We start from the raw sequence: 57,671 nt of genomic DNA, 5'->3' as shown, positions 1-57,671 counted from the left end.
AGAGCACCTGTTTTTTCAAGAATGGCAATAGCCCCGCCCGTAAATAAAATTAAAAAGATAATCGGAGCAGCAAGCGTCATTCCTTTTTCAATAGCAGTAAAAAAAGAAACAAACCCTACCGGCGATTGTGGAACAGAATGATAACTTCCTGGTATTGTCGTCGTAACAGTACCGTTTGTAACTCTTTTAAACTCTCCAGCAGGAACGAAATATGTAGCTATTGCACAAAGTAAGGCAATAAAAAATAGTAGTACGTACGCGTCAGGCATTTTAAACTTTCGTTTATTCGGCTGTTTTTTTGTCTCAGTCTGTAATTGCATAAAAACCCTCCTTTTTTCACTTGGTTAATTTTTAATATTCTGAAATTTATCTGTGAAATAGATTATAATAAAGGTGGCTTCTTAAGGCAATAGTTTTTCTGTCCTTTTCTTACGCATACAAATTCTTGCAACATGAGACAGGGAAACGAAAAGTATCAAAGAATATGTTATATAGAAAGAATAAGGAAAAGAGGGAAAAAGATGTGGAAAACTACGGATCTATGTGATGAGTTTGAAAATGAATTACAAATATGTCGCCAATCTTTTCGGTCTTTTGGGAAGAAAGAACAATTCTACGGGAAAATTGCAACGGTGAAAGTGAAGGATGATAATGTACTAGTGAAGGAAGGATTACAAACATTACCAGAAGGAACGGTATTAGTTGTTGATGGGGGAGCGTCTACGAATTGTGCGTTACTTGGTGATAATTTGGCAGCTATTGCAGAGGAAAGAAAGCTGGCAGGAATTATTGTGAATGGATATGTTCGTGATTCTAGTGAACTAAAGAATATTAATATTGGTATTTTAGCGTTAGGAACGATGCCAAATAGAAGTGTAAAAGAAGGAAAAGGCGAGAAGAATATTTCATTGCAATTTGGACAAGTACAATGGAAGCCGAATGAATATGTGTATGCGGATGAAGATGGCGTTATTATTAGTGAAAAGAGTTTGCATCGTTAAAGGCTAGTAAGTTACTATTCTTAGAAAATAAATCCGATAAAGCATGGACAAAATTCTTTGTCAATAGTAAAATAATACAGAAATTTAAAATTAACAGAATGTATAGGTTTATCGTTTTACGATAACTGAAATGGAAGTAAGTAGTGCCTAGAAAAGTGAATGTTATCACAATGATACGTTCATAAACAAAATTATTTTTCCTATACAAATATAGCCGCGAATGATGCGGGTCGGAGGTGTTGCGCAGTTTGTTCGACACTTACAAAAAAAGAGTGTCAATTGCACGCCCTTGAAGGGCCTTTTTTTGTGTAAATAGTAGTAAGGGAGGAAATTTTGGGATGGCAATGTTGAAAAAATGGCTGCTTACGTCGTTAATGGCAGTTACACTTGTATTTGTTTCTTTTGCGAATACAGTACATATTACGTTTGCTGAAGGAAATACAGCAAAACTTGCAATTATTGGGGAATCACAAAAGGGAATTATGTTATGTCCGAAAGAAGAGCAAATTAAAGATGGGGAAACAGCTTTAAGTTTGCTGCAAAAAGTTATGGGGGACAAAGTAACAACTGAGACGATGTCGTTTGGAACGTATGTCAAAGGCGTTGACGGTTTAATGGCTGGGGACACAAGCGGCTGGTTGTATGATGTAAATGATAAATCTGCAGAAGTTGGAGCAGATAGTTATAAATTAAATGCTGGAGACGTTGTTGTCTTTCGTTTTGTTGCAGACTGGAGCAATATGAGCCAGGAAACATTGCAGCAAACATTAGATAAATTTGGTACTTGTAAAACTGTAGAAGAGCCAAAGACAGATGATCCGAAACAAGAAAAACCAGAAGAACCAAAAACGGATGATCCAAAACAAGAAAAACCAGAAGAACCAAAAACGGATGATCCAAAACAAGAAAAACCAGAAGAACCAAAAACAGATGATCCAAAACAAGAAAAACCAGAAGAACCAAAAACAAATGATGAAAAGGTAGAACAACCAAAGCAAGAGAACATTCAAGTTCCAGTAGCGCAAGTAAATGACGCAATCTCTAAGACATCTGAAAAGATGTTACAAGATGGAATTGAAAGTGATTGGGTAGCTTTAGGCCTTTCTCGTTCTGGAAAGAATGTTCCAATTGAGGCGAAATTAAATTATGTAAAGTCAGTAACCGAAAAAGTAGAAAAGCGCATTAACCGTTTTTCAGCGACAGATTTAGCTAGAACGATTATTATGATGAATGCAATGCATGCAGACCCTAAAAAGGTAGGAGAACATAATTTAGTTCAAAAATTGTATGAATCAGATAAAGTGAATTCTGTTACAGGTTATACATTTGCTTTACTTGCATTTGATACGAAGAAATATGAAGTTCCAGTGAATTCAAAATGGAATCGAGTTGCTTTAGTAGATGCACTTCTAAACGCGCAACATACAGATGGCGGCTGGACTTACGATAGCGCAAGCAGTAAAGACAGTGCTAGTAGTGTTGATGTAACAGGTATGGTTTTATCAGCGTTAGCTCCTTATCAAGATCGACCAGATGTGAAGCCAGCTGTAGAAAAAGCTGTTGCCTATTTATATAAAGAACAGTTAGACAATGGTGGTTTTTCTGCTGATGGACAAGAAAATTCTAATAGTGTTGCGCAAGCAATTATTGGATTATCACTTGTGAAAGATGTAGATCAAAATCGTCTACATAAGGCGATGCAAAATCTACTGTCATACCAACTTCCAAATGGTGAATTCAAATGGTTACCAAGTGATCAAAACGGTAGCGGAATGGCTACAGAGCAAGCATTTTTAGCACTACTTCAGTTTAAAGATCTTGGAAAATCGATTTATGACTGGTCAACTGTATCTATTCCTGAAATCGATACGAAACCAAATGTGGATTCAGAAAATGTTGTAGTAGAAAAAGAAGTTACTGAACAACCACAAGAACAAATACAAGTACAACAAGAAACGAAAGATGACAATTTAAAAGTTGTTGTCGATAACGAACCGGTTAAAAGCAAAAAATCGGGAAATGGTAGCGTGCTACCAAAAACAGGAGCATCTTCTCATAGTGCAGCTACAGAAGTAGGTATGGGTGTATTATGTATCGCTTCTGCATATGTATTATGGAGACGTAAAGCAGCTTAACAAAAATTAGGAGCAATTATTTGCTCCTAATTTTTAATATGAAAGGTGAGAGACAACATGAGTAAGATGAAGTGGTTTATTTCTTTAATGCTTTCACTTGGGCTACTTGCCGGATGTGAAGAGGCAGCTGTAAAGCCTGAGAAGAAAGTAGAACTAAAGCAAGAAGAGGTTGCAAAACAAGAAGAGAAAAAAGATGAAGCAAAACCGGAAGAAAAACCGGAGGAAAAACAAGCTGAACAAGAGCAAAATAAGCAGGAAGAACAGAAAGAGAAACAAGAGCAAAAAGTAGAAGAGAAGCCGAAAGAAGAAAAGTCGCAGGCACAACCGGAAGTAAAGAAGGAAGAAAAACCTCAGGAACAGCCTGCTACTAAGCAACCAGAACAGCAAAAAGCACAAGAAGAGAAACCACAACAACAACCGAAAGCACCAGAAGTAAAAGAAGAAGCGAAGGTTGTGAATCAGCCGAAAGAAACACCGAAGCAGGAGCAAAAAGTAGATCCGAATAAAGAGGAGAAAACGATACCGACTCCGACCGTTCCAAAGCCAGTACCACCAAAAGTAGATCCAGAACCACCAAAACCACAAGCAAAACAAGTCACTATCTCAGTAAAAGGTAATAAAGGATACTTATTAGGTGCGAAAAAAATGGATGTGCAAGAAGGTGATACTGTTTATAAAGTATTGCAGCGTACAGGATTAGATGTGGATGCAATGGGTTCTAAAGGTGATATTTATGTAAAAGGTATTAATGATTTATATGAAAAAGATGTAAATGATAATAGTGGATGGAAATATCGTGTGAACGGTTCGTTTCCAAACTATAGTGCGGGTGTAGTTACAGTGAAACCAGGAGATACAATCGAATGGGTGTATGTATACTAAACTAAGAAAGGCATTCGGTAAAGGACTATGAAAATAAGTTTTTCTTCTTTACATCCTTTTGTGAATTTTTTCTATTATATCGGGGTGATGATACTTTGTATGATGTGTCTTCATCCTCTTTTTTTAATTGGAGCGATACTTTTAATTGTTATAATAAATATAATGCAAGGGAATAGCGAAAAGATAAGAAAGATGTTACCGAGCACAATCATTTTCTTTTTTATGGTCATTTTATTTAATTCGTTATTAACGCATAGAGGTCGAACTACATTATTTTGGTTAGGTGATAGCCGTATTAAGCTTGAGGCGATTATGTTTGGAGTAGTAATGGGGTTATTACTAGTGGCGATTCTATTTACGTTTGCTTCGTATAATGATATTATTTCAAGTCATAAATTTTTATATTTGTTTTCTAGAATTTCACCGAAAGTAGCATTGTTAACGATGATTACGGTGAGGTTTGTTCCTTTATTTATGAGGCGATTACAGAAAATAACACTCGTCCAAAAGACAAAAGGTGTACAAGTAGATGCAGGTTCAATTGTAGAGCGGGTGAAAAATGGTATGCAATTGTTGCAAGTATTATTAATTTGTTCGTTAGAAGATGCGCTGCAAACAGCAGATTCTATGCAAGCTCGTGGATTTGGTGTAACGAAGCGTACGACATATATTCGGTATAGAATGGAAAGACGAGATTGGTATACGCTCAGTTATTTAAGTATTCTACTTATCATTGCTATTATATGTAGCAATTATGGCGGAGGAAAGTTAATCATTTATCCGAAAGTTGAATCTATTCTATTTCAGCAATATGATGGAATAATGTTTGGCGTATTTACGATGTTTATTAGTCTACCAATTATAATGGAAGGAAGGGAATGGATATGGTGGCGCATGCAGAAATAAACAATTTATCATTTGTATATGCTGATGAAAACGAATATGCGTTACAGTATATTTCTCTTTCTATTCAAAAAGGAGAGTTTATTGCACTTGCCGGCGGATCAGGATCTGGGAAGACGACTTTATTAAAACATTTTAAAAAGGAATTACTTCCAATCGGTACACGCTCAGGAGAGATATTTTATGATGACGTTTTATTAGAGGAGGTACCTGATTTATTATCTGCGCAAGAGATTGGAATGGTATTTCAAAATCCAGAAAATCAGCTCGTAATGGATACGGTCATTCAAGAATTAGCATTTTCTTTAGAAAATATCGGATTACCATCACATATTATTCAAAAACGAATCGCAGAGCTTATTAGCTTCTTAGGATTTCAAGATTTATTGCACCAATCTGTTCACACGTTATCTGGCGGGCAAAAGCAGCTTGTCAATTTAGCTGCGGTATTAGTTATGCAGCCGAAATTATTATTATTGGATGAACCGACGGCGCAGTTAGATCCCATTGCTGCGAAAGAGTTTTTAGGATTGTTAAAACGAATTAACGAAGAACTTGGAATAACGATCGTTTTAAGTGAACATCGCTTAGATGAAGTGATACCACTTGCAACGCGAGTTATTTGTATGAACAACGGCCAAATCGTATATGATGGTAGTCCTAAAACGGTTGTAGCGAACATGTGGGAAGTTGAAAAGTTCCGTCCGTTTATTCCGCAAATTCCAAGATTGTTTTTAGAGTGGAATGCAAGATATATTCCATTTACAGTGCGAGAAGCACAATTGAAACTGAATCACTTTTCAGCGATATCATATGTGAATGAGCCAATAGTACAAAGTGAAAAGCGAGAAGTCATTTTAAGTGCAGAGCATATTTCGTTCCAATATGAAAAAAATAGTCCACTTATTTTACGAGACTTAACCGTATCGATTGAAAAAGGAAAATGGGCAGCTCTCGTTGGTAAAAATGGTACAGGGAAGTCTACGCTGTTAACGATTTTAGCGGGATTACAAAAAGCAAGGAGAGGGAAAGTAAAGTGGGATGGGGAAGTGATACATAAAATTGATTCGAAAGAACGATTTAAAAGGATCGGGTATGTATCGCAGCATCCGTACTATCATTTTACATTTGATACAGTGTGGGAAGAAGTGTATGAACGTGCACGTGAATTATACGGAGAACGAGGAAAAGAAATAGCAGAAAATATGCTAAAACAGTTTTGGCTGTATTCGCTTAAAGAACGCCATCCGCATGATTGTAGTGGGGGAGAGCAACAACTACTTGCGTTATGTACGGCGTTATTATCAAAGCCAACTTTATTATTACTTGATGAACCGACAAAGGGACTAGATCCGTGGAAGAAGGAAAGAGTAGGAGAGCTATTTAGGAAGTTACAACAAGAAGGTACAACTATTGTAATGGCAACGCATGATATTGAGTTTGCAGCGAAATACGTTGATCAATGTATGATGTTATTTGACGGAGCAGTCATTATGAATGATGCACCGAAAGAATTTTTTAGTGGTAACTTTTTTTATACAACATCTATCAATCGATTCATTCGAAAAGAATTGCCATATGCATTAACGTGGGAGGATGTGTACGAAGCGTGTCCAAACGATATGTTGCATTCATAATATGTATTTTTGCAGTGATAATAGGCACATTACTCTTTACTACACTTATCATGGATGGTTATTACATGTTAAGTAGTTTGTTTTTATTAGTTGTTATTATGTTACCGTTCTATATCCGCTTTGAAAGAAAGGCGTTTGTTTCACGTGAAATTGTTCTCGTTGCTGTATTAGCGGCAATTGCAGCAGTTAGCCGCGTACCATTCTCTATTTTACCAAGTGTACAACCAACTTCTTTTGTCATTATTGTTTCTGCAATCGTGTTCGGGAGTGAAGCTGGCTTTATGATTGGGGCAACGGCAGCTATCGTATCTAACATCTTTTTAGGACAAGGTCCGTGGACGCCGTGGCAAATGTTTTCATGGGGGATGATTGGTTTTATAGCTGGATTATTACGTAATACATTTTTAATGAAAAAGCTATGGGGAAGACTTCTATACGGATTATTTGTTGGATTTTTATTTGGCTGGATTATGAACTTCTGGGGGCTTCTCGGTTTTATACAGGAAGCAACGTGGGAAACAGTTGTCGCATACTATGTTGCAAGTTTTTATTTCGATTTGAGCCATGCGATTTCGAATGTTATTTTCTTACTACTATTTAGTACGTCTTGGATTACGATTCTTACAAGGTTTAAAAAGAAATATGGCATATTGGATAAGCATAACATGGCATAGAAAAGCATACTCATATAAGGTAGGGTCGCGACTTACATATTCGTTTGCCTCTTTCATGCTTCTTACATATTGTAAGGAGCATTTTTTATTGTCAAAAAATAGTCCAATATATATCCGTTACTATATAAAATTATTTGTATAATAATAGGTGAGAACTATTTTCAAAGAGGAGGTGTATAGTTAATGAAGTTAGTTATTCCGAAGCAACACGGTGCATGGGCCATGCTCGTTATACCATTTCTATTAAGTGTCATACTTGGGAAACCTACTATGTATCATATTCCATTGTTTTTAGCTTGGTTCTTTATCTATTTAGCTACGTATCCATTTCTTATGTACATAAAGCAAAGACGAAAAAAAGAGTTTTTACATGCTGCAATAGTATATTTTATCATCGCTTTCGTATTTGGGATTGTTTCTCTATTATATGAATGGCGCATTCTTTTATTCGTAGTAGTAATGATTCCATTATTTATAGTAAATATGTATTACGCTCGTCAAAAAAATGAAAGAGCATTACTAAATGACATAAGTGCGATTATTGTTTTCTGTATTGGTGGTTTAGTTAGTTATTATTTTTCAATGGAACTTATAGATAAAACAGCACTATTTATTGCGCTTATATCATTTTTATATTTTTTAGGAAGTACGTTTTATGTGAAAACGATGATACGTGAGAAAAATAACCCGAAGTATCGTCGTATATCATGGGGGTATCATATTCTATTAACAATCATTATATTTGCTATCAATCCGTGGTGTGCGCTTATTTTTATACCGAGTGTCATTCGAGCAATTATGTTGTATGGTAAAAAGATTTCTATTATAAAAGTAGGTATTTTAGAAATTGCTAATTCTGTATATTTTTTAATTATAACGGTAATAATTATGAAGTATGCCATTTGAAAAAGCTTCCCACCTTATGATGGGAAGCTTTTTCAATCTTGTTCTAAAATGTGAACCGTGTAATCACAGCGTTGAATAGCTTGTTCGATCGCATAAAGGGATTGTTCAATACGTGCGCGATTAAAATCTTTTTCAACAGTCTGTAGCGCTGCTTCTAAACAATGTTTTGCTTCTTGTAATGATTGAAATGAATCTTGTACATATCCGCGAGCATTTTCGTGCATTTCATAATCCTCCTTGCATATTCATATATGTATAGTATGAACAGTAAAGAAGAAAATATTATTTGTTATATTTGTTTGACAATTGAAATGAAATTACGTATAGTAAGAATTAAGTGAATATTTTCTTATCCAGAGAGGTGGAGGGACTGGCCCGATGAAACCCAGCAACCGCGATGCAGGTGCTAATTCCAGCAGAACATATTTGTTCTGGGAGATAAGACGAAGATATATACGTAACTTCTTCTTATCGGAGAGGTTTTTTTGTTGCAAAAAAACCGATTACGAAAATTTATATTAAGAAGAAAGGGGTTGCGAAGTACTGTGACACTCGAAAAATACGTAAAACTGCGTAGTACAGTTTATGAATATATGATAGAGCAAGATAAGCCAATATCATTGTTAGATATTCAAGAACATATCGTTTCGCATCATGAAGGAAAATTCACGAAAAAGATGTTACATCAATTTTATTTATCAAGACTATTAGATGAACTGAAACTGGATGGGAAAATTACATTAGCTGATGAATATCTCTATACTGAAAAAGGGGTATTTTATAAGGCGGGAAAAGGGAGCTAAGCTCTCTTTTTTTTGAAGTATGTAGAGTAAAAGACTGCTTAAGCAGCCTGATACAGGGAATGGTGTTGAGTGTGTAGTGTCAAAGATTGAATGTGCCTGAAAGAGGCACTTCATATCGGCTGCAAATGAAAAGAGACACCTTCGCCGAATAGGTGTCAGTCGTTTGTCATATAGACTTGCTATTTGACAGTTATTAGAATAACATGCAGTGGCTTTAGAAGTCAAAAGGGAATTAAAGGAAGAGGTGTTGTTATGTATGCTTACTTATTACATGATATAACGAAATGGATTCCTAAGTACATTATGGATAAGGGATATGAATATTATGAAGAAGGACATGTAGAAGATGTTGAAATACAAGACAAGAAAATATTTGCTTTCGTTACTGGAAATGCAGGAAACTATGAAGTGATTATTGATCTTGAAGATTTTACAGAAAGTAGCTGTGAATGTCCATATGAAAACTATTGTAAGCATATGACCGCAGTTGTTTATGATATTCAAAGTGCTGGTGAGAGTACGGTGAAAGAGAAACTGAAAGATTTAGAAAAGGAAGAGTTACTTACAGTATTAAATCGTTTATTACAAAGTTCGAAAAACGTACAAATTGTAGAGAAGATGTTAAAGAAGGGGAAACTTTAACTTATAGAGGGAGTTGTTTGGCAGTGAATGTACTAATTGTATACGCTCATCCTAGTCCTTCCAGTTTTAATGCGGCGATTTTAAAGCATGTGCAAAAAGGATTACAAGAAACTAATCATTCGGTTACGGTACTTGATTTATATAAAGAAAAATTTGATCCGGTTCTTGTATTTAATGAAGAGAAGAAAAGACGTGATTTAGTAAATGAAAAAGAGACAGCCCGTTACAGAACATTAGTGGAAGAAGCAGATACTCTTCTTTTCATTTATCCAATATGGTGGTGGGGCATGCCAGCTATTTTAAAAGGGTTTATCGATCGCATTTTCGTTGCTGGATTTGCTTATAAATATGAAGGAGCCCTGCCGAAAGGTTTATTGAAAGGTAAGAAGGCATGGGTAATTAATACGTTAGATTCACCGTTATGGTACGTCGCATTATTATATCGATCAGCCGATTGGATTATGATGAAGAGAGGTGTTTTACGTTTTTGCGGCATTCGCGATATAAAGCGGTCAGTTTTTCAATCTGTAAAAACGAGTAAACGAGAGAAGCGGGAAAAGTGGTTATTACAAATAGAAGAAAAGGCTCGTACGTTATGAATGAAATGGAACGTATTATAAAGTGTTGTCAGTATGATAATGAACTTTTTCGTACATATATTAATCGCTTGATCGAATTGAAGAAGTGTAGTGAAACGTTTCAACAAATTCAAATCCAATTAAGAAATGATTATTTAATAAGAGGGATTTGTGAAAGAGAAGTTGATGAGGTGGTAAGGGGAAGTAAAGAATATGATACATATTTTCTTCCTAAAGTGTTACAGTGGAATTTCCTTAAGAACAATCCACATTTAATTGAAAAAGTATGTGAATACTTTTTTGCATTTGAGGCATTACATCTTACGGAGATAGAGTGGAAGACCATTATAAATTGCATGGGAAATAAATAATTTATTATGTAAAAAAGCTAGTATAAAACTAGCTTTTTGTTTAGATAAATAAGAAACATAGACTAATGATAAAACCTGCATATAGTAAGTTAACAACGCAAAATCCCATAATATCACGAGCACCTAAACCAGCTATTGCTAATGCCGGTAATGCCCAGAAAGGTTGAATTAAATTCGTCCAAGCATCGCCCCACGCAATTGCCATTGCTGTTTTTGCAGCAGGTACTCCAAGTTCAGCGCCAGCTGGAATCATAATGGGTGCTTGCACAGCCCATTGACCGCCACCAGATGGAACGAAAATATTAACGATGCCAGCACTTAAAAAAGTAAAGAGCGGAAAAGTCGTTTCGTTTGAAATGCTAATAAAGAAATTAGAAATAGCTCCTCCAAGTGAAAGTCCTTCACTATTTGCTCCAATCATCATCCCCATAATTCCAGCGTAAAACGGAAATTGAAGTAAAATACCAGAAGCACTTTTCGTAGAATCTGAAAAAGCGCGAATATATTGAATCGGCGTACGGTGGAAAATAAGTCCTGCAATTAATAACATAAAAATCACGATATCGAGAGTAAGGTTAAAGCCTTTCGTATAAAAGTAATTGAAAATATAAATGAGACCTAACAACCCAACGCAAAGTGTAATAATGATGCTATTTTCCATTTTTTCAGCGAACGTATTGTTTCCTACTTCTTGGGCAGCAGCTTCTTCATGGAATACGCTAGGATCTACCGTAATTGTATGTTTTTCATCTGGATGCATCGCTTTATTAATGAGAGGCATCGTAACGAGAAAAATAATAACTGGTACAAGTGCGTATGGTGAGAATAACGTTTCTGTTATTGGGATCGCTTCTTTAATACTGCCAGCTGTCGTTTTAATTAACGTTTCGCCGCCTGTTGCTAACGTAAGAGGAATAGAAGCAGAAAGCCCCGCATGCCAAATGAGAAATCCAGAGTAAGAAGAAGCAATGGCTAGTCTATAATCTAATCCTTCCAGCTGCCTCGCCACTTCTTTTGCATATAAAACAGATACAACAATACCAAATCCCCAGTTTATGTATGCTCCTAGTAAACTTACGATTGAAATGGCAATAATACCTTGTCCATTCGTTTTTGGTAGCTTTGCCGCTTTCGTTAATCCTTTTTTAATAAGAGGCGCGTTCGCTAAAGCAGATCCTGTCACGAGTACAAGTGCCATTTGCATAGAAAAGGCGAGAAGTCCCCAAATTCCATTACCCCAATGATTAATCATTTCCACAGGTGTTTGGTGCGTTGCAAACATGCCGAAGAAGATAACAAAAACAGTTAATAAACATGATAAAATAAATGGTTCTGGCAAGAAACGTTGCACTAAGGCGACGCAACCATTAGTAAAAGAACGAAACAAAATAGATCAACCTCCTTATGTATATGTATTACAATTATTCGAGGTTGTTTAGATGATAACCTTCAAAAGATGGAAAATTCTGAAATTTACAGACGACTTTCTCAGAACAGTACCTTAGTTAAAAAGGGCTCTGCAACACCTCATTGAGGGCTTGTTTTAAATCCTCGGCTGATAATTGCTGATTATTTATTAAAGGGACATAACTAGAGGAAGTTCAAAATAAAGTGATTCACTGGTGCTGTTTATCCCACAATGGCTAATATTGTACGCTTGTTTTTTTTTTCAAAATCATTTGCCGAATACTAGACACTATTATCTTCACGTTCTATTAAATTGTGCACTAATCTTAGCGTTGGATTTAAGTGTCCTTCTCCACCAATATTGATATAAAGTGCTTTTTTCATTTTTATCCTCTCCAGTAAATGTAGTGTCGTAAAAAAGAGTAGATTGAATTGGGTTTTGTCTATATGATAAAGGCCGAAAGTTAAAAATATCTGTTTTATTGATGCTATCCTTAAGTTTGAGATTTGGTTTTTAGATAACTTGATGCTACCTCTTATTGACATGTTATACTACTCTGCGTTACTATATACATGTACTAAGTAATACAAAATACCTGTGATACATAGTACTGGGTAATATCTCAGAAATGTTGAAAGGGGTGCTTCAAATCATTAGCCGTGGTGCAACTTATGGCTATGAAATCACGCAGCAGCTATGAGCGCTGGATTGGAATGACATTGTGGAGGGAACAATCTACATCATCACGATGTGGCTCGAAAAAATAAACTCGTGTATATGGAGAAAGACATTCATTATAGGCCCACCACACAAATTTTATCGACTCAATGAAGTTGGCCAATAAAAACTAGATAATTTCTGAACTAAATAGAACATTATTCCAAGTAAAATAAACGAATTAACAGCCAAGCATAGTGTACCGGACAAAATTGGTACTTTACTATAAGACATACAAAGTGATGTGAAATCGTCATTTTGATAAGCAATTTCATAAATTCATCAATGTAATTAAATGATAGAACTTTGCTGAATAGCTTAGTATTTTAAAGGAGGAGACTATAATGAATTTTTTAGAAAAAATCACTGGCAGCGATATGACTAAAAATATGAAAAATCTTGAAGCGAGAGTAAAAGTCTTGCCAGCTGAATACCAAACTGTTTGGAAAGAAATCATAAATAATCTCTGGATTCATGGAGATTTTTCCGGTCGTAATTTAATGCCAATTTTTGATAGTGTTCTTGAACTGCTTGAAGTTACATCAGCAGACGGACAGAGCGTCGAAGAAGTATTAGGAGATGATATAAAAGATTTTTGCGCAGCGCTTGTTGGTGAAGAATGTGCAAAAACTTATAGAGATAAATGGCGTGACAAACTCAACAAGAACGTAGCAAGAAAATTAGGAGGACTGAAATGATTATCAAAAAAATCATCGAAGGAAAAAGGGAGTGGAGAGCTCATATTTCTCGTGTTAAATTGCTTCCACAGGATTACCAAATTGTATATAAAGAAATCCAAAAATACCTCTTCAAAGTCGGTCCTATTGAACTAAACGAAGGTATCGGAACGCTCTCGGAAATTCTCAGCTTTTTTGAAGAAGGCGCAGCTAATGGGAAGGGTGTGCTTGAAGTTACAGGAACAGACGTTGCTGCTTTCTGCGATGGACTGATTGAAGATTCAAAAACTTATGTTGATCTCTATCAAGAAACGTTCAATCAAAAAGTCGATCAGGAAATGAAAAAATAGAAGGATTAAACAAACTTTCAAATCAGCAGGTGGGTGCAATGATTCAAAAATAAAAATCTATAGAGGTTTTGCTACATCGCTATCAAACGAAGATTTTGCACTACCTATAGAGCGAAAAAGACGTTATCCTTTCTGTAGAATCATAGGAAAGGATGGCGTTTTTTTATTGTATAGGGGTATCCCTGAAAATATAGGGTGCTACAATCTCTAACTATTGTTATATATATTTCAAATGGAATGAATGTATTGGAGGCTTCTAATATGCTTATCAAAGTAATGCAAATTCGACTTAGAAAAGGTGAATACAATCCATTTCTGAAATTATGCATTGAGGTATGTAAAGATTTAGGTGTCACATTAAGTGATTTATTTTTATCGTTGTGGGGGGACACCAAAACCTCAGGGTGATGGGCATGTGGTTCTATTCCATCATCAATCTAGCAAAAAAATGTTCTCCCTCTAATATGTAATATTGCATATAAAAATGAATTGATGCAAATGTAAAAGCTTATTATAATGAAAGCATAAATATACAACACATCTTAATACAGCAAAGAGGAGGAAGTAATATGGAAATCGCAATGGCAGTTTTAAAATTTTTAGGTGGAGTAATTCCGTTAGTTCAAGAACTTTTAAAAGCGTTTATGTAAGTTTATTAGTTAGCTATTATGTATCAATCATTATTATATCTTACTAAAAAAGAACGGGGTGATTTTTCTGAATATTAAGAAAAATACCAGAAAAAGAAAGTTCCTTGCATGTTTATTAGTTAGTCTAAGCACTCTTAATTATTCATCTATTTCTTTCGCAGAAACACAAATCGTTAATGCAAATGATATAACTAAAAATGCTAGTAGCATTGATACTGGCATAGCAAACCTTAAATATAATAATCAAGAGGTTTTAGCTGTAAATGGTGATAAAGTAGAGAGTTTTGTTCCGAAAGAAAGTATCAATTCAAATGGTAAATTTGTAGTAGTGGAACGCGAGAAAAAATCACTTACAACGTCACCAGTCGATATTTCGATTATTGATTCTGTAGTGAATCGCACGTATCCAGGAGCTGTACAACTTGCCAATAAAGCTTTTGCAGACAATCAACCAAGCTTATTAGTGGCTAAGAGAAAGCCTTTGAATATTAGTATAGACTTACCTGGCATGAGAAAAGAAAATACAATCACTGTCCAAAACCCAACATATGGTAATGTGGCTGGAGCAGTAGACGATTTAGTATCTACTTGGAATGAAAAATATTCCGCAACACATACGTTACCTGCAAGAATGCAGTATACAGAATCTATGGTTTATAGTAAATCACAAATCGCAAGTGCTCTTAATGTTAATGCTAAATACCTTGATAACAGTCTAAACATTGATTTTAATGCGGTTGCAAATGGAGAGAAAAAAGTGATGGTGGCGGCATATAAGCAAATATTCTATACCGTAAGTGCTGAACTACCTAACAATCCATCTGATCTGTTTGATAATAGTGTTACTTTTGATGAGTTAACTCGTAAAGGAGTAAGTAATTCAGCTCCACCTGTTATGGTTTCAAATGTAGCTTATGGAAGAACGGTTTATGTAAAATTAGAAACCACATCTAAGAGTAAAGATGTACAAGCTGCTTTTAAAGCCTTACTTAAGAATAACAGCGTCGAAACGAGTGGACAGTACAAAGATATTTTTGAAGAAAGTACCTTTACTGCTGTAGTATTAGGCGGAGATGCGAAAGAGCATAACAAGGTTGTTACAAAAGATTTCAATGAAATCCGAAATATCATTAAAGATAATGCTGAATTAAGTTTTAAAAATCCAGCATACCCAATTTCATATACAAGCACTTTCTTAAAAGATAATGCAACTGCTGCTGTTCATAACAATACAGATTATATCGAGACGACAACCACAGAATATTCAAGTGCTAAAATGACACTTGATCATTACGGTGCTTACGTTGCTCAATTTGATGTATCTTGGGATGAATTCACATTTGATCAAAATGGGAAAGAAGTACTAACACATAAAACATGGGATGGTAGCGGCAAAGACAAAACAGCTCATTATTCTACAGTTATCCCTCTTCCACCAAATTCAAAAAATATAAAAATCGTAGCAAGAGAATGTACAGGCCTTGCATGGGAATGGTGGAGAACAATTATTAATGAACAAAATGTTCCGTTAACAAATGAAATAAAGGTTTCAATTGGAGGAACAACGTTATACCCAACTGCTACTATTAGTCATTAGGTTGGAGCAAAGCGCCCTGTTTATAGGGCGCTTTTTTACTTGTTTGAAAGAATATCGGTGTTTTTAGATGTATCATAATCAATTCGTAAATCTTGTAATCATATTTTTTTATGGCTGTATCAATGTTATTAATGATTGCATTCCCCTTTATTAAATCCCCATAAATGTAGCCTATCTTAGGTTGATAGTGATGCATGGTGTCTCCATGTATATAAATGTATTTTGTCGAAATTATTAAAAAGGGGAATTTTTCTATTTGAAGAACTAATAATTGATTGTCAATATGTATTAGAAATCTCAATCTAAACTAAAGGAGAACAAAATGGGACAAAACAATAAGGGCTTTTCTGAAACAGGATTGCGCAAAATGCGCAATATATTGGCGCGGCATGTCGATTCTGGAAAGATTCCTGGGCTCGTCGCCTTAGTCAGCCGAAACGGCGAGACGCATGTCGAAGCGCTTGGAACAATGAGGCATGATGGTGGTGCACCAATGCGTCGGGACACGATTTTTCGATTGGCGTCCACTAGCAAGCCAATCGCTGTTTCACCAGTAATGGTTCTGCTCGATGAGTGCAAACTGCATTTAGACGACCCAGTAGACAAATGGCTACCGGAACTCGCCGACCGGCAAGTATTGAAACAGCCCGATGGCCCGCTAGAAGAGACCGTCCCAGCACGGCGTCCTATCACTGTACGAGACTTGTTGACCTCCACATTCGGACTCGGAGTGGATCTCACGTTGATGGGTTCTCCAATCATGAACGCGTTCTTCGAGAGTGGGATATTCGACACGCCAGGGCAGGATATGCCCGATCCAGATGAGTTTATGCGTCGCCTAGGTGGACTTCCGCTAAGCTATCAGCCCGGAGAGCGGTGGCAGTATCATATCAGTATAGAAGTAATCGGCGTTCTTGTTGCCAGGGTCACTGGTCAGACGTTCGAGTCGTTCTTGCACGAACGCATATTCGATCCGCTAGGAATGAAGGACACTGGATTCTACGTACCTCAGCTCAAGATTGATCGGCTTCCACCAGCCTTCAACCCCAATCCGCAGACAGGTGAATTCATCGTGTGGGATGAGGGGGCGGGTGGACGTTATAGTAAACCTCCAGCATTCCAAGCAGGCGGTGGTGGACTGCTTGGAACCGTCGACGATTATCACGCGTATTTGCAGATGCTTTTGAATAAAGGGATGCACGGTACTAAACGGATCCTGTCTAGACCCGCAGTCCAGCTGATGACCACCAACCGTCTTACTCCGGAACAACAAGTATACCGAGACGATTTGGCCAAAAATAACGTCCATTTGTCGTTCGGACAAGGGATCCAAGGTGGCTGGGGCTTTGGGATGGCGGTGCGTACCTATCTTGGAGACTACGCGTCTATTGGTCAATTCGGCTGGGATGGTGGAACCGGTACTTCAGCTTACGCTGATCCAGATAAACAGTTTATTGGAATTCTGTTCACCCAGGTTGGGATGTCCACTCCGGCTCCATCGCATCTTATCCAAGACTTCTGGACTACGGCCTATCAAGCAATCGAAGACTAGGGTAAGTTTAAAGGAAAACGCCAAGACGGATAGATAATCATAGGCTTGATGGCCAGGATCAACACCATGGTTAAAAGTTAGGATAGGACCGTGTTGGAAGTACTGCGATAACAGTTGGACATTATTAATAATAGCACAACAAAAAATCCTCTTGGATGCAAGAGGATTTTTTTATTGGGAATAGTAAGGACGAGAGGAGGTGCATTACATATGGGAAAAGGTAGAAGTAATAATGCTGGTAAAAAACAACCGAATTTCGATGATTCATCTAATTTCGCTAAACAAAGCCAACCGACAGAAAAGAAGAAGAAGTAAAAAAAGGATCTCTCTTGATAAAGAGAGATCCTTTTTTTATATATTGACGTTTCGGCACAACGTATCGATTGCTCAACCAAATAGTCATTATAGTCATTCATGCAAGGCTTAAACTCCTTCGAATGGAAGTTAATTTAATATTATTGTCCTGCTTTTTATAATGTTTCTTCACGTTTACCTTATTTAAAAAGCCAATAAAAAAAGACACGTTTCCTAAATAAACGAGCTCTTAATGGAGTATTATCTTTATTTTGAGCATTTAATAAAATTCTCCAATTTATATTTTACTCTAATAGTCTATGAAATTTAATTAATTAAATGTAAAATTTATATAGTAAGTTATAAAAAATTATGAAGAACTTAAATATATTATTCTACAATTAGGCCAAATTATAGAGTGAAAGTTCTACTAGGTCTAAAAATATTGAGAAACACGAGGAGAGGGTTACATTGACTATTTATGAGCAATTTATAGAGGCTCTTAAAGAAAAAATAGGTGATACTTTAACATCTGCAGAGATAAAGGACAGATTAATAATAAAATTTAATACGAAACCAGGGAGTATTAATCCTGCTGATTATTGTTATAACCGTTATAACAAAGGGAGAGTGTTTAATAAAAATTTGTTTATATATATAAACAAAAAAACTTATAGGTATGTAGGTGAAAATTATCCTTATACAGGATTAGTTTTTCACAAACCTAAAGGGACAGATGTTGAGTCTGTTGTAGGGGAGTGGGACAATGGCAAACTTCTTTTCTATAAGGAGAAGGATAAAATAGGAATCTCACAAATTAAAAAGTTATATGAGGCATACTTTGAAATGTTACGATTTGAGATGAGTGTTCTTGGTTGTAAGGCAACTGAATTAAGGCATCTTATAGGTCGTCTAGGTGAATTTTTTTGTGTCCTTTACACAAATGGGGAGCTATCCAAAGTGACTAATCAGCATGGATATGATGTCATTAAAGATGGACGAAGAATAAGTGTTAAAACAACAGCTCAAGAAAAAGGGTTTATCACGATCAATCAAAACACATTTGATCAATTTGATGATTTCTTCGTAGTTCAGTATAAAGATGATGATTTAAAATTATTATTTTATGGGTCAAAGGAAGAGATTCCATCGCTTAGACCATATGGGAATACTTATGAGGTTGATATAAATTCTTTAAAGAGAGTAGAAAAGACACTCCTATAGGGTGTCTTTTTAGCAGAAGTAAGCAGCTCCAACGATGATTATTCAGCTTTGTAATTTGGAGCCACTTTGCGTTCTTATCATTAATTTTAACTTTTTGTTCGGGATTACAAGCTCTAACATTTTGGACAATCCGTTTAGATTTCGATATTTCTTGGTGGATTCCTAATTTATATTTACTAGTTTACCCATGCTTCTTTTTTAAAAGTATTTGTAGAGAGTGCGGATGGTATGAGACGAATATGAGAAAAGAAAGAAAAGAATTCATTTAATATAAGAAAGATAGGATCTTTAAGTACATTCGAATTGCTAAATTAGTTTTTTCGCCAGCCATACAGCAGAAGTCAAAACAATTTACGAAATGAAGACAGCCGATGATTCCTATGTTAAGGAAGCATCGGCTTGTATTATGTATATTGAGTTAGTTTACGTTTCTGGAATAATTGTAATAGCGACGGTCCGAACTGGGGTCTCTTTTTCGTCGCTTTTATTTTGGGTATGGTAGTATTTATTCATTAATTCGTTAAGTTCGTTTTGAAAGCTCATAAAGTGTTCTTCATCGAGCTTTAAGTCCACAACAGAAAAAGTAGCACTATCTTCTTGATTGTTTTGTTCCTCTAATTTCTTAAGGTAACTTTGATATTGTGTCATAAGTGATAACTGGTAATAAGAAATGTAGTTTAACTTGTCATCATCAGATAATCCTTTCCACTCACTTCCTTCAATTTTTGCATCTTCTTCATTTATTGCGTAATATTTTTCAGAAACAGATTTTACCTTTTTTTCGTTAATTACATGGACGATACCAGAATCAACCATAGTTTGTAGCTGTCTATATAGTGTTGCTTGTGGTACATTTTTAATGATTTTTACCATTTCTAATGGTGTTAGTCCATCTTCTTTATTTCTCATTAATACTTGGCAAATCTTCATTCTTACTGGATGCATTAAGATTTCAACTTTATTACTCACTATATCACCTTATTCATTATTTATTCTCATTATAAATAATGAGAATAATGTTTGCAATACATCTGCTCTTGATTTATCATTATTATTATCAATAATGATAATGAGTTTAGGAAGGAATGATAAAAATGCAACTACATTATGGATGGAATGATCTTAAAGACATGGATATTATGGCGTTTCTCCCAATCATATTGCCGGTTATTGCAGTGGGAGCACTTTTAGTTTTCATTGCGTTAATTGATTTATACCGACATAGAAATACAAGAAAAAATGTACTTATATGGACGCTAATTATTCTTTTTGTTAACGTATTGGGACCTATTCTGTACTTTGTTATAGGGAGAAAGGACGGTGAGAAATTATGAAATTAGAGATTAGAAATGTAACAAAATCATTTAAAGGAAAAATTGCTGTTAATACTTTCTCCATGGAACTGCAATCAGGAGAATGTGTAGGGTTAATCGGACCAAATGGAGCAGGGAAATCTACATTAATAAAAGTAATTTCAGATATTATTAATCCAGATGTTGGTGAAGTGTTATTGAATGGGATAAAAATATCAAAAATGAAAAGGGAAATTGGCTACTTACCCCAATACCCTAATTTTTTTCATTGGATGACGGCGCGAGAAACCCTTATGTTTATGGGGCAACTTTCAGGGATGAAAAAAGAAGTATTGGCAAAGTCGATACCAGAAATTTTGGAGAAAGTTGGATTAAGTGGGGAAGAGGATTCGAAGGTGAGTACATTTTCTGGTGGAATGAAACAAAGACTCGGTATTGCACAAGCATTACTGCATAAACCAGCGCTTATTGTCATGGATGAACCGGTATCTGCATTAGATCCAATAGGCAGAAGGGAAGTATTAAATCTGATTGAAGAAATAAAAAAAGATACGACTATTTTATTATCAACCCATATATTGAGTGATGCAGAAGAAATTTGTGAGCGATTTGTCATGATTAAAGATGGAACAAAGATAGAAGATACAACAATTACGGAGCTTTTACACCGCAATAGTGAAAATAAATTAATCATTGAAATTACAGCTAAAGATCGAGAGTGGATTGACGTTGTGAAAAATTTACCGTATGTGAAGGATGTAGAAGTGATAGGACTTAAAGTCAAAGTGAAGGTTGAGAGTATCGAAATAAATAAAAATATGTTACTGCAAAATGCACTCGAACATAATGTGGACATCGTAAAATTTGAAATAAGCAACGATACTTTAGAAGAAATTTTCTTGAAATTGGTGGTGCAAAAATGAATAAATCAATGATATTGATAAAAAAAGAATGTGTTCAAATGTTACGTGATTTTAAGGTAATTTGGCTACCAATTGTTTTTATATTTTTAGGAGCGACACAGCCAATAGTAACGCATTACTTACCATTCATTTTAGGAGCATTAGGTGGAGGGCAGGGAATTACCATCGATCCAAGTATGACAGCACAAAAAGGAGGCGAAGTATTAGCGAGTACTTTGGGGTCTCAATTTGATCAGCTCGGTCTTATGATTCTAGTGATTTCTATGATGAGTGCCATTCAAACAGACAAAGCTAACGGTATGTTAGCGTTTATTTTAACAAGGCCGGTTACTGTTACTTCGTATATAGCTGGGAAAATAGTATCAAATTATGTAATAGTAGCGCTCAGTGTAATGATTGGATACTTTACCTCTTATCTATATACAAACTATCTTTTTACTGTTGTTCCGTTTTCGTACATGATTACTGGATTACTATTTTATTTAATTTGGGTTCTTTTTATCGTATCTTTCACAACTATGATAAGTGCTATTTTTCACAGTCAAGGTATTATTGCGCTAATTTCAATTGCTTTTCTTTTAGCTTGTAGAATAATCGTCGGTTTGATTCCAATAGTAGATCAGCTTAATCCAGCCAGTATGAGTAAACATGCAATGGAAACGTTAGTCACTGGGGTAGTAAATTCAAATGCAATAATTAATGGACTACTAACTATAGTTTGGATTTTATTTACACTGTTCGTAACGTATTATTGGATTGCTAATAAAAAGTTTAATTATGAATAACTTTGATAAGGATAGTGGCTTCAAATAAAACACCCCAACAAGAAAAAGCTTCCACTACTGTGGAAGCTTCTCTAAATGATGTGCAATATCAATATACATATTTGAGTAAACAGAATGTATTTCATTACTAGGTGTAGCGTTAGAAGAGAAGTGGACAATGACCATATTTGCTTTCGGATCGATGTAAAGTATTTGTCCGTAACTACCTAACACTTCAAAAGCACCTTGTTCATTGTGCGGTATCCACCATTGATTATGATAAGAAATGGGAGCTCCAGGACCGACTGCAAGTTCACCTTCTTGGACATTTTTTATATCTTCAGTAATAGAAGAAGGGAGGATTTGTTTTCCGTTATATGCCCCGTTGTTTAATAGTAATTGCCCGAATCTAGCCATATCTCTAGCAGTTGCATTTAAGCCAGCGCTTGCTTGTTCTATTTTTGTTTCATCTGTAACGTAATACGCGTTTTCTTCCATACCAATTTGAGACCATATGCGTTCGCTAACATTTTCCGCTAATGATTTACCAGTGATCGTTCGAATCACCCAAGCGAGAGTTTCCGCTGATCCGTTATCGTACGAAAAATCGGAACCAGGCGGTGCAGTTTCTTCTGCTTCTCGTAACATATCATAAATCTTCATTGGACCTTCGTAGTTTTTGCCCCGAGGTAAAATATTGCTCGCTAAATATAGTTGTGCATCTTGATTTTCTAACGCTGGATGTTCGTATCCATGAGTAGGATACTGTGCAGAAACTTGCATGTCCATTAATTGCTGAAGTGTGGCATTACCGAACGGTGTATTTTTTAATTCTTTTATATATGTGTTAGCTGTTTTTTCTAAATTAATACGGTTTTCCTCAGCGAGAGATTGTATAATTGCCCCGGTAAAAACCTTCGCTAATGACGCCATACCATGAGGTTCACTCTCGTTATACCCGTTGAAATATCGTTCATAAACAAGTTGCCCATTATGTACAACGACAAAAGCATCTGTTTTATTATCGTCTAAAAGTTTTTTTAGAGGAGTCGTTCCAAATCTACGCTCCACAGTAAAATCGTCTAAGTTTTGCGATGCAGTAGGGAAGTGGAAAACGTGATCCGGGTTATTTTTCACTTCGTTAATTAAAGTGAATTCTTTCATATGTGTATACGACCAACGTAAGTACGGGTCATCTAACCAATTTTTCTTCGTCACGTTGTTTTTCGATGGGATTGTTTTATTATGTTTGAAGTATGTAAAACCGAGCCCTGTAATTACAAATATCAATGTGATTATGAGTAAGAGTAGGGGAGATTTTTTAAGTTTCATAGGGGTCCCTCCTTTTTATTTCTATTATAAGTATACGCTTCTAGTGAAAGAAATACAAAATAAGGAAAGTAAACGGGGAAGTTTACTTTCCTTATTCATGTTAAGCGGAAACTTTTCCGTCTGTATGTTGTTTCTTGAATTTTTGTTTTCGTCCGTGTAATCCATAATAGAGAAGTAAAGTGAAAGCAACGATAATAGCTGCGATAAAATACATATTATGATAACTTGATTTCGCTGCGACGATACCTAAAATGAAAGAACCAAAACCGAGACCACTATCAAAGAATGAGAAGTACGTAGCTGTCGCAGAACCACGTCGATGGTTTGCAGCGGCAGAGATCGCAATCGTTTGGAAACTTGGAATTAATGTTCCGTAACCTAAACCGATTAACATACCTGCGCCAAGGAACCAAAACGGAGTTTGCGCTTGGCTTAAAATGAACATCCCAATTGTGAAAATAATGATAGCTGGGTAAACAAGTACATTTTCACCGAAGCGATCAAAAATCTTTCCTGTAAATGGACGAGAAATTACAACAACGAGTGCATATACAATAAAGAAGTAACTAGCAACTTCTCCTAAACCGATCTCTTTCGCATAAATAGGAATAAAGGATAAAATCCCACTATAAGAAAAGGCTAAAACAAATCCTGTCAGAGCGATCGGAATAGAAGATGGTTCAATTAAGTCCTTCCAGTTCATTTTTTCACGTTTTTGTTTGCTTACTGGCACTTCATGCGGAATATTTACGAGTAGTCCTAATAAAAATGCAAGCAATGAAAATACGGAACAAACGATAAATAGTACAGTAAATGAAAAATGAGAAATAATTGTTAAACCTAAAAAAGGACCAATTACCATCGGCAAACTCATGAATACGCCGAAATAGGCCAGTGCTTCGCCTCTTCTATGAGCTGGCGCAACATCTGTGACAATCGTACCAGTTGCAGTTGTTGCCATACCGAACCCAATACCATGTAAGAAGCGAAGGGCAAGTAATAAGAATAAACTTTGTGCACCGAAATACATAACAGTAGCAGCTAAAAATAATGACAGTGAAATAAATAAAATTTTCTTTCTCCCTAATTCATCAAGCCATTTTCCTGTAAATGGTCTACATAAAACAGATGAAATAAGAAAAACAGTTGCAACTAAACCAATTTCCTCAGGTTTTCCTTTTAGACCGTCTATTACATAGACAGGCAAAGTAGTCATGAGCATATAAAATGTTAAGAAGAGAAATAGACTACTAAAACAAGTTCCGAGGAAATCCTTCGTCCAAAGTTTTTCACTTTGCATCGTCATCCCTCCAATTTAATCTAAGTTTTTAATAATTTGTTGTAACACTTGAAATGCTTGATGTAACTCATCTTCGTTAATACCATCTAGCGTTTTTTCTTCAAAAGTATCAACTTCTTCTTGCCATACCGGAATCATTTTTATCGCTGTTTCTGATAAAGAAATGAGCTTCTCACGGCGATCTTTTCCTTCTGTACGAATAATCCAGCCCATCGTTTCCATACGGGTTAACGTACGAGTCATCGTTGGTGATTCAACATTTAAATACTGACATAATTCTGTTTGTGTACAAGAACCAGTTTGATTGATGCGGAAAATAACAGCCCATTGCGCACTAAATAGCCCAGTGGGAGATACGCGTTCATTAAATTTCTTTGTGAATTTTCGAGAAGTCTGGCTGACAATGTGAAAAAAATGTTGTTTTTCGTCCATGTATTTTGATCCTTTCAAATTAGTTACCTAGCTAACTATATCCTTTTTTATGATAATTGTCTAGTAATAGACATGTTGATTTATGTAATAATTTCGTATAGCTTTTTTGTTGAGAACATACATTCTGCATGTTATTCTTTAAGTAAGTAAAGAATTTTCTTTCTATTAAAAAGAATGGGGGAACTTGTGATGATTAAGCCTGCAACAATGGAGTTTGTTTCACTATCGAACGGAGAAACGATTGCGTATCAGGAAGTTGGAAGGCAAAATACAGAAATTCTTGTACTCATTCACGGGAACATGACATCGTCACAACACTGGGATTTAGTTATTGAAAAGTTGCAAGATCAATACCATATTTACGCTCTTGATTTAAGAGGATTTGGCCAATCAACATATAATCAATCGATAGATTCATTACAAGACTTTGCAAGAGATGTAAAACTATTTATCGATCAATTAAAACTAGAAAAATTTTCATTAATGGGCTGGTCAATGGGCGGTGGTGTTGCGATGCAATTTACAGCGAATCATCCAACGTTTGTCGAAAAGTTAATTTTAGTAGAATCAGTAGGCATGAAGGGATATCCAATTTTTAAAAAAGATATTAACGGGCAGCCAATCGTATCAAGTTTAGTAAAGACGAAAGAAGAAATCGCGCAAGATCCAGTACAGATTGCTCCAGTGCTAGATGCGATAAAAAATATGAATAAATTATATTACCGTACAGTATGGAATCTATTAATATATACACATAATCAACCGGAACCGGATCGTTACGAAAAGTATTTAGACGATATGTTAAAACAGCGTAATTTCGTAGATGTAAATTATGCGCTCATTACATTTAATATTTCGGATGAACATAATGGGGTTGTAGAGGGAAATAAGCAAATTCAGCATATTAAAGCTCCGACACTCGTCATACAAGGTGACAGAGATTACGTCGTACCGCAAGTAGTAGGTGAGGAATTAGCAAAACATTTGCCGAATGCAGAGTTGAAGGTGCTAGAAGATTGCGGCCATTCGCCGTTTATTGATTGTTTAGATGTATTTATAAAACATGTAGAAGATTGGTTAGAAGATAAGTAGGTTGAGGAAGAAGTTAGATGAAATGTGTCTAGCTTCTTTTTTTTGTGAAAAAACCAAAATTATTTCATCCACTAGTTCTTTCTTATTACATAGCAAACAATATATAATGAGTGTGGTGGATTACAAAAGGGAGAGATTAGGGATGTCAATGCGTTTTACTTTTTGGATTATGGTTGGAATTGTAGCAATCTCCGGTTTATCACAAGGGATGCTCTTACCGGCCATTGCAATGATTTTTGAACAAGAAGGGGTTAGTTCAAGTATTAATGGTATTCATGCAACGGCATTATATATTGGGATATTAGTTATTTCACCGTTTCTTGAAAAACCGATGCAAAAGTTTGGAATGAAGCCAATTATCGTTATTGGTGGGTTTCTCGTTGTTATATCATTATTCTTTTTTACACAAACTTTTTCATTTTGGGTATGGTTTATTCTTAGATTTCTAGTTGGAGTCGGAGATCATATGCTTCATGTCGGAACACAAACATGGATTACGACAACATCAGACCCGAGTAAAATTGGTAGACAAGTATCGATATACGGTGTATTCTTCGGAATTGGTTTTGCCGTAGGTCCGTATTTAGCGAGCACTGTTCAGTACGGTCTTGCAACACCATTTATGATATCTACTATACTTTGCTTAATAGGTTGGCTTTTACTACTGCCAACGAAAAATGCATTCCCGGCACAAGATGAAAGAGAAGTGAAGAGTGAATCATCATTTTCTCGTTATAAACAAGTTGTTGGATTAGGATGGATTGCACTGCTGGGACCACTTGCATATGGCGTACTGGAAGCAATGTTAAATAGTAACTTACCAGTATACGCGCTTCGTAAAGGATGGTCTGTTTCAGATGTATCCTTCTTATTACCAGCGTTCGCAGTTGGGGGCATTATTACACAAATCCCACTCGGTATATTAAGTGATAAATACGGAAGAGATCGTATTTTAACGTGGACGTTCAGCGTAAGTACGGGTATTTTTCTACTTGCAGCAGTATTTGATCAATATTACTGGATCGTCTTTGCCTGTATGCTATTAGCTGGTATGGTCATTGGATCGTGCTTCTCATTAGGTCTTGGATTTATGACAGATTTATTACCGAGGCACTTACTACCAGCAGGTAATATATTATCTGGAATCGCCTTTAGTTTAGGAAGTATTATGGGACCTGTATTAGGAGGCGTATTTATAGAGAAAATACAGTATACAAGCTTTTTTATTGCGGTTATGATTATAATGGGAATTCTCGCAATGCTATATATCGTCTACATGAAAAATCAATTCGCATCAAGAAAAATAGAAAGTAGGTTAGGGCATGACAAAACAACCTAATAAAAAGAAATTTGAAGTACTCGAAAACGAAACAATTACAGACTGCTTAGCACGTATGGAACAAGAAGGCTACGCACCATCACGTCGCATGGAAGAGCCAATCTTTCATGAAGTGAAGAAAAACGGAAAAACAGAAGTTGAACCGTGCGGTAGGAAAATTGTTTTTGAGGGTAAATTGAAGTAATCAGTTATATAAAAAGAATTTGCTTTGAGGTATAAGTAAGATAAAACATATAATCACATAAAAAAACGCTGTTGATTTCAATATCAATAGCGTTTTTATTTATACTAAACATATAGATCAAAATGAATTTCTGCTTGAATGAGACTAGCAAAATTAATAATCTCTTTTTGTAAATACATCGCGGGTGATTCGTTATTTTCCACTTGAATCACTATCATAAAAAGAAACTCTAAACTATATTTCTTCTTGAGATGTTTTAATTGTTCTGCTTTTCCTTCAAGGGATTTTAGAATAACATGCAACTGATTATTTATATCGTAGGACTCTTGGTATCCAGTGCTTAAAGTCCAATCCGTCTCTTTTCTATATATGATTTTGGTGGATACAAGATTCGGATTATCACGTCTTGCAACAACATCACCTTTTTTATAAGTGCTTGTAGGCTCGATACTTAGGGCCTCGGTAATTACTTCAACAGGGAATATATCACCCGTTACACTAAAATAAGCCATAACTTTGGTTTTATCCAGAACGGTTCCTCCTCTATTATTACGATGTTAATCATATTACATTATAAAAAATTATGAATGTAAATAGAATTTTTATCCTGTTATTTGTGGGTAGTAAAGCTTCTAATGGGAGGACAGTAGGTGAAAGTCAATTGTCCATAAAAGCATGATTAGTGTTCGGTTATGCTAAAGTAAGCTAAAGAAAATGGTTTACTTTTTTTATTAACGGCTTAGAAAGACTGGATTTTAATAGTGTACTAGAAAACTTTTGGTACACTATTTATTAAATATCGCAAATGAGAGAAGAATTGTAGGATGAAACATGAAAATATGTAGGGATTAAAAGTTAAAAAAGCTAGTATTGGAGAAGTTTTAAGATATTTAATTGTAGAGGATGGCATGGTTCTCAAAAAAGTATATGAATTAGTTCCTCCTAAAGTAGTATACTCATTAACAATAAAGGGGAAAGTTTTAGACTTGTATTAGATATTATGAGAGAGTGAAAAATATATGGGGACAAAACAGAGAGAATAAACTGGTTCTCACTTAGTTAATGAAAAAGGTCTGTAGTATATACTATAGACCTTTTTTCTGTTGGGTTAACTGAGATATTGTTTTAATATTTCTAATCCTATTTCTAATTCATCTAATGAGTTTGTAGAAGAAAGAGCAACACGTAAATATTTACTAGGAGTAGTCTGCCCACTAATAAAACGATCAGAATGAAAAATTCGAACACCACACGTTTGTAAATCAGTTTCTAATTTTAAAGCATCAGAATGAGTTGTGATAGGAAGCCAACGGTAAAAGCTCAGAGGATGTCCAATAGACGGGATGTCAGGGAAATATTTTGAATAGAGTTCATTTGCAGCTTGAGCTTGGTATTTTTTTTGATTAACGATTTCATGAGCCTTTCCCGACAATATCAGCTCTGTTATAACCTCCGCGTCTAAAGAAGACGTTTTAACATTTACATTAAAGATGGCCTGCAAAATATTATTTCGCAGTGGCTCCCCAAAAGCCATATAAGCAACTCTCAGTCCAGAACAAATGCATTTAGAAGTTCCACAAATATAAACACTCTGTTCTGGAAGTAAATTGAACATAGGTTGTTGGTAATCAGAAATAACACCTGCTGTCAAAAATGCATGTATATCATCTTCAATCAAAATTAAATGGTGTTTTTGAATGATAGCTGCCAATTCGTGCTTACGAAAATCTGCAATCATAACCGTAGTAGGGTTTGAACAAGAGGGCATTAGAAAAATCCCGTGAATATCTAATTGACTACATTGCTTATCAAGTTCATCTGGGAGCATTCCGAATTCATCCCCTTGAATTGGGACTAATTGAATATGAAGCATTTTTGCTAATTCAATAAAGTTTGAATATGTATATAAATCGGTTGCAATGCGATTGCCAGGTTTAAATAAAGCAGTCAATGTAATGGCCAAGGCATTTTGCGCACCTGAAACTATTGCTATATGTTCTTGTGTTACATTAATGCCAAAAGAACTCATCCAATTCAAGCCTGCCATTTTTTGATGAGGAAGTCCAGTTGGATCATTGTAATTTAGTAGCTGTTCCAAATAACTTTTACCTCCAACCGTTTGAATAACTTCCGCTACTATATTATTAGATTCCTCAAAAGAAGCTACAAAACCAAGATCGATACTGTTTGTCATTTGTTCTGTTGATATCGTAATTGACCGTGCAGCATTAGGTGCTACAAAAGTTCCATTTCCTGTGATTGCATATATTAAGCCCTTAACTTCGCATATTTTATAAGCACGAGTAATAGTCGTAAAGTTCAAATCTAGAAAATCCGCCAGTTCTCGTTGCGGTGGTAATTTTGTTCCTGGGGCTAATAAACCATTTATAATATCATGTTCAAGTAGTGTGGCAATTGAAGAATAAAAAGGACGCTTTAATAAATTTTTATCTGGTTTCCAAGACATAAAATAATTATCAAATGAATTTATTGGCATGTTACACCTCGATGGTTATATTTTGTACAAAATATATAACAAATATGAAGATAGATTACTTTCGCATTATTTATCAGTAGAATAACACACATTTTCTTATGAAAATTGTAATCCATACAATAAATTCATTCATTGTATGGATTTGTTGTGTTAAATTTACATTCAATAAAGTTTTGAATAAGGATGTGAATGATTTGAAAAATAGTAAGCAAATAAAAATTGCATTTCGTGCAGCTTTTCCTTATACAGCACCTATCCTTGCTGGTTTTGTATTTTTAGGAATCGCATATGGAATTTTTATGAACTCATTAGGCTTCAGTGCAATATATCCAATCATAATGAGTTTTGCTATATTCGCAGGATCGATGGAGTTTATTGCAGCAAATTTATTGCTAGTTACGTTTGATCCAATTAATGCACTTTTTCTAACATTAACGGTGAATGCACGTCATTTATTTTATGGTATTTCTATGTTGGATAAGTATAAAGGCACTGAGAGAAAAAAATTCTATCTTATTTATGGATTATGTGATGAATCTTTTTCTATTAATTCTACTGTGGATATTCCTAAAAATGTGGATAAAGGGTGGTTTATGACTTTTGTTACATTACTCAATCATTCTTATTGGGTACTAGGAGCAACAATTGGCGGCAGTTTTGGGTCATTAGTACAATTTAATACAAAAGGCTTAGAGTTTGTTATGACAGCCCTTTTTGTTGTTATTTTTGTAGAACAGTGGATGAAACAAAAGAAACATCATAGTGCTCTTATAGGACTCATACTTTCCATAATTAGTCTTATTATGTTTGGTGGAAACAATTTTATTATTCCTGCCATGATTATGATTTTAGCAATGCTTACTGTTCTAAAAAAGCCAATTGAGAAAGAAGAGAAGGCTTCCGCATAGTAATTTGTATATTCCAAAGGACCATCACAATTACATTGGTTATCTTCTAACATTAAAAAAATGTACACTATGCATCGGTTTAATCTGTACTGGATTTCTCCTCTCCAGAAGCTTTATTGCAAAAAATAAAATACTGTATAACACTTTATAGTTGGAGGATTTATTATGACAAATAAAGTTTCTTTTTCCTATATCCTAATGCTAGGGTTCATGTTATTTGCATTGTTTTTCGGAGCAGGAAATTTAATTTTCCCGCCTATGCTTGGTCAAATGGCTGGAAATAATGTATGGCTAGCCAATGCTGGCTTCTTAGTTACCGGAGTTGGTTTACCACTATTAGCAATTACAGCTTTTGTTTTTTCGGGAAAAAGTGATATTCAATCACTAGCCAGTCGTGTTTATCCACTGTTTGGTATTGTATTTACGACTGCTCTCTATATGGCAATTGGTCCTTTTTTTGCAATTCCTAGATCAGGTAATGTATCATTCGAAATTGGAATTAAACCTTTTGTATCAAATGGGACAAGTCCCACTATATTAACCATATTTACAGTATTGTTTTTTGCCGTAGCATGCTTGTTATCACTTAATCCATCAAGAATTATCGATATAGTAGGGAAATTCTTGACTCCTATTAAATTGACGTTTATTGGATTACTTGTAGTCGTATCCGTTTTTAAACCAATGGGAAGGTTACAATCTCCTTCTGAGGGATATAACACGTCATATGTATTTTTTAAAGGTTTCCAAGAAGGGTATTTAACACTAGATGCTTTAGTAGCTTTTGTCTTTGGAATGATTATAGTGAATGCAATAAAAGAAAGAGGAGTTACTACTAAAAAACAGTTAATGACTATTTGTGCAAAAGCAACTGCTATTGCTACCACACTTTTGGTTTCTATATACACAGCCCTTTCTTATATGGGGGCTTCTAGTGTCGAAAAACTAGGTCATTTAAATAATGGGGCTGAAATTTTAGCGAAAGTTTCAAACTATTATTTTGGTTCTTATGGTGCAATTTTATTAGGCTTATTAATTACTGTAGCATGCTTGACTACAAGTGTAGGGCTAATCACTTCTTGTGCTACTTTCTTTCATGGGTTATTCCCAAAAGTTTCATATAGAAAAATTGCTATTATCTTATCGGTTTTTAGCACACTAGTTGCAAATATAGGGTTAACACAATTAATCACAATTTCAGTCCCTGTATTAATGGCTCTTTATCCAATGGTTATTTCCTTAATTTTCTTAACATTTTTACACCCAATATTTAATGGAAACCCCACTGTATATAGAGTTAGTTTGTTATTCACATTTATTATTAGTATATTTGATGGCTTAAATTCTGCAGGCTTAAAGTTTGTAATAATCAACGAATTCTTTGACCAATATCTTCCTTTTTATGGTATAGGTCTAGGGTGGTTACTTCCATCTATTATAGGTGGCTTGAGTGGTTATATTTTTAGTGTATTACGGAAGAAAAATAAACTTAATTCGAGTGAAATTCAATTAAAGGAATAATTAATATATGTAGAATACTTCCTCGCTTTTATTAAGTTAATAAGTCCAAAATTTAAAGTATTTTATATATAAGCTGTTCATTCTTTTTCAAGTCATTTAAAATAGCTACAATTTCTATCATCGTTACATTTTTTTAGAAAACAAATAAGAAAAGAGGGTTCCGTATGACGATGAGTATATTCCAGCAAATCACTACAATTTCCATGGTTGTTTTAGGAACAATGCTTACAAGATTCCTTCCATTTGTGGTGTTCCCATCAGATAGACCTACGCCACAGTATGTTCAGTACCTTGGTAGAGTACTACCTTCAGCAGTCATAGGTCTTTTGGTGATTTACTGTTTTAAAGATGTAAACTTATTCACTGGTAGTCATGGTATTCCAGAATTGATTGCTGTAGCGTTAGTAATAGTACTTCATTTATGGAAGAGACAAATGCTGTTGTCCATAGCGGGTGGCACAATTATCTATATGGTGTTAGTACAGTTCTTATTTTGAATATTTATGCTAGTTAATAAATGAGATCCACATCATTGAATCATATTATTAAAGTGATTGGGTATCATTTGAAATATATATTAAAGGGGAATTAGTCATGAAAAAAAGAATTGATGAACTTCAAATCCACGAAAAACACTATGCAGAAATTTTAGAACAAGTAAAGAATGATCCGTATGCAAAATCCTTAGGAATTCAACTAACAGAGTTTAAAGTAGGTTTTGCAGAAGCGACTTTAGAGGTACAAAGCCATATGTTAAATGCTCATGAAACTGTTCATGGAGCTGTTATTTATGCCTTAGCAGATCATGCTTTTTCTGTAGCTTGTAACGCTTATGGAAAGACATCATTAGGTCTTTCCACAACGATTCAATTTATTGAATCGGCTAAAGCAGGAGATAAACTGGTTGCTCGTGCTTCGGAAATAAGACGAAACTATCGTACTGGTTTCTATCGAATTGATATTTTCCATGGACAGAATCTAATTGCGACTATGGAGGCAGTTTCATATAGGAAAGATCATTATTTTGTTAATTTTGATGAAAGTGTATATTTAAAGTCATAATAAAGTGATTTACTTTTTATATAAAAATATAAGAGCCTTGCTACATTTATATCGTAGCAAGGCTTTTTAAAATTGTTTCATAACGGTAGGCTTCCAGTTTAAATTTAAATAGTGTATTAAATTAAGAAGAAATATTGACAACTGAATTGATGTGTGGGAATAAAACCTCACTAGTTTCATAGTATTGAATTACGACGTTGGGACGTTAGTTAAAGCTGATACCTATACCTTTGTAGGAAAGAAAAATTATACAAAAGTAGGGTGCTTAAAAATATATTAATTTGTATGATAAAAACAAAACATATTTTTAAAAATCAGAATGTAGGGGAGGGAGAAATATATAATGATACAAAGCATATACGAAACTCATTTACATGTAAGAAATTTAGAAAAGGCAATAGATTTCTATCAAAATAAGTTAGGTTTAGCATTAGCAAAAAAACTATCGAAAAGGCGGGTTGCTTTCTTTTGGGTAGGAGAAAATAAAGAGCAAATGCTCGGTTTATGGGAAGTACATACGAATGAAGATTTTGAGACGAAACACTTCGCTTTTCGTGTAGATTAAGAGTTTTTAAAGACTTCTAAAATATGGTTAGAGAAGCGTGGAATAGAGGTAGTAGGGAGTCAGGGGAAAGGAAATGAAGAGCCGATTGTCCAAAGGTGGATGCCAGCTGCAAGTGTATATTTTCTAGATTGTGATGGAAATAAATTAGAGTTTATTTCTATATTATATGATGATCCAAGTGAATTAGAATGTGCAACGTATTTAAGTGAATGGAAAGCGGAGCATCAAGAAAAATAAAGTTTAATCAGTAGGAGTTTTATAGCTTTGTATTATGTTAAATAGATAGAGACAAATATAATCCCTCAAGAAAAGGCATGTTCTTGAAGGATTTTTTATGCTTTATATATTTATATTGTTTGTAACTTATTAATTATATTCATGATTAGATATTTCAGCGCGTTGAATATAACCATCAGAGAAGCTGAAATAAAGATAATAGCTTCCTCGATTATATATAAAGCCTTCGCTAGTCATATCTCCCCCGATTTCATCGGGTTCACCAAACCACTCTTTTAATTGATTGATAGTTATATCCATTTTTACCCATATGTGTCTTGCGTCCGAAGGGTACATGTCAATATTATAATCGCCGTATACTGCTATATTAGGTGCATCACATTCTGTACATGGTGCTTTTTTCAAAACATCAGGCACTCCAAATTCTTTTTTTACTTCAGATATATCTTTACGCAATGTATTTAATGTAAATGGACCAAACGTCCCATTCTGTAAAGCGGTTGTTAACATTTGTTTCAATTCTTCTTTTGAATTGATGTTGAAATTATAATCTCTGTTTTTTGCTATTGCATTATATAAAAATTGTGCATACTGCTCACGCTTTACAATCGTATTTCCAATAAAATTACCTGACTCGTTACCTTGTGCGATACGGTTACTACGCACTGCATTTACAGATTCATAGGCCCAATGACCTTTTGGTACATCTTTAAAGTTCCCTTGTCCTTTTGATTCTAAATGAAATGCTTTTTGTAATACTTCTGCCATCTCATATCGAGTTAATACATCATCTGGACGAAATGTACCTGTTCCATTACCTATCATAATTCCAGCTTGCGAAATGGCTTTAATATCCTTTTCAAACATATGATTTGTAATATCACTAAACATATTCCCTTGTTTATCGTCTGCTTTTAAACCTAAATATCGATTGACTAAAGAAGCTACCTGTCCTCTAGTAACGTTGTCCCCAAAACCAAATTTCCCATTTCCATATCCCTTATAAATCCCTGCTGACGCTAAGTAATCAATAGCAACTTTTGACCAGTGGTCCTTTGGTACATCTGTAAATACAGTGTTATTATTGCTAACTACCTTATAGCTATTTTCATTAACGTTTGTTTTCGTAGTTGTTTCTGCATTTACCGTGCTTACCATCGTTGTAGTTGCTAGTGCTGCGGTGAGTACGAATCCAAAAAACTTTTTAACTTTACTTGTTTTTCTGCCCATTTGTGAACCCCCTTGTTATAATCACGATGTAAACATTTAATATAATTCAATGTTTACATCGTGATTATAACATGTAATTAATAAATATTTACCATAAATTTCTATGGGATAAATATCTATTTTTCTAACCTGCATGGAATTTAATCATCTTATTTATAAATCAATTCAACAAAAGCATATAAACTCCTTTTCGCTATTTGTGAACAGTAAAACGCGTCTTTTTTCAATCTACGATAGAAGACAGAACGTATATTTGGTATAATCAAAACAGACTATATGAAACGATGTACATGAGTTTGATATTTATGTAATAAGGTAAGTACTACATAACACAATAACTATGCTATAGGGTTCAGTTCATGTTATACAAATTAATCGTTAGAAAGGAAAAGGAGTAATGAATCAAATTTCATTTGAAGATTTATTTGAAGAAGAAAACGAAAAAGAAAAAGTGGAGGTAGCTGAAATACCAGTACCTTTATCGCCATTGCAAAAAGATATATTAGAATTAATGAATTCTGAAGAAATAAGTGCTCTTGAGCTATGCGAACAATTAATACGAGCTGGAAAAATATCAGATGAAAGATTTACAACGAATAAGCCTAAAGCGTTTGGAGAAGTATGCTTACTATTAGAAGGTTTTGTTAAAGAAGGAAAGCTTATTTTTGTCAAAAGTGATGAGAAAAGAGATAGGGTTTATAAATTGAATGAAGAAATTTTTAACGGATAAAGTGTGTAGGGGAAATGAATGATTTCCTGAGGGAGTTCATTCATTTTTCTCATCAAAAAGGTGTCAATCTTACTTAGATTGACACCTTTTTTGATCATTTAACATCTAACATACTTACGTTTGAAACCAAGTCTTCCTCTATCAAGTTCTTTCTGAATACTCTCTGTAGCATTTAACAAACTGCTCTTTTTATTTTCACGTTTTATTTCAACTATACCAACTTCTTTTGCAGTCTCGACTGCCTTTTCGTGTAGTGGCACATATGAAATTGCCACCGTGTTTAGGAAATTATTCATAGCGGATTTAGTTCGTTCCGGCGAATCATGAATCGTATTTTTCACCATTTCAAGCATAGCGGCAATTTTGCTTTCGGTAAATTCGTTGTCTTTGCGATTTCCTAAAAGCCAGCAGTAGCAACTCCAGCCTGCAGACATTCGTAGCTCGTCTCCACTTGCAATCCATGTATCAGCAACATCTTGTGCAATATCTGACTCGGATAAAGTGACTGCTACCACATAATCAGATAGCATATAAAAATACGCTCCGTCTATCCAGCGATCAAAATCCGATTCACTCATAGCTTTCGGATCAGCTATAATGCCTGCAAAGTACATAGCATCGTAGTTACCTGTCGCATAAAGTTCGTCAGCTAATTCTTGATTTAATTTTATTTTTTTAGCGATTGGTTTCATAGCACCTGTGGTTACGCCGAAAACTGGCTCGTGTGCACCGTTAGATATGTATATTTTTTTCGTTCTTTCCTTGCCTAAGGCTTCAAGCTCCTGCATAACTGTTTTAAAATCCAAAGCTGTGCACTTCCTTTCTTAATTTAAAGACCATTTTAATTGTGAGCATCTAGTTTTATTTCTATCGTGTTTTCCATACTTCCTAATTTTAAGTCTTATGTGAGTAGGATGTCTACTTTGTGGAATTTATCGATAATTCAGTTAGTTTTTTGGAGTTTAGTTATTTATTGTTGTGAAGATACAACATGAAGATAAAAGGGGAGAGAAACAATACGGATGTATGGCTCTCAGCATAGTGAGGGGATGTAAATAATGTTTTCTCTTTGACGCTTTTGCTGTAGTATCATGTTATCCTTTAATAAGGTAATAAATGGAGTTTTACATTAAATATGTGAGGTTGATTCTAAATGATAAAGAAATTTACTAGAGTAGTACTAACTACGGTGATGCCAATCAGTTTAATTATGGGTTGTGGGAACGATGAAAAAACTAAAGCACAAGAGCCCAAAGCGGTACAATCTGAGAAAAAGGACTATATGGATTATTCATATGGTAGCAAAGGTATATTAGTAAGCAGCAAAGCAAAAGAACGTCAACAATACGAGGTTGGGTATATGGATGACAATAAGTTAATAGGGATTGATGAAAATATTGAGGACTGTATTATTTTAGATAATAAAGATGAAGCAAGTCTCGTTTGGAAACAAATAGAGCGTGGATCCATTATTGAAGTGCAATTTGGTAAGGACCGCACCGATATCGTAGGTGTACAACTAGTAGGAGATCGTGATTCATATGAAATTAGTGATAAGTTTGATCGAAATACGATAAATGAGATTGTCGAAAACGTTAAAGGGAATTTGTAATAGATGTATTTCGCTAGTATAGAATCTATTATCATGAAATAGCGAATCGTATACATAATAGTTTGGAATCAGCGGCATTTTTAATATGAAAATGCCGTTGATTTGTGTTAAAAAGTAAATACGATTTTATAGTCTTGTAGAAAAACACGTATTAATCATAAATAAATTATTCTTTGTTCAGCTGTGATGATCGCCGTAAGGTTATTATCCAAAATAAAAGAGCACAAGCACTAACAGATATACCTAATATGCATACTCCATCCCAACCATATTGTGCATACGTATTTGTTGAAAGAATTGCACCTGTTGCACTACCGATAGAATAAAAAATCATATAACTGGCAGTGAGTCGACTTCTTGCTTCGGGACGCACTGTGAACAGCATACTTTGATTGGTGACATGTACAGCTTGCACAGCTAAATCTAAAAGGATAATGCCGAAAATTAGTAATAATAGAGAGTGGTTAATAGATTTAATTAGGAGCCATGAGAGTATTAATAATGATAAGGCTATGCCAGTTGTTCTTTGTCCTAATCCTTTATCAGCTAATTGTCCAGCTTTAGTAGCAGCTAATGCACCCGCCACTCCAGCAAGACCGAATGCACCGATAGCTGTATGTGAAAGATTATGTGGTGAAGCACTTAGAGGCAATACTAAAGAAGTCCATAAAATACTGAATGAAGTGAAAATAAGCAATGCTAATATTCCCCGAATGCGTAAGAGTCGTTCTTCTACAAATAATAAGAGAACAGAGTATATTAATTTTCGGTAAGACATAGTTGTCACTTTTTTATGTTCAAGAGTAGGTAAATTTCGGTGTAACAAAACAGTTACGAAGAGTAAAAGAATAGCGGAGGTGAGATAAACAGATCGCCATCCAGCTAAATCTGTTAATGTGCCTGCAAATGTACGAGCAAGGAGAATACCGATTACAACGCCACTTGTAACGAAACCTACTACGCGTCCACGTTCTGCTGGATTAGCTAAAATTGATGCGTATGCGACAAGTGTTTGCGTAACAGTTGCAAGAATTCCTACTAAGGCCATACCTATAAAAAGTACGATGGTTGAGGGAGCGACTCCAATTATAATTAAAGCAATAACGGATAAAAGCATTTGAGCAATAATAAGTTTCTTTTGGTTTAATAAGTCACCGAGTGGAACTAATAAAAGTAATCCGATTGCATAACAAATTTGAGTAATAGTAATTACAATACCGATAGTTGAATGACTAATCTTAAATTCATTTGATAAAGAATCAAGTAGTGGATGGGCGAAGTATATATTTGCTACAGCCATCCCACAAGCTATTGCGAATAATAGAGTCATATAACGAGACATTGTTGTATGAACAGGTGAATGTATCTGAGTATGTTTTCGAATGGTCATCATTTTTTCTTTACTATTCATAAAATCAGCTCCTTTTTGTATTACTTACAAATAACGTACCGAACGGTATGTTATTTGTAAGTAAAATATAATCTCGAAGAAATATATATGTCAAGTTTATTTTGATTTAATTATGATTTTTTGACATGTCGTTTATAATCTAATACGATATATAATATACCGATTGGTACATAAAGGTGATGTATAAATAATCAGATGTAGAAAGGAGATGGTTTTAAGTGGCACGACTACGTGAATTTGATGAAGAAAAGGCTTTAGATGCTGCTATGCAACTTTTTTGGGAGAAGGGATACGCAGCTACTTCATTAAGCGATTTAACTGCTAAAATGGAAATACAAAAGCCAAGTTTATATTCAGCCTTTGGTGATAAAGAGGGTTTATTTGAAGCGGCATTAAGGAGATACACAAATTTACATGCGGCTAATATACGAATAAAACTTCAAAACGAACCATCTGTAAAAGAAGCAATTCGGACGTTTTTTGAAAATATGGTGGAAGAGGAATATAAAAAAGAGTTCAGTAAAGGTTGTTTTTGTATTAACACAATGGTTGAACTTGCTCCTCATAATGAAAAATTTGAAGTACTGACTAGAGAACATCAAATGTATCTTGCAGTTGTTTTTCAAGAATTCATTACGAAAGGAATTCGATCAGGAGAACTCCAAAGTGATTTGAACGCTAAAGCATTAGCGCAAACATTAGTCACGTCCTTAATTGGATTAACGGTGTTAATGAAATCACGCCCAGAACGTTCTGTTATAGAAAATTCGGTATCGATAATAGTATCGTTAGTAAAATGATCTTTGGTTGAGGTGTTAATCAGCAAATTAGATAATAATAAAGTCGATTCCTTATTAACATAAGAAATCGACTTGTTATAATTATTTATCCCGCTTTAATGGGAAGTAAGACCCCCGCCTCAAAATTCAGCGAAAGCAAAGAAGTTAGGCGGGGGATCAACTGCCCATAAAAGTCCAATTGGTGAGGGCTAATAATCAGTGGGGGATGAAGAAAACCCCCACTGATTAAAGTTTCACTTTATTTTGTAAGTTATCTTTCCAAAAATTATAGCTATTATCAATAACTTCTTTTAATTTGAAATAGTTTTCCCAAGTATCTTGCACATGGTAGAGAGTTTCGCCTTCATCTATAAAAATATTACTGTAATCATTTATATATTTCCAGTCCTCGTCGTGGTTAAAGTAGTACATTGCGAATTGGTTGCCCTCATCATTTAACATGTCATCTGCTAAAACGCCATCCCAGTTCATATAAATTTGTGTGCCAGTCATTTGTCTAAGTTTAAACTGGTTAATTTCGTCTTGAGACTCTTCTTCAAATTCTTGACTACATAAATGATGTTCAATTATCCATCCTAAAAACATACCAGTATGTACAAAAGCTTGATCAATTGGTAAGTTCTCAGGAAAATTACCTTCATAATGGTACTTCGCTTTATCATAAACAATCGTATGTAACAATCAGTTCATCCCCTTTAACGTATTATCTCATAAACTCGTACTGTTTGTTTTAATATTTTAACTATGTTTTCAAGCCATTAGATTATTCGAGTTTGAATATATCATTGAGATTGTGAAGGTTATTTACTTAAACTGACGGGCAATAATGATCAAGTAAAAAGAAAGGTAAAGTTAGCGAAAAGAACAAGGGTTGAGGAACGTATAGATTCATTCATTGTAATCCATTATAAGGTTTTACGTGGCGTGTTATTTGAGAAGTAAGAATGATTTCATTAAAAAAATCCATTGGAGTTCCAATGGATTTATACATTACAATTTTATCGAGACCTCATTCAACATCATAACAAATTATAAATAAACAGTCTATAATTTGGGTTGGATTTTTTATATAGTTTGGTTGACAGCAAAACTATATAAAAGGGGTGTTATTCATTGGGAAACACTTGTCACCTTGATCAATCTGATTTACAGGAGTATATGCAAAAGGTATTTGGTACCAGTTATTTGGTTTCTAATGTAACGAAAATGCATGGCGGTGCACAAAAGGTAGTCTATAAGATTGACTGCAGCAATGGATTTTCCAGCGTTCTGTATGTGTGGGATCTTACCAAGAATTATTTTCAAGAAGAAATAGCAAACGGAGATATACATGAACAATCCTATAGTAGTGATTTATTTGAATTAAATAACAAGTATTTAATGCAACAGGGAATTCAAACCCCCATTCTATATGATCTAAATAAGGAAAGAAACCGTTATCCTTATGATTATGCTCTCGTTGAATATGTAAATGGACAAAAGGCAGAAGTGTATTTTCAAAATTCCGATTCATATGTAAAAGATAAAGTGTTTCAGCGGTTAGGAGATATGCTGACAGGCATGCATGCCAATGAGAGAAATACTCATGGGAAAGTGAATCAAAGTGGAATCAACACGAAAAAATGTCATCACTTGCAAATGAAGCATGCAAAAAAAGATTTAGATTACGCATCCCAACATATTGGCAGCATCAAGGCAAGTCATAGCAAGCTACTCGATACATTGTACGAGCTTGAATCAAAAATTGAACCAAGAAATCGATATGGATTAATACATGGGGAACTAGGCCCTGATCATGTATTAATTAATGACAAACTAGAACCTTATTTGATTGATATCGAAGGAGCAAAGTTCTTTGATATTGAGCATGAGCACAGTTTTTTACAGTTTCGATTTGGGGATTATTATCGATATTTAAAGAATGATACTCTTGATCCCAACAGGATGTTATTTTATCGGTTACATCATCATATATCCTTAACTTCAGGCGGCTTGAGATTGCTTCACAGAGGGTTTCCGAACCAACAGTTTGCAAAAGATCTAACCGATTACCATTCTCGTTGTACACTGCGTTTTATTGAAGGGTGATGTCTTTAAGTTAAATATTATTTTTCCTTATAACGACAAAACTATCATGATAGTAGTTTTGAAAAATTATAAAGATCCTTCTTGTTGAAGAAAATCAGTAAAAGGTATCCTAATCTATTTTTTGAGAAGTAGTGGAGTGTAAGGTGGATAAGTGCTTTTGACGGCAATTGCAATTGGTTTTAAAATAATGTCTGTTAAGGAATTTTATAGAAACTATCATTCACCTGCTGGGGAAAGTATTTATAAAAGGGTGAAATAAACATAGTAGATTTATAGTCTTTCACTAATGAGAAAATAAAGGGAGGTTAGGATACTTACGCGAACTGTGTAGGTATTTCATACAGCAATGAATATTAAAAAACGAGTAATCACACTATCAACAAGTTTAGTAATGTTAGGGAGCGCACCTTTAGCGATATCAGCAGAAGAGAGTAAACACCCTCAAGCTGATCAACTTCGTATCGCACAAGGAGAACGTGGAACGAACGGATTAAGTTATTCTGATTTCAATCTAGAAACTCCAGATTACATGCAAATTAATGAAGCGGAAGTATCAGAAAACGAGAAAATTCTCCTAGAAGAATATAAGCATAAACATGATGAAACTGAAGAGTTACATAAAATGAAAGAAGCGAAAAAAGGTCAAGTAGCGGAAGAAGAAGCTATTTCAAATATTGAAAAGGCATTTGAACATGTAGACGGTCGAAATGATGGTTCTCCTCGCGAAATGAAGCCGGTTGAAAAGCCAAGAGCTATTCAGTATAGTGCATCGATGACTACAAAGAAATATGGAACACTGGCAGGTGTCCCTTTTGTAGAGTGGATTGTTCCAGCAGGAAATCCTGATATTCGCCCGGCCAATCCGATGAAAGCACGTTACATTACAATTCACGAGACTGCAAATACAGCTCGTGGTGCGAATGCTGAAAATCATGCGAAATATTTGTATAAACAAGCAACGGAAGGTACGTTCCGAACTGCTTCATGGCATTTTACTGTAGACGATAAACAAATCTATCAGCACTTACCAACAAATGAAAACGGTTGGCATGCAGGAGATGGTGATGGTTCAGGAAATAGAGAATCTATCGGTATTGAAATTTCAGTTAACCAAGACGGAGATTACAATAAAGCGTTAGAGAATGCAAAGCGGCTTGCAGGTTACTTAATGAATAAAGAAGGAATTAGCGCGGATCACATTTATAGGCATCAACAATGGAGCGGAAAAAACTGTCCTGATATTTTAATTTCTCGTGGGAATTGGACTGGCTTCGTACAAGGTATTCAATGGTATGCAAATGTTAATGTACAAATTGACTCGCCTTTACAAGAAAGAAACGAGTTATTTGATTCAAATGAATTTAATCCAGCGGAACCTAGCATGGAGCTAGTCGTTAATGGTGACGGTATAAACGTACGTAGCGGTGCAGGAATTGAACATCAAACTGTTCGTAAAGCTTCGAACGGAGACCGTTACAAAGTGTTAGCAGTTAAAAACGGTTGGTACAAAGTAGGAAATGGAGAGTGGATTTTCTACAATCCAAGTTGGATTAAAATTAACTACAATGTACCAAAAGAAGAAGTACAAAAGCCGAAAGATGATATTACAGGTGGATGGTTTGAGGGACATATTCGTAAACTTTACAGTCTAGGTATTATGCACGGAGAAGGAAATGGTGTATTTGCGCCTTATCGTAATGTAACGAGAGCTGAGTTTGCGACATTAATCTCAAATGCTCTTAAACTACCAGAAGGAAATAAGTCATTTGTGGATATTAACAAAGCGCATCCATCACTTCATGACGGTATTAAACGTAGTGCAAGTGCAGGAATTATTAGCGGGCGTGGCGGAGGGATTTTTGACCCGAATGCGCCAATCACTCGTGAAGAAGCATCTATCATGATTGACAACGCATTACAGTATAAAGGTGTTACAGGTGAATTAGTCGCATTACCATTTAAGGATAAACATTTGATCACATATAAACAGCCTGTTCAACGATTATACAGCTTACAGGTAGTTAATGGTGTTGGAAATAATGAGTTTAATCCTAAAGGTACAACGACTCGTGGTGAGGCAGCTGCCTTTTTAGTGAAGATGTTAGACTCTATGCAGAAATAAATGAATGGTATATAGAAGTTTGTATTGGTATAAGAAAAAATAATAAAGACTTTAAAGGAGCTATCCAAAATGAGAATTTGGAACAGCTCCTTTTTATATAAGGCCCTACTAAGCACCTACCAAGTAATAAATCACTAAGAAAAAACAAAACAAAAACAACTACAAGAACAAAAAAGCGCGAAAAAATAAAACCGGCGTTGTAGTAGTTAAAAAAATTTAGAATTCAAATGCAAAAACAAAGCCCTCATTCCTATATGTATATTGAAGAGTTGAATTCTGCCTTTTTAAAAATAAAAGGAGGAGGTAAATATATGGCGGTGTACCGTAATGTGCAGGTGAACTTTTGGCAAGATGAATTCATATTAGATTTAACGCCAGAGGAGCGTTATTTTTACATATATTTGTTAACTGGTACGAAAACGAAGCAATGTGGAATTTACGTATTACCGAAGCGTGTGGCAGAACTGGAAACAGGTTACAGTATGGAAACTGTTGAGAAGCTGTTAAATAGGTTTGTTACATACGGAAAGATTTTATACGATACGGAAACGAAAGAGTTATACATACTAAATTGGCTACACTATAACCCTATATTAAATACGAATATAGAGAAATGTGTGTTACGTGAGTTAAAGACTGTAAAAAATAAAGAGTTCATACATATGTTTTTACGTACATGTCTTGAAGAAGAATGGAAAATTCCATTGTTATTGGAGCATTTTGGAATGCCGAAAGAAGAGGATAATAGTAGTTTACAAGAAATTGTTGAGGAGAAGGAAGAGATAGAAGAGGATACTTCGCATAGTGAAGTGTATAAGTTTTACGAACAACATATAAGTAGATTATCTCCATATATCGTGAAGGAATTGAAAGAGTGGATAAAAAAATTTTCAGGAGAGACAGTACTAGAGGCACTTAAAATTGCGTTTGAACAGAATAAGCGAACGTTTGCTTATGTGAAGGGGATTTTGAGGAATTGGTTTAAGAAAGGACGGGGGGATTTCAGTGGAAGAAAGGAAGGAAAAGTCTGTTTACATGATCCATAACATGAGAAAAGAAGGATTTTTCCTATTCAAAAAGGTTCTTTCAAAATAGAAGCGAATAGTTTGAGAAAGGAGGGGTTATATGGAAGTCGTCATAAAGAAGAAACGAACTAGAGGTAAGAGAATTTTTATTTGGTCTAGTAGTATCGTTCTTTTGTTAGTTATTTGTACAGTAATTTTTTTGAACATATATACGCTGAGATCTGTGCCAAAGATAGATGGAACGATAAAAATAGAGGACCTGCAACGTGCTGTTCAGGTAAAGCGAGATAGCAAAGGAGTACCGCATATTAAAGCGGAAAATGCACATGATTTATATTTTTCGCAAGGGTATGTACAAGCACAAGATCGTTTGTTTCAAATGGATTTAAGTAGAAGGCAAGCTTCTGGGATGTTGAGTGAAGTTGTAGGGGAAGCAGCTGTTGATCGAGATAAGTTGTTTCGAACGCTCGGTTTACGGCGAGCAGCCGAAGCGTCTGTTAGTCAATATGAGGGGGAAGCGAAATATGCCCTGCAGTCATTTGCTGATGGAGTGAACGCTTTTATACGCGAGGCAAAAGAGGAAAAGAAATTGCCGGTTGAGTTTACTATATTAGGTTATGAGCCTGCTGAATGGTCCATTGTTGATACGTTAACGATTGGAAAGTATATGGCGTTTGATTTAGGGGGACATTGGCACGGACAGGCATTTCGATATTGGGCGCTGAAAAATTTACCGAAAGAGCAAGCAAATGAGCTATTTCCTACATATCCGAAAGATGCGCCTAGATTGCTAGCTGAGCTGGAAAATACAAATGTGGACGTAGCGCAAAGCTTTGCAAAAACGGTCATTCCGCCAGAGTTTAATGGTAGTAATAACTGGGTCATAAGCGGTGAGAAGAGTGCGTCTGGTAAGCCAATCTTAGCGGACGATCCTCATTTATCTCTTGCGACGCCTTCTATTTGGTATCAATCAAAACTTGAAATGAAAGATTTACATGTAAGTGGCGTTATTTTCGCTGGAGTACCGGGTGTTATATTAGGACACAATGACAAAATAGCATGGGGCGTTACGAATACAGGTCCTGATGTGCAAGATTTATATATTGAGAAGCGAAATCCTAATAATGAAAATGAATTTTTGTATAACGATAAGTGGGAAAAAGCTACAGTTGTTGATGAAGCTATTAAAGTAAAAGGCGGGAAAACAATTCCGTATAACGTGACGATTACGAGGCATGGTCCAGTTATTTCAGAGTTTGCGGATAAGGGGAAAGAGAAAACGAAAACAGTATTCGCTTTGAAATGGACTGCTTTGGAGCCTTCTGCTGAATTAAAGGCTGTATTAAATATGAATAAAGCAAAAGATTGGAATGAGTTTGAAACGGCACTTCAAGATTTTCATACACCAACTCAAAACTTTGTATTTGCATCAAATGATGGCACAATTGCTTATAAAGCGAACGGAAATATACCAGTGCGTAAAAAAGGAGATGGTAGTTTACCAGTGCCAGGGTGGACAGATGAATATGAGTGGGAAGGGTATATCCCATATGATCAACTGCCAAAAGTAATAAATCCAAAACAAGGGTTTATTTCAACTGCGAATAATAAAATTGTGGATGATAATTATCCGTATCATATTAGTAATACGTGGGCACAGCCATATAGACAAATGCGTATTCAAGAGTTTTTACAAGAGAAGGAAAAGTATACCGTGAAGGATTTAGAAGATTTACAGATGGATCAAAAAAATTTATATGGGAAAGAATTTACTCCTATATTGTTAAAAGAGTTAAATAAAGCATCGTTAAATGAAGTAGAGAAAGAAGGCGTAAAACAATTAACAAAGTGGAATTTTTACGATAGTAAAGATGAAGCGGCACCATTACTATTCCATTTAGTAATGAAAGAGATTTCAAATACGTTATTTTCAAAAGAAATACCGAAAGATGTGATGGAGTTATTTGAAGGGAAGTCACAAGTTGTTGATGAATTGATTCGAAAAGAAGTAGCGGGAGAAAAGAGCGCTTGGTTTACGAAGTACGGAGGATTCACGAAAGTTGTGCATACATCGTACGAAAATGTAATGAAGAAATTACAGAAGGAATATGGACCGAATGTTACGGAGTGGAAGTGGGGCGATTACCATCAACTTGCGTTTACACATCCAATCTCAAAATCATCTAGTATGTTAGCGTTACTTGCATTTAATCGCGAGAAACCAGTTCCAATTGGCGGAAGCCAGGTTACCGTTCAAGCAGCGAGTTACGGAGAGAACGGTATTGTAAATCACGGAGCTTCTTGGCGATTCGTTATTGATACGAAAGATATGTCAAACGGTTATCATATCGTAGGGCCAGGACAATCGGGACATTTTAGAAGTGATTGGTATCATGATCAAATCGATGATTGGGTAAACGGAACGTATCATACGACTACATTGAATACGGAGGGGATAGAGGGGAAAGTGTTAACTTTAGAGCCGAAGTGATAATATTTCCACTGATGAAAACTGTTAAATTAGAACATAACCAAGTTCTTAAATAATTTTAATAGCCTACTATCAGTTAAATTGATAGTAGGCTATTGTATTTTAGAGAATAAGATTCAATGATTTTATTATGACAAAACAGTAAATGTTTTAACATTTACTTATACGATAATGGGCCTTATGTACTCTGTTACAAAAGAAACCACACAAAGCGTTCTGTTTCTTTGTTCCTCATTTTTATATATCGCAAAACATTTTGTTATTCAATAATTCCAATTTCTAGAGCCTTTTGAACGGCTTCTTCTTTGTTACGGACTCCTAGCTTTGTATAAGCTGTGGAAGCATAATTTCTGACCGTACCACTCGATAAATATAACCTTGATGCTATGGTAGTGTATCGAAGTCCTTTTGCTACTAATTGCAATATTTCTATCTCCCTAGCTGTTAGCTCATAAGCGGTTGCTTTTGATTGTGGTGTCTCTTTTTGCTCATCAAACTTCTCAAATATTTTGTGAGACATTCCCTGATCAATTAGTGTCCCACCTTTGTGAATAAGTCGAATCGTATTAGCTAGCTCCAACGTTTCAATAGATTTAAGTAAAAAACCATCCGCACCGTTGCGAAGTGATTCCAACGCCTGTTCGGTATCTTGAAACGTTGTAAAAATCAATACACGGATATGTGGCCATTGTTGCTTAATCTTTTTGGTTGCTTCGATTCCATCCATGTGCTGCATATCTAAATCCATAAGTATAACATGGGGTTGAAGGCGCCCACACAAATCGATGGCTTGATTGCCATCCTCAGCCAAGCCGACTACATTAAAATCTTCATATCTATCGAGTAGTGTCTTCAAACTTTCCCGAACAAATGGCTGATCGTCTACAATTAACAAACGAATAAGTCCATCTTTTATTTCAGTTTGTCGCGGTATGGTACATGTAATAAGCATTCCTTTCTCTGGCTTTGTATATACCGACAATTGACCTTGCAAGTTCATTGCCCGTTCTTTCATCGCATTCATACCGAAGCCTTCCTGCCATTCTACATTTTCTTTCCCATTATCTTGAACTTCTAACCTTGTATATTGTTGTTCAAACTGCAATGAAACTATAATTTCAGTCCCCTGACCATGACGTACTGCATTCGTAAGGGACTCTTGTAAGCAACGAATGAAGGCGATCTTCGCTTGCCGAGACAATTCATATTCCTCTCCGAATGTCCTAAAACTTACATTTACCTGAGCGTGCTCCTGAAATTCGGCTCCAAGATTTTGTAGAGATTGAATCAAGGAAGACGATTGACACGGAGAATCCATTTGATGTAGGTAACCTCTCACGTCCTCGATGCTTTTACGTCCCATTTCAAGCAGAGAATCTAGCCTCTGTATACCCATTTCAGTAGCAAGTTCGGTACGCAACGTTTCCATCCCCATAATAATAGAAGTATAAGCGTGTCCAACTGTATCATGAAGCTCGCTCGACAGCCTGTTCCGTTCTTCTGCCAGTGTAATGCGTTCAATCTGAGACATATATTGCTCAAGTACTGTGTTTTGTTTACGAATTGCTTCATTTTGCTTATGATTGACGATTAATAAATGGAAAGCGAAGCCCATTACATAAGCAAGTCCATAGTAGATAACCATAATCCAATAGCTATTACTTGGCGCAACCGCATAGAAAATTCCAGTTGTTATAAAAACTGTTGTTGGAGCTGTCCAATAATAGGACAAATGCTGACTATTCGCAGCAATCAGAAAAGCCGATATAAGAAATGTAACGTTAGCTTCCGGAAATAAAGAAGTTAAATATATACACAGTCCACCATATAGCAGTATTTCTGTAAACAAGTAATATTTGTAATTGAACAGTAAGGCTACCCATGGAATCGAGAAGGCAATAATTTCCCAAAGAATAATAATCCAAAGTGGCAATGTTAAACTATCCTGAAAATCTAATGTGGTTATGGCGATAGAGACACTAACAAGTATACGGACTCCTAACATAATCCAATCGTACCAAAACCAATACTTAACCATATCTAACAAGTCATTTACCCCCTAAATAGCCTACCTTTTTACTTCCTATATTATAAATTAATCCTTCATGCCTATTATACTTTTAAATTTAAAACTGTGATACTACTCACAGACTGTAGACTTCTATTGATTTAGTTGCTGGATCATGCTACGTGTATAGCCTCCAATTTTCTTTGTCAAACCATCTACTATTCTAATACTAATGGCGATAAATACTATACCTATAAACATTACAAAGAGTGACTTGGCAAAAGTATCTATTTGTATGAATATAATATTCATTTCGATGTGGCGATACAGTAGTGGTGCCAACAGCAACATAAGTGGCATTACATAAAAAATGATTGCACTAATGAGACTGAAAATGCCAATCACTAATTTCTGCATTAACCAAAAGACAGCAGACCAAGTGCGACGATCTGTAAGCACTAATTTCACCTGAGTCCAGTTTGATGTATCCATTTTTATACTTTTATCGTAAGAGTCGGTCGAAATATCAGTATAAATTTTCGTCTGTATACGCTCGAATTGGATAAAAGGTGTAGTAGTCTGTAGTACGCGTATAACTAGTGGAATCCCAATTACCGTAAATGAAAGGGTAAAACTGAATAGCAGAGCTATTAGATAAAAACAAAAATAAAACAATCCTGTAACGAAAGTTAGCAATAAAAAATAACCATTCTGGATGAATCTTGATTTCATAAAGTTCTCGCTCCTATCTATGTAATAACCGAATTGTAATGCTTTTATTGTCATTCTCACTAGTGTAAAAGTGTCATATGACATTTCTAAATGATGTTAAAAGGGGAAAGAAACCTAATTCTGATTAAAAAATACTTGTATTAATCTCCACAAAACAATCCCGTTCTTGCATCTGCAAAAACGGGATTGTTTTGTACTTTTATTTAATATGAGATGGACTTGTTTTTCGAATGTGAAAAATAATATCAAATTGCTCAAGCAATGATTTATCAAAGTATGCCGATTCGTTCGGGAAGATTTGTCCCCCTATACTTAGTAATGGTCTTTTTGCTTTAACCCATTTCTCTGCTTGTCCTTTAAGGTGACGGTTATCCAATAAAAACATGTTATATGGTACTTTTCCAAGGGTATAATTAAAGCTGTTTACATTTTGTGGAATCTCGCGTGTTGTAATCTTACCTCCAGTGGAAGGGTCATATTCGCTATATAAGGTAAAACTCCCCTCCGTAGTTGTACTACCAATGGTGACATAATTAGTGTCTAAACGTTCCTTCAAAAACTGCCCCGCAACATAAGGATATAATTTCTCATCGATAATTCCTTTAGCTATATGAATATTGTGTCCCCATACCATCGTTTTACCACCAAATGTCTCTTGTGCCCACATTGCATGATCGGCCAAGTATTGCTCATGTAGCTTTAACATACTTGGATAGTCGTTAGGAATTAGCATTGTGGTAAATTTCTCTATTGCATTTGCCGTTGCTTTCGCCCAGATGTACTCGGGTGAAACTATTTCTGTGTTGGCTTGATTATTCTCATCTTTTAGTAATCGAGCTACTCTCTCAGCGTTTGCTTTGAACTTTTCTTTTATTTCAGGAGCAAGGTTCATATATTCCTGTGTACTACCATTAAAAGCCGACAATTCTTTATAATTTTCTTCTACTTCTGCCAGTAAATCTGGTCGATGCAGCCTTACATAATCAATTACTTTATTAAAACAACCTTGGTCCAATTCCTTTAAGTCGAGCCCAATAAATTGGATCTTTTTTTTATTGGATGGATCAGCATTATAATCTTTCATCCACTCAATCATGGCTATAATTTCATCAGTAGGATATAACAAGTTTAAAAATTCCCTAGGGTTTCCTTTTCCTGTTTGGATATATTCATTTAGCTTTAAGCCGTTTCCCCAATCTTCTTCCATTGTGAAATTTGTAAAACCCATCTCAGTAACCAAATATTTCACAAGTCGAAACTTCATAGTGAAAATTTCAGAGCTTCCATGAGTATTCTCTCCTAATGCTACATATTGTGCGCTCCCAATCATTTTCTTAAGTGGTTTTAAATCCTCAAATGGTTTTGATGGGTCTATCGTTTTTAATGGGTTAGCCTGTGATTGTATTGATTTAATTATATTTTTTTTGATTGATTGGCCTGAATTTTCGACTGCTACCGTTTGAGCCTTTCCTACTTCTCCACATCCTGTGACTAATAAAGCTGTACTAACCATTGCAATTATTCTTTTCTTATTCATTTTTGCCCACCTCAATTGAATTATTTTTTTTAGCAAGATTGATTCATTGTACTTGCACGAATCAATTGCCTTAATTCAATTGTTATTTATCCCATATCATATTTTCTAGTTACATATTGTCATAAAGTTAATTGACACAGGTCATATGCTAATCATTACACTTTTGTACTATCGGTTATGACAACTTATAAATAATAATTACATTGATGAGTCGCAAGTAAAACTAGATTATGAATTTGGGAGGGGGGGAAAGATGAATGAATCTGTATGCCAAAATATTGTTATTCTAAGTTGTGTCTGTGTAACTGACAAGAAGTAAATTCGATAAACAAGTGAAGTAAAGGGAAAGGGCGGATTACAATGATATTACCCGCAAAATCATTCCATAATAAAGATAAAATCCAACGTGCTAAAATAGGGCTTCAACTCTTTCTGAGTATTTTAATCATTACTTCTATCATCCTAAATGTAGTAGTAATAATTACGAAAAGTATGCCGCTTATTGTGGTATATATGTTTACACCAGCGTTTTCTTCTATTTTGACTCGCATAATACTGAAAGAAGGGTTTAAAGATGTATCTTTTAGTCTCAGTAACTTAAAGATATGGAAGGGCATAGGTTTTGCTCTGCTAATACCTATGGTTATTTGTGGAATTACTTATTGTATCGCCTGGTTGAGCGGCATTGCGAGGTTTCAGCATCCCGAAGGTGGTATGTTAGAACCAATCTACAATATACTTGGACTTCAGTATCTACCGGAACCATTCAGTTTCATTTATCTAGTAGTATTGAGCGGCATTTTCGGAAGTTTACTTAACTTAATCCCAGTTTTGGGAGAAGAAATGGGTTGGCGAGGTTATATGCTCACAAGGCTAGTCGATGCAGAGTTTTCACGGCCCATCCTTATTAGTGGATTGATTTGGGCAACGTGGCATGTTCCGATAGTTATTGCTGGTCTATATGTAGAGGGATCATCTGTCCTATTCTCAGTGCTTGGCATCTATTTTTGTATTGTGCCATTCAGTTATATTACAGCTTATTTACGACTTATCACAGGTAGCGTTTGGCCTTCGGTTATTATCCATACTACTTGGAATGCCATTATACAAGGACCTTTCGCACGTGCAAGTACAGGATATCAAACTGAGATTTGGATTGGAGAATCTGGCTTGATAACCGCTATTATTATCTTAATTACTGCAATAATTACGTCTCGAATAGTAAATCTTACTCAATAGCATACGGATGTGTTGTAAATTTAATTAGTGAAATATAACGAGGCACAATTATGAGTGCTCAAAGACATGAAAGTAATACAAATGAGATTCTTATTTCTGCTGCAAGTGCTATTGAGCAGATGAAGTACGAGATTGCTCGTGAATTAGGAGTCACATTAGGACTGGATACATCAGCACGTGCAAATGGTTCTGTCGGTGGAGAAATTACAAAACGCTTAGTTCGAATGGCAGAAGAACAATTAACAGGACAATATAGGTTACAGTAAGTTAAGGTGATAAACGAAATAATCTATATATTTAGATTATTTTCAGGCTGTGGAGGATATTTTCTCCACAGTCTGTTTTTGTGTAAAAAGAGGAGTAAGGACTTTTAGAAGAAATACAACGGATACTGAATTAAAGCATTGATTCAATCCTTCTGATTTAATCAGTACTCCAGTTGAAGGTTTTGTGGAGCGGAGCAAGCAGTGATCGTTTCTATCAGATGTTTAATGAAGCAAAACCAATGAGGTTTAACATTTTGCAAGAATTAGATAAAATCGCAGTAGAATTAGAACGTGCAGCTGTTAAATTCCGAGAAGCGGATGAATCGTATGACGGAAATTTAGTTGACTCTGATATTCAAGAAGGAGCTATGTATGGAGAAATCCCTCCAAAATTGGAAGAGTCATTTTTTAATAAAAAGGATTTAAATGCTGCGTGGGAAGGACTGATATCCTTAGGTGATAAAGAAACCTGGTTGAATATGCGAGATGCGATTGTAAATTATGAGGAAACTATTCCTGCTGCATTGACACTGTATCAGACACATTTATGAATAATTTTTGGAATGGAGATCTGGAAAGCAGAGAACATTATGCAGCTTACCAAGCCTTGGTGAACTGTAAAATTACGTTTTTCTAGTCGAACCCAGAACCTCTAAATAATGCTGATTGTACATAATCCCTAAGATGTTCCCAAAGGGATCGACCACGGAAGCAGTAATAAACCCCTCACCGCGCTCTGTGGGTGCCTCGTATTCTTTCGCTCCCATAGATATCAGATATTTGAAAGTTGCTGCTACATTATCGACGTGCCAGTACACTACAGCACCGGCCGGTCCGGTCGCTGAACCATTGGGCGCATAGCGGCTATCAATCAGCCCCAGCTCGTGCTGGTAATCGCCAAGACGAAACTCGGTATATCCTGGACGTTCGAAGTAAGGTTCGATGCCCAACAGCTCGGCGTACCACTTCTTTGCCGCTGCTAGATCATCCGTCCAAAAACTGACTGTGGTTAATCCTCGTAATATCTGTGTGTCACTCATAATCGATTTCCTCCTTAATGTTGAGTAGTACGTGCCGATGCTATACTAGATAACAGCTTCTGAATTAACTTCGATTTACTTATGAATATTCCTTTCTATTATTCAAGAAAATGTACCTTTAACCGAATAAAATCACTGGAATTTTTAAATACCTTTATTGTAAATGTAACAATTTTATTTGTAATTAAACAATTGTATTATTACTTAACAGCAGAGGGAATCTACCTATTACTATAATATTGATATCCATTATATACATGAGTATAATAATACTAATAATGTCAGAGCATGTTCTGAACAGTTAGCGTTATAGGGGTATAACAGATGACACTCATTTTTAAAATCATAAAATCGGATTCACTTATATGAAAGATAAAGGTCCTCCTAATTTTAGGCGGGCTTTTATCCTCGAACAAGAATATTTTCAATCGAGAATGGAGGTTTAAAATATGAAAAATATAAAGGGGTTCCTAAAAAATCCATTTATTAAATATACATTGGCCCTAATTTCAGTTATAGCTATAATAAAAACCGGCTATGATTTAGGCTCTTTTATAATAAAATTAAAATACATTTAAATCATAAAAAGAAATTAATCATTTTTAAACAAAAGATTAATTTCTTATTTATCGCAAACTACATTGTAAACAGTCTCGATTTAAAACTTCATACAAACTAAAAATTACACTATGAACACAAACTAAAATCGTATAATTTAATTAACGTAATTTACAAATAACATTTATACATACTAATATTATGTAGTAAGGTTAAAATTCTGACTTTCAATAAAGCTGCTTAACAGTAGACTAAATAAAAAACAATATATTTATAGGGTTAGTAACCAGATCTTGTTAAGTCGTATGTACTATTTTTATTTTAGCGTTGCCCAGAATGTACACCAATTAATCTCGCGAATTACAAGAAAACTATCATTGAAATGAGGCGTGCATTGTGAAGTTAGACGTGAATGAGTTAGCAGAGTATCTTGCCAATACTCCTTTCCGAGTAGAAGGAGTATATCGTTATGCTAAAAATCCAGGTGTGCCTTGTGCTGAGTCTACAGATTCTTTCCCAGGATTTGTATTTCCACTTACAGGGAAGACGCAATTTCAATTTAATGGTACGCCGTATACCCTTTCTCCAGGAAAAGTTATACATGGGGGTGCAAAAATGACATTAGCCCATAAAATGCTTGGTGAAATAAACTGGGAATATATTCTTGTTTTATATCGGATAAGCAATTCAGAACGAGAAGACTCTGGCTTTATTCATCAGCATTTTGAATTATTAACAGGACAATCTCCTCGTCTTGTCGAATTACTTATGCGTCTTTGGGATGTGTATAATCAGCGTGGAGGCATTTCGATGTTTCAGACCGAAATGTTGTTTCGCGAAGCGTTGAATGAAGCTTTATTAAGTGTTGTCAATCGAGAAAACAACTATGAGTCGCATACTTTATTCGAACGAATATCTAGTTACGTTCATAAATACTATTATAAAGATATTACAATACATACGCTTACAGAACAAAATAATGTTAATCGAAATCGTCTTTCTTACGTGTTTAGAAAGCATGCAGGTATGGGGCCAGCAGAATATTTATTGAACTATCGTATAAAGATGGCTCAAAAAATGTTATGTACAAGTGTTGTGCCTGTACAACAAATTGCGCAGGCTGTTGGAATCGCAGACCCTTTTTATTTTAGTAGAGTTTTCAAGAAGCGAGTTGGCATTTCGCCTACTAAATATCGCGAGAAGTTCATCAATAATCCATACTAATGTCAACAGGGGTCCATTCTTATTTGAAAATCACTGTTCTATACTTATGGAGAGTTAAAGGAAACATTGGATTGAAAGAACTTTCATTGAAATCACTCCTTTGTACTATTTGAATGAAAAGTTCTGGCCTGAGCATTTTCTTTTTAAGTGTAATGATGACTTTTTTACTTAGATTACTGTAATATAGTGGAAGTTAAAAATGAGGAGGGATTATTATCCATTACCAACCTATTAAACTAAATGACGAGTTATCTAAAATTAACGATTATTGGTATCCACGAGTGATTGGTGAAATGAATGATGATCAAATTCAGCTTTTTAAGGCTAATGGAGATTTTATATGGCATGAGCATCCTAATACGGATAAGCTATTTATTGTGCTTGAAGGGGAGATGTTCATCGATTTTCGTGATGGACAGGTGAAAATTTCTAAGGGCGAGATGTTTATTGTCCCGAGAGGCGTTGAGCATAAACCTTTCACTGAAAAGGAATCCCACATCATGTTGGTAGAGCCTAAAAGGGAAATAGATTGATAATTGTATCTAATGTTTCGTTGACAGATAAGAAAGTGTAGATAAAATTGAGAAGTTAGGATTTAAATGCTCTATTATGGAATAAAGCATGCATCTTTATTTGATACCCTATTATAGAAATATTATGCATAAACCTTTTCCTTATTAATTCGCCCGTATTCCTATTCTATTATCTAACATAAAAATACATCACTATTTAATAGTGATGTATTTTTATGTTAGAAAGAATCGTTAAACGCAACTATACCTTTTAATTAACAGATTTGCTATTAAAAATCATGGTAAAGATGTACGTAGATATATATAACTAAAGTAATTCCTTTATAAAAAAGTATCCACTTTCTTGTCCTAAAACAAGGATAGAATTAGAAGTCCCCACTTTCTTGTCTAAAAAGTATCCATTTTCATGTCTTTGTACAACATCTAAGAGAGGAGGGAAGTTTAACTTACATCTTCCAAGTGTTCGTTAAATCCCGATTTAATGAACACTTGGATAATATATGTATCTCTATCCCTTCTTTATTTTTTAACTAAAAGAATTAATTATAGGTATAA

General features: G+C 35.1%; 55 protein-coding genes, 4 pseudogenes and 1 riboswitch (1 of these 60 running past the window's edge). Of the genes and pseudogenes, 42 read left to right on the top strand and 17 right to left on the bottom strand.

Annotated features, from left to right (window positions below; translation table 11 throughout):
• Nucleotides 1-320 carry the 5' portion of a YfcC family protein gene (locus FS742_RS08865; protein ID WP_144612010.1) on the bottom strand. It extends 1,111 nt beyond the left edge of the window, so 320 of the gene's 1,431 nt are visible here — the first part of the coding sequence; it begins with the start codon at nucleotides 318-320; its stop codon lies beyond the left edge, outside the window.
• A 201-nt stretch (nucleotides 321-521) separates the two neighbouring features.
• Here FS742_RS08865 and rraA point away from each other — a divergent pair, with 201 nt between their 5' ends.
• The 7 genes from rraA (at nucleotide 522) to FS742_RS08830 (ending at nucleotide 8,138) form a co-directional block, all read left to right on the top strand.
• A complete protein-coding gene (rraA, locus tag FS742_RS08860) occupies nucleotides 522-1,001 on the top strand; it encodes a ribonuclease E activity regulator RraA (RefSeq protein ID WP_144612009.1) in 480 nt (159 codons plus the stop codon).
• A gap of 338 nt (nucleotides 1,002-1,339) precedes the next feature.
• Nucleotides 1,340-3,136, top strand: a complete 1,797-nt coding sequence (locus tag FS742_RS08855) for a DUF4430 domain-containing protein (protein ID WP_144612008.1) — start codon at nucleotides 1,340-1,342, stop codon at nucleotides 3,134-3,136.
• Nucleotides 3,137-3,193: 57 nt separating this feature from the next.
• Entirely contained in the window at nucleotides 3,194-4,018 is an 825-nt protein-coding gene (locus FS742_RS08850; protein ID WP_144612007.1) for a DUF4430 domain-containing protein, read from the top strand.
• A gap of 27 nt (nucleotides 4,019-4,045) precedes the next feature.
• On the top strand, nucleotides 4,046-4,924 hold the full coding sequence (locus FS742_RS08845; RefSeq protein WP_144612006.1) for an energy-coupling factor transporter transmembrane component T: 879 nt from the start codon (nucleotides 4,046-4,048) through the stop codon (nucleotides 4,922-4,924).
• Complete coding sequence (locus FS742_RS08840; RefSeq protein ID WP_144612005.1) at nucleotides 4,897-6,558, top strand: ABC transporter ATP-binding protein; 1,662 nt, start codon at nucleotides 4,897-4,899, stop codon at nucleotides 6,556-6,558. Before FS742_RS08845 ends, FS742_RS08840 begins: the two co-directional genes overlap by 28 nt.
• A complete protein-coding gene (locus FS742_RS08835; protein WP_144612004.1) occupies nucleotides 6,531-7,232 on the top strand; it encodes an ECF transporter S component in 702 nt (233 codons plus the stop codon). Before FS742_RS08840 ends, FS742_RS08835 begins: the two co-directional genes overlap by 28 nt.
• A gap of 183 nt (nucleotides 7,233-7,415) precedes the next feature.
• Nucleotides 7,416-8,138: a YwiC-like family protein gene (locus FS742_RS08830; protein WP_144612003.1), complete on the top strand. Its 723-nt coding sequence runs from the start codon at nucleotides 7,416-7,418 to the stop codon at nucleotides 8,136-8,138.
• Nucleotides 8,139-8,170: 32 nt separating this feature from the next.
• Here the strand turns inward: FS742_RS08830 and FS742_RS08825 are convergent, their stop codons facing one another.
• Nucleotides 8,171-8,362: a hypothetical protein gene (locus FS742_RS08825; RefSeq protein WP_000544998.1), complete on the bottom strand. Its 192-nt coding sequence runs from the start codon at nucleotides 8,360-8,362 to the stop codon at nucleotides 8,171-8,173.
• A 122-nt stretch (nucleotides 8,363-8,484) separates the two neighbouring features.
• Nucleotides 8,485-8,583: riboswitch (SAM riboswitch) on the top strand.
• Nucleotides 8,584-8,623: 40 nt separating this feature from the next.
• On the opposite strand from FS742_RS08825, the gene FS742_RS08820 reads away from it, so the two are divergent.
• The 4 genes from FS742_RS08820 (at nucleotide 8,624) to FS742_RS08805 (ending at nucleotide 10,532) form a co-directional block, all read left to right on the top strand.
• Nucleotides 8,624-8,941, top strand: a complete 318-nt coding sequence (locus tag FS742_RS08820) for a hypothetical protein (RefSeq protein WP_002096439.1) — start codon at nucleotides 8,624-8,626, stop codon at nucleotides 8,939-8,941.
• Between the two features lie 252 nt (nucleotides 8,942-9,193).
• Complete coding sequence (locus FS742_RS08815) at nucleotides 9,194-9,583, top strand: SWIM zinc finger family protein (protein ID WP_144612002.1); 390 nt, start codon at nucleotides 9,194-9,196, stop codon at nucleotides 9,581-9,583.
• Between the two features lie 23 nt (nucleotides 9,584-9,606).
• Nucleotides 9,607-10,182, top strand: coding sequence for an NAD(P)H-dependent oxidoreductase (locus tag FS742_RS08810; RefSeq protein WP_144612001.1), 576 nt, complete (start codon nucleotides 9,607-9,609; stop codon nucleotides 10,180-10,182).
• Nucleotides 10,179-10,532: a group-specific protein gene (locus FS742_RS08805; protein WP_144612086.1), complete on the top strand. Its 354-nt coding sequence runs from the start codon at nucleotides 10,179-10,181 to the stop codon at nucleotides 10,530-10,532. The genes FS742_RS08810 and FS742_RS08805 overlap by 4 nt, the downstream gene beginning before the upstream one ends.
• 40 nt (nucleotides 10,533-10,572) lie before the next feature.
• On the opposite strand, the gene FS742_RS08800 is transcribed toward FS742_RS08805, so the two are convergent.
• Entirely contained in the window at nucleotides 10,573-11,919 is a 1,347-nt protein-coding gene (locus FS742_RS08800; RefSeq protein WP_000490004.1) for a short-chain fatty acid transporter, read from the bottom strand.
• Between the two features lie 631 nt (nucleotides 11,920-12,550).
• On the opposite strand from FS742_RS08800, the pseudogene FS742_RS27985 reads away from it, so the two are divergent.
• From FS742_RS27985 to FS742_RS08745, 7 genes and pseudogenes are all read left to right on the top strand, one after another.
• Nucleotides 12,551-12,781 (top strand): annotated as a pseudogene (locus FS742_RS27985) (helix-turn-helix transcriptional regulator); the annotation flags it as partial.
• A gap of 220 nt (nucleotides 12,782-13,001) precedes the next feature.
• Complete coding sequence (locus FS742_RS08780) at nucleotides 13,002-13,355, top strand: DUF1048 domain-containing protein (RefSeq protein WP_144612000.1); 354 nt, start codon at nucleotides 13,002-13,004, stop codon at nucleotides 13,353-13,355.
• On the top strand, nucleotides 13,352-13,684 hold the full coding sequence (locus tag FS742_RS08775; protein WP_144611999.1) for a DUF1048 domain-containing protein: 333 nt from the start codon (nucleotides 13,352-13,354) through the stop codon (nucleotides 13,682-13,684). Before FS742_RS08780 ends, FS742_RS08775 begins: the two co-directional genes overlap by 4 nt.
• A gap of 708 nt (nucleotides 13,685-14,392) precedes the next feature.
• Nucleotides 14,393-15,931 carry an anthrolysin O/cereolysin O family cholesterol-dependent cytolysin Alo gene (gene alo / locus FS742_RS08765; RefSeq protein ID WP_144611997.1) on the top strand — a complete coding sequence of 513 codons (1,539 nt, stop codon included), beginning with the start codon at nucleotides 14,393-14,395 and terminating at the stop codon, nucleotides 15,929-15,931.
• Between the two features lie 322 nt (nucleotides 15,932-16,253).
• A complete protein-coding gene (locus FS742_RS08755; RefSeq protein ID WP_048525198.1) occupies nucleotides 16,254-17,483 on the top strand; it encodes a serine hydrolase domain-containing protein in 1,230 nt (409 codons plus the stop codon).
• Nucleotides 17,484-18,248: 765 nt separating this feature from the next.
• Nucleotides 18,249-19,001 (top strand): DUF7225 domain-containing protein, encoded by a 753-nt coding sequence (locus FS742_RS08750; RefSeq protein ID WP_144611995.1) that lies wholly within the window; start codon nucleotides 18,249-18,251, stop codon nucleotides 18,999-19,001.
• A 53-nt stretch (nucleotides 19,002-19,054) separates the two neighbouring features.
• Nucleotides 19,055-19,270: pseudogene (locus tag FS742_RS08745) on the top strand (DUF5360 family protein); the annotation flags it as partial.
• Nucleotides 19,271-19,424: 154 nt separating this feature from the next.
• Here FS742_RS08745 and FS742_RS08740 read toward each other — a convergent pair.
• Nucleotides 19,425-19,970, bottom strand: a complete 546-nt coding sequence (locus FS742_RS08740; RefSeq protein ID WP_144611994.1) for a transcriptional regulator — start codon at nucleotides 19,968-19,970, stop codon at nucleotides 19,425-19,427.
• A 125-nt stretch (nucleotides 19,971-20,095) separates the two neighbouring features.
• Here FS742_RS08740 and FS742_RS08735 point away from each other — a divergent pair, with 125 nt between their 5' ends.
• From FS742_RS08735 to FS742_RS08725, 3 genes are read left to right on the top strand one after another with little or no spacing between them, the layout of a single operon-like run.
• Nucleotides 20,096-20,335, top strand: coding sequence for a PLD nuclease N-terminal domain-containing protein (locus FS742_RS08735; protein ID WP_144611993.1), 240 nt, complete (start codon nucleotides 20,096-20,098; stop codon nucleotides 20,333-20,335).
• A complete protein-coding gene (locus tag FS742_RS08730) occupies nucleotides 20,332-21,237 on the top strand; it encodes an ABC transporter ATP-binding protein (protein WP_144611992.1) in 906 nt (301 codons plus the stop codon). Before FS742_RS08735 ends, FS742_RS08730 begins: the two co-directional genes overlap by 4 nt.
• Nucleotides 21,234-22,022 carry an ABC transporter permease gene (locus FS742_RS08725; protein WP_144611991.1) on the top strand — a complete coding sequence of 263 codons (789 nt, stop codon included), beginning with the start codon at nucleotides 21,234-21,236 and terminating at the stop codon, nucleotides 22,020-22,022. Before FS742_RS08730 ends, FS742_RS08725 begins: the two co-directional genes overlap by 4 nt.
• Nucleotides 22,023-22,076: 54 nt before the next feature.
• Here FS742_RS08725 and FS742_RS08720 read toward each other — a convergent pair whose 3' ends face one another.
• From FS742_RS08720 to FS742_RS08710, 3 genes are all read right to left on the bottom strand, one after another.
• Nucleotides 22,077-23,333, bottom strand: a complete 1,257-nt coding sequence (locus FS742_RS08720) for a serine hydrolase domain-containing protein (protein WP_144611990.1) — start codon at nucleotides 23,331-23,333, stop codon at nucleotides 22,077-22,079.
• Nucleotides 23,334-23,433: 100 nt separating this feature from the next.
• Complete coding sequence (locus FS742_RS08715; RefSeq protein WP_144611989.1) at nucleotides 23,434-24,633, bottom strand: MFS transporter; 1,200 nt, start codon at nucleotides 24,631-24,633, stop codon at nucleotides 23,434-23,436.
• 15 nt (nucleotides 24,634-24,648) lie between these two features.
• Nucleotides 24,649-25,065: a MarR family winged helix-turn-helix transcriptional regulator gene (locus tag FS742_RS08710; RefSeq protein WP_144611988.1), complete on the bottom strand. Its 417-nt coding sequence runs from the start codon at nucleotides 25,063-25,065 to the stop codon at nucleotides 24,649-24,651.
• Nucleotides 25,066-25,239: 174 nt separating this feature from the next.
• Between FS742_RS08710 and phaZ the strand changes: the two genes are divergently transcribed.
• From phaZ to FS742_RS08695, 3 genes are all read left to right on the top strand, one after another.
• Nucleotides 25,240-26,157, top strand: coding sequence for an intracellular short-chain-length polyhydroxyalkanoate depolymerase (phaZ, locus tag FS742_RS08705; protein ID WP_144611987.1), 918 nt, complete (start codon nucleotides 25,240-25,242; stop codon nucleotides 26,155-26,157).
• A 142-nt stretch (nucleotides 26,158-26,299) separates the two neighbouring features.
• Complete coding sequence (locus tag FS742_RS08700; protein WP_144611986.1) at nucleotides 26,300-27,496, top strand: MFS transporter; 1,197 nt, start codon at nucleotides 26,300-26,302, stop codon at nucleotides 27,494-27,496.
• Nucleotides 27,480-27,680, top strand: coding sequence for an NETI motif-containing protein (locus tag FS742_RS08695; protein WP_000166305.1), 201 nt, complete (start codon nucleotides 27,480-27,482; stop codon nucleotides 27,678-27,680). Before FS742_RS08700 ends, FS742_RS08695 begins: the two co-directional genes overlap by 17 nt.
• A 104-nt stretch (nucleotides 27,681-27,784) precedes the next feature.
• Here FS742_RS08695 and FS742_RS08690 read toward each other — a convergent pair whose 3' ends face one another.
• A complete protein-coding gene (locus FS742_RS08690) occupies nucleotides 27,785-28,192 on the bottom strand; it encodes a DUF4279 domain-containing protein (RefSeq protein ID WP_144611985.1) in 408 nt (135 codons plus the stop codon).
• Nucleotides 28,193-28,588: 396 nt separating this feature from the next.
• On the opposite strand from FS742_RS08690, the gene FS742_RS08685 reads away from it, so the two are divergent.
• The gene (locus FS742_RS08685) at nucleotides 28,589-28,675 is read left to right on the top strand and encodes a winged helix-turn-helix transcriptional regulator (protein ID WP_144612084.1); all 87 of its coding nucleotides are present in this window, start codon (nucleotides 28,589-28,591) and stop codon (nucleotides 28,673-28,675) included.
• Nucleotides 28,676-28,788: 113 nt separating this feature from the next.
• Here FS742_RS08685 and FS742_RS08680 read toward each other — a convergent pair whose 3' ends face one another.
• On the bottom strand, nucleotides 28,789-30,177 hold the full coding sequence (locus FS742_RS08680; RefSeq protein WP_144611984.1) for an aminotransferase-like domain-containing protein: 1,389 nt from the start codon (nucleotides 30,175-30,177) through the stop codon (nucleotides 28,789-28,791).
• A gap of 173 nt (nucleotides 30,178-30,350) precedes the next feature.
• Here FS742_RS08680 and azlC point away from each other — a divergent pair, with 173 nt between their 5' ends.
• The 5 genes and pseudogenes from azlC (at nucleotide 30,351) to FS742_RS08655 (ending at nucleotide 34,470) form a co-directional block, all read left to right on the top strand.
• Nucleotides 30,351-31,085, top strand: coding sequence for an azaleucine resistance protein AzlC (gene azlC, locus FS742_RS08675; RefSeq protein WP_260869647.1), 735 nt, complete (start codon nucleotides 30,351-30,353; stop codon nucleotides 31,083-31,085).
• A gap of 165 nt (nucleotides 31,086-31,250) precedes the next feature.
• Complete coding sequence (brnQ, locus tag FS742_RS08670) at nucleotides 31,251-32,606, top strand: branched-chain amino acid transport system II carrier protein (protein ID WP_144611982.1); 1,356 nt, start codon at nucleotides 31,251-31,253, stop codon at nucleotides 32,604-32,606.
• Nucleotides 32,607-32,770: 164 nt separating this feature from the next.
• On the top strand, nucleotides 32,771-33,103 hold the full coding sequence (locus FS742_RS08665; protein WP_144611981.1) for a branched-chain amino acid transporter permease: 333 nt from the start codon (nucleotides 32,771-32,773) through the stop codon (nucleotides 33,101-33,103).
• 97 nt (nucleotides 33,104-33,200) lie between these two features.
• Nucleotides 33,201-33,668, top strand: coding sequence for a hotdog fold thioesterase (locus FS742_RS08660; RefSeq protein WP_144611980.1), 468 nt, complete (start codon nucleotides 33,201-33,203; stop codon nucleotides 33,666-33,668).
• Nucleotides 33,669-34,011: 343 nt separating this feature from the next.
• A pseudogene (locus tag FS742_RS08655) lies at nucleotides 34,012-34,470 on the top strand (VOC family protein).
• A gap of 129 nt (nucleotides 34,471-34,599) precedes the next feature.
• On the opposite strand, the gene FS742_RS08650 reads toward FS742_RS08655, so the two are convergent.
• Nucleotides 34,600-35,700 (bottom strand): S-layer homology domain-containing protein, encoded by a 1,101-nt coding sequence (locus FS742_RS08650; protein WP_144611979.1) that lies wholly within the window; start codon nucleotides 35,698-35,700, stop codon nucleotides 34,600-34,602.
• A 397-nt stretch (nucleotides 35,701-36,097) separates the two neighbouring features.
• On the opposite strand from FS742_RS08650, the gene FS742_RS08645 reads away from it, so the two are divergent.
• Nucleotides 36,098-36,430: a DUF3895 domain-containing protein gene (locus FS742_RS08645; RefSeq protein ID WP_144611978.1), complete on the top strand. Its 333-nt coding sequence runs from the start codon at nucleotides 36,098-36,100 to the stop codon at nucleotides 36,428-36,430.
• Between the two features lie 98 nt (nucleotides 36,431-36,528).
• Here the strand turns inward: FS742_RS08645 and FS742_RS08640 are convergent, their stop codons facing one another.
• Nucleotides 36,529-37,236 (bottom strand): DNA alkylation repair protein, encoded by a 708-nt coding sequence (locus tag FS742_RS08640; RefSeq protein ID WP_144611977.1) that lies wholly within the window; start codon nucleotides 37,234-37,236, stop codon nucleotides 36,529-36,531.
• 347 nt (nucleotides 37,237-37,583) lie between these two features.
• Between FS742_RS08640 and FS742_RS08635 the strand changes: the two genes are divergently transcribed.
• On the top strand, nucleotides 37,584-38,042 hold the full coding sequence (locus FS742_RS08635) for a hypothetical protein (RefSeq protein WP_144611976.1): 459 nt from the start codon (nucleotides 37,584-37,586) through the stop codon (nucleotides 38,040-38,042).
• Nucleotides 38,043-38,208: 166 nt separating this feature from the next.
• Here FS742_RS08635 and FS742_RS08630 read toward each other — a convergent pair whose 3' ends face one another.
• Complete coding sequence (locus tag FS742_RS08630; protein ID WP_144611975.1) at nucleotides 38,209-39,453, bottom strand: MFS transporter; 1,245 nt, start codon at nucleotides 39,451-39,453, stop codon at nucleotides 38,209-38,211.
• A 218-nt stretch (nucleotides 39,454-39,671) separates the two neighbouring features.
• Here FS742_RS08630 and FS742_RS08625 point away from each other — a divergent pair, with 218 nt between their 5' ends.
• Entirely contained in the window at nucleotides 39,672-40,253 is a 582-nt protein-coding gene (locus tag FS742_RS08625; protein ID WP_144611974.1) for a TetR/AcrR family transcriptional regulator, read from the top strand.
• A 225-nt stretch (nucleotides 40,254-40,478) separates the two neighbouring features.
• Here FS742_RS08625 and FS742_RS08620 read toward each other — a convergent pair whose 3' ends face one another.
• Nucleotides 40,479-40,934: a DUF7832 domain-containing protein gene (locus tag FS742_RS08620; protein WP_144611973.1), complete on the bottom strand. Its 456-nt coding sequence runs from the start codon at nucleotides 40,932-40,934 to the stop codon at nucleotides 40,479-40,481.
• Between the two features lie 477 nt (nucleotides 40,935-41,411).
• Between FS742_RS08620 and FS742_RS08615 the strand changes: the two genes are divergently transcribed.
• The 4 genes from FS742_RS08615 (at nucleotide 41,412) to FS742_RS08600 (ending at nucleotide 47,979) form a co-directional block, all read left to right on the top strand.
• Nucleotides 41,412-42,341, top strand: a complete 930-nt coding sequence (locus tag FS742_RS08615; RefSeq protein WP_144612083.1) for a phosphotransferase — start codon at nucleotides 41,412-41,414, stop codon at nucleotides 42,339-42,341.
• A gap of 346 nt (nucleotides 42,342-42,687) precedes the next feature.
• Nucleotides 42,688-44,463, top strand: a complete 1,776-nt coding sequence (locus FS742_RS08610) for an S-layer homology domain-containing protein (protein WP_144611972.1) — start codon at nucleotides 42,688-42,690, stop codon at nucleotides 44,461-44,463.
• A gap of 311 nt (nucleotides 44,464-44,774) precedes the next feature.
• Complete coding sequence (locus tag FS742_RS08605; protein WP_144611971.1) at nucleotides 44,775-45,509, top strand: DnaD domain-containing protein; 735 nt, start codon at nucleotides 44,775-44,777, stop codon at nucleotides 45,507-45,509.
• A 79-nt stretch (nucleotides 45,510-45,588) separates the two neighbouring features.
• On the top strand, nucleotides 45,589-47,979 hold the full coding sequence (locus FS742_RS08600; protein WP_144611970.1) for a penicillin acylase family protein: 2,391 nt from the start codon (nucleotides 45,589-45,591) through the stop codon (nucleotides 47,977-47,979).
• Between the two features lie 259 nt (nucleotides 47,980-48,238).
• Here the strand turns inward: FS742_RS08600 and FS742_RS08595 are convergent, their stop codons facing one another.
• The 3 genes from FS742_RS08595 to FS742_RS08585 form a co-directional block, all read right to left on the bottom strand.
• Nucleotides 48,239-50,026 (bottom strand): helix-turn-helix transcriptional regulator, encoded by a 1,788-nt coding sequence (locus FS742_RS08595; protein ID WP_144611969.1) that lies wholly within the window; start codon nucleotides 50,024-50,026, stop codon nucleotides 48,239-48,241.
• A 114-nt stretch (nucleotides 50,027-50,140) separates the two neighbouring features.
• A complete protein-coding gene (locus FS742_RS08590) occupies nucleotides 50,141-50,719 on the bottom strand; it encodes a sensor domain-containing protein (RefSeq protein ID WP_144611968.1) in 579 nt (192 codons plus the stop codon).
• 199 nt (nucleotides 50,720-50,918) lie between these two features.
• Complete coding sequence (locus tag FS742_RS08585; RefSeq protein ID WP_144611967.1) at nucleotides 50,919-52,256, bottom strand: erythromycin esterase family protein; 1,338 nt, start codon at nucleotides 52,254-52,256, stop codon at nucleotides 50,919-50,921.
• 360 nt (nucleotides 52,257-52,616) lie between these two features.
• Between FS742_RS08585 and FS742_RS08580 the strand changes: the two genes are divergently transcribed.
• The 3 genes and pseudogenes from FS742_RS08580 to FS742_RS08570 all read left to right on the top strand — a co-directional run.
• Nucleotides 52,617-53,495, top strand: a complete 879-nt coding sequence (locus tag FS742_RS08580; protein ID WP_144611966.1) for a CPBP family intramembrane glutamic endopeptidase — start codon at nucleotides 52,617-52,619, stop codon at nucleotides 53,493-53,495.
• A 50-nt stretch (nucleotides 53,496-53,545) separates the two neighbouring features.
• Entirely contained in the window at nucleotides 53,546-53,761 is a 216-nt protein-coding gene (locus FS742_RS08575; RefSeq protein WP_144611965.1) for an alpha/beta-type small acid-soluble spore protein, read from the top strand.
• A 218-nt stretch (nucleotides 53,762-53,979) separates the two neighbouring features.
• Nucleotides 53,980-54,362, top strand: a pseudogene (locus FS742_RS08570) (WXG100 family type VII secretion target); the annotation flags it as partial.
• Nucleotides 54,363-54,384: 22 nt separating this feature from the next.
• Here FS742_RS08570 and FS742_RS08565 read toward each other — a convergent pair.
• Nucleotides 54,385-54,801, bottom strand: coding sequence for a VOC family protein (locus FS742_RS08565; RefSeq protein ID WP_087959005.1), 417 nt, complete (start codon nucleotides 54,799-54,801; stop codon nucleotides 54,385-54,387).
• Nucleotides 54,802-55,755: 954 nt separating this feature from the next.
• Here FS742_RS08565 and FS742_RS08560 point away from each other — a divergent pair.
• Nucleotides 55,756-56,583 carry a helix-turn-helix transcriptional regulator gene (locus FS742_RS08560; protein WP_144611964.1) on the top strand — a complete coding sequence of 276 codons (828 nt, stop codon included), beginning with the start codon at nucleotides 55,756-55,758 and terminating at the stop codon, nucleotides 56,581-56,583.
• 293 nt (nucleotides 56,584-56,876) lie between these two features.
• Entirely contained in the window at nucleotides 56,877-57,116 is a 240-nt protein-coding gene (locus tag FS742_RS08550) for a cupin domain-containing protein (protein ID WP_000997181.1), read from the top strand.
• Nucleotides 57,117-57,671 lie beyond the last annotated feature (555 nt).

This window comes from Bacillus cereus, from assembly GCF_007678085.1.
Taxonomy (GTDB): Bacteria; Bacillota; Bacilli; order Bacillales; family Bacillaceae_G; genus Bacillus_A; species Bacillus_A cereus_BE.
Note: the sequence above shows the minus strand (reverse complement) of the source record. Positions and strands in the feature narration are given on the sequence as shown.

Coding starts and splice junctions, on each gene's coding strand:
- rraA (WP_144612009.1), top strand. CDS start 522: ATGTGGAAAACTACGGATCTATGTGATGAGTTTGAAAATGAATTACAA.
- FS742_RS08855 (WP_144612008.1), top strand. CDS start 1,340: ATGGCAATGTTGAAAAAATGGCTGCTTACGTCGTTAATGGCAGTTACA.
- FS742_RS08850 (WP_144612007.1), top strand. CDS start 3,194: ATGAGTAAGATGAAGTGGTTTATTTCTTTAATGCTTTCACTTGGGCTA.
- FS742_RS08845 (WP_144612006.1), top strand. CDS start 4,046: ATGAAAATAAGTTTTTCTTCTTTACATCCTTTTGTGAATTTTTTCTAT.
- FS742_RS08840 (WP_144612005.1), top strand. CDS start 4,897: ATGGATATGGTGGCGCATGCAGAAATAAACAATTTATCATTTGTATAT.
- FS742_RS08830 (WP_144612003.1), top strand. CDS start 7,416: ATGAAGTTAGTTATTCCGAAGCAACACGGTGCATGGGCCATGCTCGTT.
- FS742_RS08825 (WP_000544998.1), bottom strand. CDS start 8,362: ATGCACGAAAATGCTCGCGGATATGTACAAGATTCATTTCAATCATTA.
- FS742_RS08815 (WP_144612002.1), top strand. CDS start 9,194: ATGTATGCTTACTTATTACATGATATAACGAAATGGATTCCTAAGTAC.
- FS742_RS08805 (WP_144612086.1), top strand. CDS start 10,179: ATGAATGAAATGGAACGTATTATAAAGTGTTGTCAGTATGATAATGAA.
- FS742_RS08780 (WP_144612000.1), top strand. CDS start 13,002: ATGAATTTTTTAGAAAAAATCACTGGCAGCGATATGACTAAAAATATG.
- FS742_RS08775 (WP_144611999.1), top strand. CDS start 13,352: ATGATTATCAAAAAAATCATCGAAGGAAAAAGGGAGTGGAGAGCTCAT.
- FS742_RS08755 (WP_048525198.1), top strand. CDS start 16,254: ATGGGACAAAACAATAAGGGCTTTTCTGAAACAGGATTGCGCAAAATG.
- FS742_RS08735 (WP_144611993.1), top strand. CDS start 20,096: ATGCAACTACATTATGGATGGAATGATCTTAAAGACATGGATATTATG.
- FS742_RS08730 (WP_144611992.1), top strand. CDS start 20,332: ATGAAATTAGAGATTAGAAATGTAACAAAATCATTTAAAGGAAAAATT.
- FS742_RS08725 (WP_144611991.1), top strand. CDS start 21,234: ATGAATAAATCAATGATATTGATAAAAAAAGAATGTGTTCAAATGTTA.
- FS742_RS08720 (WP_144611990.1), bottom strand. CDS start 23,333: ATGAAACTTAAAAAATCTCCCCTACTCTTACTCATAATCACATTGATA.
- FS742_RS08715 (WP_144611989.1), bottom strand. CDS start 24,633: ATGCAAAGTGAAAAACTTTGGACGAAGGATTTCCTCGGAACTTGTTTT.
- FS742_RS08710 (WP_144611988.1), bottom strand. CDS start 25,065: ATGGACGAAAAACAACATTTTTTTCACATTGTCAGCCAGACTTCTCGA.
- phaZ (WP_144611987.1), top strand. CDS start 25,240: ATGGGGGAACTTGTGATGATTAAGCCTGCAACAATGGAGTTTGTTTCA.
- FS742_RS08700 (WP_144611986.1), top strand. CDS start 26,300: ATGTCAATGCGTTTTACTTTTTGGATTATGGTTGGAATTGTAGCAATC.
- FS742_RS08695 (WP_000166305.1), top strand. CDS start 27,480: ATGACAAAACAACCTAATAAAAAGAAATTTGAAGTACTCGAAAACGAA.
- FS742_RS08690 (WP_144611985.1), bottom strand. CDS start 28,192: ATGGCTTATTTTAGTGTAACGGGTGATATATTCCCTGTTGAAGTAATT.
- FS742_RS08685 (WP_144612084.1), top strand. CDS start 28,589: ATGGTTCTCAAAAAAGTATATGAATTAGTTCCTCCTAAAGTAGTATAC.
- FS742_RS08680 (WP_144611984.1), bottom strand. CDS start 30,177: ATGCCAATAAATTCATTTGATAATTATTTTATGTCTTGGAAACCAGAT.
- brnQ (WP_144611982.1), top strand. CDS start 31,251: ATGACAAATAAAGTTTCTTTTTCCTATATCCTAATGCTAGGGTTCATG.
- FS742_RS08665 (WP_144611981.1), top strand. CDS start 32,771: ATGACGATGAGTATATTCCAGCAAATCACTACAATTTCCATGGTTGTT.
- FS742_RS08660 (WP_144611980.1), top strand. CDS start 33,201: ATGAAAAAAAGAATTGATGAACTTCAAATCCACGAAAAACACTATGCA.
- FS742_RS08650 (WP_144611979.1), bottom strand. CDS start 35,700: ATGGGCAGAAAAACAAGTAAAGTTAAAAAGTTTTTTGGATTCGTACTC.
- FS742_RS08645 (WP_144611978.1), top strand. CDS start 36,098: ATGAATCAAATTTCATTTGAAGATTTATTTGAAGAAGAAAACGAAAAA.
- FS742_RS08635 (WP_144611976.1), top strand. CDS start 37,584: ATGATAAAGAAATTTACTAGAGTAGTACTAACTACGGTGATGCCAATC.
- FS742_RS08630 (WP_144611975.1), bottom strand. CDS start 39,453: ATGAATAGTAAAGAAAAAATGATGACCATTCGAAAACATACTCAGATA.
- FS742_RS08615 (WP_144612083.1), top strand. CDS start 41,412: ATGCAAAAGGTATTTGGTACCAGTTATTTGGTTTCTAATGTAACGAAA.
- FS742_RS08610 (WP_144611972.1), top strand. CDS start 42,688: ATGAATATTAAAAAACGAGTAATCACACTATCAACAAGTTTAGTAATG.
- FS742_RS08605 (WP_144611971.1), top strand. CDS start 44,775: ATGGCGGTGTACCGTAATGTGCAGGTGAACTTTTGGCAAGATGAATTC.
- FS742_RS08600 (WP_144611970.1), top strand. CDS start 45,589: ATGGAAGTCGTCATAAAGAAGAAACGAACTAGAGGTAAGAGAATTTTT.
- FS742_RS08590 (WP_144611968.1), bottom strand. CDS start 50,719: ATGAAATCAAGATTCATCCAGAATGGTTATTTTTTATTGCTAACTTTC.
- FS742_RS08585 (WP_144611967.1), bottom strand. CDS start 52,256: ATGAATAAGAAAAGAATAATTGCAATGGTTAGTACAGCTTTATTAGTC.
- FS742_RS08580 (WP_144611966.1), top strand. CDS start 52,617: ATGATATTACCCGCAAAATCATTCCATAATAAAGATAAAATCCAACGT.
- FS742_RS08575 (WP_144611965.1), top strand. CDS start 53,546: ATGAGTGCTCAAAGACATGAAAGTAATACAAATGAGATTCTTATTTCT.
- FS742_RS08565 (WP_087959005.1), bottom strand. CDS start 54,801: ATGAGTGACACACAGATATTACGAGGATTAACCACAGTCAGTTTTTGG.
- FS742_RS08550 (WP_000997181.1), top strand. CDS start 56,877: ATGAATGATGATCAAATTCAGCTTTTTAAGGCTAATGGAGATTTTATA.